The sequence below is a fragment of the Mesorhizobium sp. M0909 genome (genome assembly GCF_040319515.1).
GTDB lineage: Bacteria > Pseudomonadota > Alphaproteobacteria > Rhizobiales > Rhizobiaceae > Mesorhizobium.
Window position 1 is genome coordinate 1 of the sequence record NZ_JAMYOA010000008.1, and the last position, 56,389, is coordinate 56,389.

The window sequence follows — 56,389 nt, forward strand, 5'->3', positions numbered from 1 at the left end:
AACCGGGATCATGAAACGCCCAGCGCCTTCACCATCGCCGCCGCCAGTGTCGGCGGCGTGGTCAGCGGAATCCGCAGCCGCACCTTGCCGGCGATCTCCAGCTCGATCACCGCTGGCGGCGCCGCCGGCACCGAAGCGGCGACAGGCTTATCGGGAACCACGACAACTTCGGCAGAGCCCGTCTCGCGGGCTCTCACCGTGCGGCGCCACTTATAGATCAGGCTGGTCGCGACATCGTACTGACGCGCCACCGCCGCCACCGTGGCTCCGGGCGCGAATGCCGCGGCCAGTATCCGGCACTGATCCTCTTCACTCCAACGACGCCGCCGCTCCGGCCCGGTCAATAATGTCACATGGCTCATGCTGTGCTGCTAACTACGGTCGTAAGGACGATCTTAAGAGCGCAGCCTCGCTACCGTGCCGTGCTCGCGCAAGGCGGCCTTCGCCGGAGGCGTACTTTTGTCTGAGCATGATCTTTTCCGAAAACCGGATTCCACTTTTCGGGATCATGCTTTTTGCCTGAGCATAATCTTTTCCGAAAACCGGATTCCACTTTTCGGGATCATGCTTTTTGTCTGAGCATAATCTTTTTTCCGAAAACCGGATTCCACTTTTCGGGATCATGCTCTAAGCGCTGGACAGGCCGGATTCCCGTGCTATAACCCACGCGCTTTCAAGGGGTGCCGACGGCGCTTTCATGAACCCGGTGTGCAGATTGCCGCCCACTGGGGCAGGCCCAGATAGCTCAGTTGGTAGAGCAGCGGACTGAAAATCCGCGTGTCGGTGGTTCGAATCCGCCTCTGGGCACCATCCACCTCGGTCCATTCTGGACACATAGGTTACGGTTTATACCAGAGACATAGGTAACCCTTTGGCCCGAAAGGGTTTTTGGGGTGGTTCGAGCCTACATGTCTCATCGTCGAAATAGCCCAGATCATGTCCACGAAGCTGACCAGCCAGATATGGTCCTCGCCCTGTTTGGTGCCCGACGGTCTGGCCGGCGAAGACCTGGCTGAGGTTGATCTTTTTGTCCAAAAACCTCATCCGACTTTGAGCGGCCATCCAGAAGGCCCGCTGCTGCACTCAGCTCCACCGACTGGGAAACCTTTGCCGAAGTTGACTGTTGTAGCTCCAAGACAGAGGAGAAGGTTGAATGGCTTCCGTCCGATACATCGTTGCGGACGTCGATGAGGCGGCCGCATTCTATCGAGACTATCTCGATTTCAAGATCGAAATGCACAATCCGGGCAAGTTTGCCGCGCTGCTGCGTGACGACTTGACGCTGTATCTCAGCGCCCCAGGTGCGGGGAGCGGTGGTCAGGCGGGCGGCGATCCGAAGCCGGGCGGGTGGAACCGATTTATGATCGTTACGAAGGGATTCGATGTGCTCATTGAGCGGTTGCGCCGGGCTGATGCAAGATTCCGCGGCGACATCAGCGACGGCGGTGCCGGTCGCGCCATCTTGCTCGAAGATCCATCGGGCAACGTGATCGAGCTATTCGAGTTCAAGAAGGACTGAGCTTGAACAAATAGCTGGTGGTTGAGGGAATACGAATTCCCGCGATCAATGTGGATTGCCGCGCGTTTGCGAGTTGTTACGCCATAGTTCGACTCAGAACCACGCAGAGGAGCGCGAGCCCAAGCACGACCGTTGTCACCAGGTTGACCCTTTCGGCTTTGGCGATTGCTGTCGCCACGTCGCTGCCCTGGTCTCCTGTTGCAGAGCCCCGGATGTTCCCGACCAGGTGGACCCACTTCCTCTCGGCGATCCGATTGGCCGATGCACCGAGAAACAGCGCCAGTATTGCCAAGCCTACGCTCAGCGTTGTCCACACGCCGCGGGCACCGGCCACGTACATCCACACGCCGGTCGCAACCGTCAGAAAGGCCAAGACAGCATAGAAGGGGCCGGTGCCGTAGCGCCGCGCGAGCGTCTGCAGGAATCCGACGCCGGACGGCCCCGCTTGAACGACGGCGGGGCCTATGACCACCACATAAAACACGGCTGCGCCGAACCAAGTCCCGAGCAAGGCAACAAAGATCGGAATCAGTGGGTTGGTCGGTTCCATGATGATATCTCCTTTGTCTCACCCCAGGCCGTTGAAAGGGGAGTTGTCACATCGGATGGGCCTCGTCCGTCATCACTGTGACGGACAGCGATGGGAAAATGTGACAGATGGAACCGGATCAATGGCTGGCAAAGCGCTTCGAAGCTGACCGCACGCGTCTGCGGAAGGTTGCATACCGCCTGCTTGGTTCATCGACAGAGGCCGACGATGCAGTGCAAGAAGCGTGGCTGCGCCTCAGCCGCTCAGATGCCCGGAGCGTCGACAATCTTACCGCTTGGCTCACTACTGTCGTTGCGCGCGTCTGCCTCGACATGCTGCGGGCGCGCAAATCACGCGCGGAGACTCTGCAGGCGCTCTCCGCGTGGGGCGCGGATTCGGGAGACGCCGCGGACCTCGACAAGGAATTAGCGATTGCCGATTCGGTCGGCCTTGCGTTGAGTGTCGTACTCGAAAAGCTTGCTCCTGCCGAACGTGTCGCCTTCGTGCTGCACGACGTCTTTGATGTGCCCTTCGAAGAGATTGCCCCTACCGTCGGCCGCACCCCGGTCATGGCGCGGCAACTGGCAAGCCGAGCTCGTCGTCGCATACGGGGTCAGCCCACTGTTTCCGCTGCTGAATTGAACGGGCGGCGGCGGCTTGTGGATGAGTTTCTTAACGCAGTTCGTTCCGGCAACATTGATGCGATCGTGGCCCTCCTCGACCCGGACGTCGTTATCCGTGTTGATTCGCCTGCGGCTCCTGACGGAAGAGCGGTGGAAGCACATGGGTCCACAACAGTTGCGAGGGGGGCTCTTGCCTTCGCGGCACGTACGCAATTCGCGACGCCAATGCTTCTGAACGGGGCGCCAGGGATTGTTGTGGCGCCGACCGGACGTGCGCGATATGCACTGACGATAGACGCGGCAGGGGAGAAAATCCGAGCCATTGAAGTGATCGGCGATCCCGCTCGCCTGAGTCAGATCGATTTTGCCACGCTCAATTCACCAGATTAGCACAAGTCGCGACTTATGATTTGTCGCTACATCCAGCTGCCTGCCGTTGTCGATGGCGTGCGAGAATTATCTGGACCATGGCGCCAGCGACGCCGGTCAAATGTCGATGAAAACGTCTTCGGCATCTCGGATCCCGCTCTGGCCACAACCTACAGACCGAGGGCGCAGCCGTCCTTGCGCGGTTCAGAACCGCCCAGCAGGGTCCCGTTTGCCCAATCGATGCGAATGGCCTGCGCACCGCCGATCGGGTCTGTGGCAGGAATGATTTCGAAACCGCGTCGGCTAAGTTCAGCTAGGGTTTCGCCAGCGAGCCCGTGTTCGGCCTGGACCTTCATCGTGCCGGTGACGGGGGCGATCCGCGGCAGATCGATCGCCTCCTGCAGATCCATCCCGAAGTCGAGCACTTTCGTCAGCAGGTGCGCATGGCCCATTGCCTGGTAGTAGCCACCCATGACGCCGAAAGGCATTTCTGCCCGGCCGCCTCTCGCAAGCATCCCGGGTATGATGGTATGCAAAGGTCGCTTGTTCGGCGCCACTGCATTAGGGTGCCTGGGGTCAAGCGAAAAGCTTTGCCCGCGATTGTGCAAGACGACACCGGAGCGTGGCGAGACCAGGCCCGAGCCAAAGCTGTCGAAGACCGAGTTGATGAAACTGACCGCATTGCGATCCTTGTCCACAACCGAAATATAGACCGTGTCGCTGTGCAGCGGCATATCGAACGCTGGCAGATCCGCGCGGGCGCGCTTCAGGTCAATCATGCCGGCCAGACGATCGGCCCAGGCATTCGACAACATGTCGGCCACCGGGACCTCGGACGCATCAGGATCGGCGACGAGCAGGTCACGCGCGGCGTAAGCGAGGCGTGTTGCTTCAATTTCCAGGTGAAGCCGGTCCGCAGATTGCGGATCGCCGTGGGCTTCGAAGCGCGAGAGGATGTTTAGAATCAGCAGCGCGATCACACCCTGGCCATTCGGCGGACATTCGAACACATCGTAGCCTCGAAACGCCGCGCTGATCGGGGTCACGTACTCGCCTGTTGCCGCGGCGAAATCTTCGAGTGTGTGCAATCCGCCGAGTCCACGAAGATAGGCGACCATGTCTCCGGCCACAGGGCCAGTGTAGAAGGCCTCTCGTCCCTTCTTGGCGATCAGCCGCAGCGTTGCAGCCAACTCAGGCTGGCGATGCACTTCGCCAACGCCTGGCGCGCGGCCGTTTGGCAGGAAAATCCGTTTCGCGGCTACATCGGAGGCCAGAAGTTCTTCCTCCAACGCCCAGTCACGATGGACCCGCGGTGAAATGGCGTAGCCTTCCTCGGCGAAACGTATAGCGGGGGCCAGGATTTGATCAAACGGCATATGTCCATGATCAGCGTGCAATCTGGTCCATGCATCGATGGCTCCCGGGATGGTGACGGAGCCAGGAGAATTACGGGCCACCTCCGCCATGCCACGTTCGAGGAACCAGTCAATTGTCAGGGCGGCGGGTGTCCTGCCCGATCCGTTGTAGGCGATGACCTCGCCGGATCCGTTTCGCGACAGAAGAGCGAAGCAGTCGCCTCCAATGCCGGTCGAGGCTGGCTCGACGACACATTGCACCGCGCAGGCTGCGATGGCGGCATCCATGGCGTTGCCGCCGGCCGCCATGATCTCCACCGCCGTCAGGGTCGCCGACGGATGAGAGGTGGCGGCCATCGCCTCGCGTGAAACGACAACCGAGCGCGTTGGTTTCTCAAAATTTCGCATGCTATGCCCTTCTGGTCGTGCTCAAGAGGCGGCGTCGCTCATCGTCGAGGGGCGGTGCCGCAGATGCCGCGACATCCAGTATTCGAGTGCCGCCAAGGCACGGATGATCGCGAAGTTCAAAGTGAGATAAATGGCGCCCGCGCAGATGAAGACTTCAAAGGCGCGGTAGGTCTGGGAGATCAATCCCTGGGCAATTCCAGTCACCTCCATCAAGGTCACGATGGAAGCCAAAGACGTGCCCTTGACCATGAGGATGATTTCATTGCCGTAACTCGGCAGCGCCTGGCGAAAGGCCAGCGGCAGGATAACGTGCCGATAGGTCAAATGGGTGGACAGGCCGACAGACCGGGCCGCCTCGACAAGGCCGCGTGGCACCGATTGAATCGCGCCGCGGAGGATTTCGCTGCCATAGGCGGTGGTGTTGAGTGTCAGCGCGATGATTGCGCACCAGTAGGGTTCGCGGAAAACGGCCCATAATCCAATTGCCGACAGTTGGTGCCGGAACTGACCAAGGCCATAATAGGTCAGAAAAATCTGCACCAGCAGGGGCGTCCCCCTGAACACGGCAACGAAGCCACGGATCGGCAGGACGACGAAGGGCGATTCCGATTGCTGGGCTAGCGCCAATGTGACGGCAAGAACGAAGCCGGCAACGATGGAAGTCAGGGCCAGTTCCATCGTAAGCGGCAGGCCGGCGAGTAGTTTCGGCAGGATTTCGAGGAAAAACCTGAAATCTATCATGCCGACCGGACGCGCCACGGCGCCTTTCGTTCCAGACGGTAAAAGGCATTGCCCGTGACGGAAGCGATAGCCAGATAGAGCAAGGCTGCAGCAATGTAGAAGATGAACGGTTCACGGGTCGAACCTGCGGCGATCTGTGCCTGGCGCATCAGTTCAACGAGGCCGATTACCGATATCAGCGACGAGTCCTTCAGAACCAATTGCCACACATTGCCGAGGCCTGGCAGCGCGTATCTCAGGAGCTGCGGAAAAATAACCTGGCGCAGCCGCTGCAGCCGGTTGAGACCAAGCGCGCAAGCGGCATCGTGCTGTCCTTGGTCGATGGCGAGGTAGGCCCCTCGATAGACCTCGGCTTGATAGGCGCCCGAGATGATTGCGATAGCCAAGGTTCCAGTGGCAAAGGCCGGAACGCCGACGAATCCGGACCCTCCCAGGCTATGACCAAGCGAGGTCAGGGCGACACTACCTCCATAGTAAAGCAGATAAATGGTCAGAAGGCCGGGCACGCCCCTGAAAACCGTGCAATAGCCAAGGGCCAAGAATCTTAGCAGTTGGGAGTTGTGGAGACGCCCGGCCGCTGCCAGCCCGCCAAATACAGCGCCAAGCGCAAAGCCCAGCACAGACAGGAGCACTGTGACCGAGGCCGCCATGAGAAGAGCAGCCCCCCAACCTCCGTTCTGGAAACCAAGCAGCCGGAATGCGTCAACCATTGATACCCCCGGCAGGACGAACGGCTCAGCTCCGGAACGGGTCAGGAATGGCCGTTCGCCGGCAAGCGCCTACTTGACTGGAGTGACGTCGCTCTTGAGCCATTTAAGCGACAGGGTTTTGATCGTGCCGTCGGCGGTCGCGGCGTCGATGGCGCCGTTGAGCATGTCTTTCAGCTTGCTGTCCTCTTTGCGGATACCGGCCCCGGAGCCAAGACCGAAGAGACCCCCGACAAATCCTGGTCCTGCAAGCGTATAGTCGCTGAACTCCGGTTTGCTCAGCGTGGCAGCCAGCGCTGTCTGCTGTGCGAAGAGCGCGTCGATGCGACCCGCGGCGAGATCAAGATCGTGTTGCTCGGTGGTCTTGTATTCGCGAATCTCGGCGACGTCCGAGAAGTATTTTTTCACAAATTCCAGGTTTGCCGTCGCAGCCTGAACTCCAATGATCTTTCCCTTCAGCAATGGCTTGAGCCTGTCGATTGCCGCCTGCGCAGAGGCTTCATTGTCCAGCTTGAAGCGCTCGTTGGAAATGCCGAGCTTGCCCAGTTCGCTATCCTTGGCGACCGCGAAACCTGAGGGATCCACCGCATATGGCTGGGTAAAATCGATGACCTTCAGACGTTTTTCAGTGATGAACATGCTCGCCATGATCACGTCGAACTTGCCGACGGTCAGCGCGGGGATCATGCCGTCCCAGTCCTGTGCGACGATCTTGCACTCGATCTTCATTCGCCCGCACAGATCATTGGCGAGATCGACCTCGAAGCCGTCCAGTTTGCCGTCGGCCGTTGTGAAGTTCCAAGGCGCGTAGGCTCCTTCGGTGGCAATGGTAATTGCCTTTGGCGTTTCTTGTGCGACAGCGGCCTGGACCAGGCCGAACAGGACCGACGCAATGGCTGCGATGCGGCTAATTTTCATGTCAATCTCCTCTTTTGCCGGTATGGCAGTTCCCTTTCGTCGTGCCGGATTGTCTTCCGGCTTCAACGATTTAGATGGTATTCCTAGCGGCGGCCGGGACTTGCAAAGCTAGCCAGAAGCGGCGCTGTCTCGACGATATGATCCCGCATGACGATCTCTGCCTTGCCGGCATCACCTGATCGCAACACCTCGATCAGGATCTCGTGCTCGGCGCGCGCGCTGGCGGGTTTGTCGACATAGTCGAACCAGATGCGCAGGTAGGGCTCGATCACGACGTGCAGGCTGGCAATCTGCCGGACCAGCTTGGGTCTGTTGCTCAATTGGCAAATCTGCAGATGGAAGGCCTGATGGCGCACGACCCAGTCGCTGCTGCCGGTCTGGCTGGCGCGCTCCATCCGGTCGAGCTGGCGTTCCAGTTCTTCAAGCACTTCGACATCGATGTGTGGCATGGCAAGCCTCACCGCCAGCCCTTCGAGCACCGAGCGTATTTCAAAGGTTTCGTAGATCTCATCGAGGGTAAGCCCGGCGACGATGCAGCCACGGTTCGGGCGAATGACCACAAGACCTTCCGCGGCCAGTTGGCGGAATGCTTCGCGAACCGGCATGCGGCTCATGCCGATTTCCGTCGCGATCTCTTCCGGGATCAGCCGGTCCCCGGCCCGGTAACGCCCCATCCTCAGGGCCCGCTGAATGTGGCGATAAGCCTCCTCCTCGGCGGTCGTGATACCCAACGGCTCGATTGCGTCTGCTGCCACGTCCTTGGTCCGCTCAAAGCGTATCTGTGTATCCACTTATCCAGTTGTCGAGACCTGTGTCAAGCACCGAAGCTTGCGCGCGTTAGAATTTCTGTTGTGAGAATAAGCACTTGATCGGGGAAATCGGGCAAGCGCACCGTGGTGAGCTAAGCCGCTGATCGGCCGCTTTTCGACGCCCGCGCGTCGGAAACCTTCAACGCCACCGAACTTTACAAAAAGGCCCGCCGCTCCATTTGCGAAGCGGCGAGGCCCCATATTCGGGGACGATCGCCGGAGTGTTCCCCGGCATTGCTTCCAGTGCAATTCAGGTGCCAGAATTGTTGACCCAAAACGGGTCACCGCACCGGAGGCGCGAGCGCGGACATTCCGCGATCACGCTACTGCCGCGCATTGCCATTCCTGCTACGTTATTTTGCGGCGGACCTGATTTTTCCGCCTGGCCGGCGCTCGATCAGGCAACTTACCCCAACGCGCCCCCCAGTGGCGCCGGCCATTTTCACAACCTTGGAGCGCGGGTGGGCCGGCGCCGTTAGGCTCTCAGCACCTATGGCAATCCGCCAGCGAGCCGCTTTGTCCAGCCTGCAACCATCAGTCCGCACGCAATTTCCCACGCAGTCGGCGATCCAGTCGAACAGATCCGGGTCGCGCCCTATCAGTTGCACGGCCTGAAGCCCCTCGATCGCTGCGCCCGTGATAACGAGCAGTACGATCAGCCTCGCCTTGCGTTCCGGCCAGCCGAGACTTCCGAGAGCCGCCAGGACGACGAAGGCGGCGGCGTGATTGAGCTTGTCGTGATCAAACGTGAAAGCCAGGCCAAGACCCAGCAGGAGCTGCTCCGGCAAAAGGGCGAACAGCAGAACGCCGGCAAACGCGGCCGGAAAGGCAATCCTTGCCACGATCTGATAGGAATCCAGGCGCAACAAGGATAAAATGGCCTTTCGTCCGAAATCTGCGGGGGAACACCACCGGCCAGAGCGAGCGCGGCGTCCAATTTCCGCCGTCCGGGCGTCCGGTGCATCGTCAGAATGAATGAATGCCTCGGGTCAGCCGCCGCACAGGCCGGGCTCGTGGCGAGTGCAATAGGCCAGCGGTAGCTTCCGCGATCACGCAATTCCCTGCCGCGCTGACCCGGCTACTATCTGGCTGCGGCGGACCTGACTTCCGCTTGGCCGGCGCTGCGTCGGGGCACCTTACCCATGCCACACGAATCGGCGCCGGCCAGAATTCCACCGATTGCGCAAAGGGGTTAAAAGCCCGCCGCCCTGTCGGACGACGGGCTCCGTTGCCTGGGCGCCAGGGCGCCGCGGTAGCGACCGATGGTACGAATGCTCCCGCAGGTCTCCAATATGCTGCTGCCGAACGGCGTTGCGCATCGGCTAAACAAACGAAGCCCGCGCCTCTGGCGGAGGGCGCGGGCCGACCGGGTTTGCACCCGATCTGCAGCAGAAACCCGGGAGGTTCCCGCTGCTTAGGATAACAATTAGAGACTACTAATGTTCCGGTCTAGGGAAGATGCGGCTGCGCCAGAAACCTCATGGTCGGCGCGATGACGATCGAGGCGTCAGTTCGTGCGCAAGTCCATCTGGAAAATACGCTCGTCGAAATGCCGCGTTTCGACGGCAAAGGTCAAAGCCGCTTCAAGGATCAGGCCGCCACGGTCGTCCCGGACCTTGACTGCAATCCTGCGGTGAGGAAGGCCATCCCTGGCCATCTCGGCCAATGTGCGAAGGGCTTCTTTCCTGACCAGCGGGAAATCGTCATATAACGTTCCCTGATCGTCGGAATAGACGATTCCGTCTTCATCGGAATCAAAGAAGCAGTGGGGCATTGCGCTTGGCCGAAGCTCGGCATCCGGGAACGTTGTCGGCAGATCGCCGCGATCTCGGCCAATCGCGATCAGTGCCTCTCCACCGTTGGCTTCGCCACCATCTCACTTGCGCTCGCGCAATGCCTTCACCGCCTGCGAGAGGATCATCCGGTCGCCGCCGGTCCTTTTGATCAGCTTGCTCACCTGGCTGGGCGAAACACCATTTTCCCGCGCGAAATATTCGACCTCGTAATACTCATCCACCGAAACACGCTTGCGGTCGCTGAAGTCTCGCTTGCTCTTGTCGTCGGCCATTTCTGTTCTCCTCGCCCCTTCTCTTCGCTTCAGGGGGTCAGCTTTGATGCACGCAGCAATTTGAGGGTTCGCTCGCCACAAGGTGACGGGCGAACCTATCGGCGCAGGAAGGGACAGGCTGCGCAGCTGCCGGGTTGGATCGGAATGGAAACAGCCAAGATCCGTGCGAGCAACCGTCGACTTTTCCATGGAATCCTCCCGGAACGTGCAGCCAGCAACGGCTACGCGCCGCCACGGTTCCGGGTCACGCGGCAAACCCACCCTTTGCGCGCAAGGATCAGACTTAGGTCCTGCGGCAACACGTCGGTTGGTCCCTGCCGGGCGGGACCGAAGCCCCGTCGACGGAACGTTTTCAGCTGCCTTACGTTCGAGTGAGCCTTGGCGCGAAGAGCGGACCGAGTTCGCAAAGGAGACGACCATGAGAATGCATTTATCCACCGCAGTGGCGGGATTTCTGCTACTGGCAGGCGTCGGAGCCGTTGCGGCGCAAGACGTCGTCATCGAGCCGGAGCAGGAAACGGTCATCAAGGAGTATGTGAAGAAGCAGCCGCTGGCCTCGGTGAAAATCCCTGGGGTGGAGCTCAATATCGGCTCAACGCTTCCCGATACCGTCGAGCTTCATGAGGTCCCCAACGTCAAATACCGCTATGTCGTCATCGACAACCGCACCGTCGTCGTCGACCCCGGCACGCGCAAGATCGTCAAGATCGTCGAGTGACGTGAAAACTCGGGCAGCCGTCACCCGCCGCTCATAATGAGCGGCGGGTGACGTTTGCGTTAGGCGGCTCCGCGGCGTCGTCGCTCGGCAGGAACCCGCCGTACCGTGGACGGCCGGGGGGCCTCACAGGCAGTTTCAATGCGAACAATCAGCAGACTTTTCGATTCCCATGACCAGGCAGCGCGTGCCGTCGAAACGCTTCAGGCAGCAGGAATTGCGCGCCACCAGATCAGCGTCATCGGACCCTACGATGATGAAATCGGCGTCGTCTTGCGCGGTCCAGGCAGCGGTTCCGCCCTTGGCGCAGCGGCGGGTTTGTTGGCCGGCCTCGGCGCCTTTGATATCCCAGGCATCGATCCCGTCGGCGCGGGATGGCTGGCATCGGCCCTCGTCGGCGCAGCCTTGGGCTGCGTTGCCGGCAGGCTTTTCGACACATCGTCCGCTAGCGGCAAGCAGCCAGGCCGGCGGGATGCCGAACAGGGTGTGATCCTGGTGCTGGCGCATGTCGATGAAAGACAGGCCGACGCCGCACAGGCGGTGCTTGGAGCTTCCGTTCAGGCGATGCAGTCTTTGGCCAGGGCGGCCTGAAGATTCAACTCCTGCAAAGCGCTTGACCAGACCGCACAGCGGGGCGATCAAGGCACGCACCCAAAAATCTCTGGCAAGCCGCCGCGAGAAAGTGTTGAACACCGTGCCAATCACATTCGGCGAGCGGTTGCGCTCGGCGAGGCTTGATGATTTGCTGTCGGTTTGCGGAGAACGAATGATGCATGAGCCTGTCGGTCAAGACGAATATGGGTCGACCAGCCCGTTCGATCCGGACGATCTGTCGAGATTGAACGCAATCGGCCCGAGCGCCGGCAGCAACGATTTCGAAAAATACGCCGTCGCCGTGATCATCGTGTTCGGCGCCCTGATCATCGGCGGCCTGATGGCTGCGGGCTTGAGCTTCGGGCGCCGCAGCACCTTCTTTTTCGCGCTTGGCGGCGCCACCGCGGCATGGATCTCCGGCAATGCGCTTTTGCTCGACCGGCCGCGCATCTATGCGCTGTTCGTCGGCATCGCGGCGCTGATGCTGATTGCGTCGACGATCGCGCTGGTCACCTGAAGCAAGGCGAAATCGTCCTATTGACCATGATTTATCCGAAATCGGTTTCCACTTTTTGCTGCGCTGACCTTGGGTTCGGGATCATCGTCTAATACCCGATGGCCTCGCCGGCTGCGGCGCGGCTGTCGATGGCGCCATTGTAGCGGGCGCCGCCACCTTTCTCGATTTCCGCCAGGCTCTTGCCGCCGACCAGGATGCCGGCCGCCTGGCCCCAGGTCGTGTCGGCAAGATCGAGGCGGTAGCCCATGCCGGTTAGCAGCTTTTCAGTATCCGGCGACAGGCCGAAGGGTTCGATATAAACCGTGTCGGGCAGCCATTGGTGGTGGATGCGCGGCGCGTCGATCGCCTCCTGGATGTTCATGCCGTGATCGATGACGTTGACGATCGACTCCAGCGTAATGGTGATGATGCGTGAACCGCCGGGGCTGCCGATGACCATGAACGGCTTGCCGTCTTTGGCGAGGATGGTCGGGCTCATCGACGACAGTGGCGTCTTTTTCGGCGCGATCGCATTCGCCTCGCCCTGGACCAGGCCATAGAGATTGGGTACGCCGGGTTTCTGGGTGAAGTCGTCCATCTCGTTGTTGAGCAGGAAGCCGGTGCCGTCGGCGACGACGCCGGCGCCGAAAGAGCCGTTCAGCGTGTAGGTCACCGCGACGGCGTTGCCGTCATTGTCGATGATCGAATAATGCGTCGTCTCGCTGCTCTCGCCAAAGCCCTTCGGCATCAGTTCCTGCGACACCCCGGCCCGGAACGGATCGATCTTTTCGCGGATTTCCCTGGCGTAATTCTTGTCGAGCAGTTTTGCGACCGGATTGTCCACGAAGCCGGGATCGCCGAGCGCCGAATTGCGGTCGACATAGGCGTGGCGCATCGCCTCGACCATGACGTGAACCGTCTCGGCCGAACCGGCGCCTAGATAGGACAGCGGGTAGAACTCAAGCATGTTGAGGATCTCGCAGATGATGACGCCACCGGAGCTTGGCGGCGGCGAGGAAATGATCTCGTAGCCGCGATAATTGCAGGTCACCGGTTTGAGCTCGCGCACGGCATAATTTTCGAAATCCGCCTTGGCCAGAATGCCGCCCTTCTCGCCGCTCGCCTTGACGATGGCGTCGGCGATCGCACCTTTATAGAAGGCATCCACGCCGCGTTCCGAAATCGCGGCAAGCGAGGCCGCGAGATCGGTTTGGATGAGGCGCTCGCCGACGGCATAGGGCTTGCCGTCCGGCTTGAGGAAAATGGCGGCCGCCGCTGGGTCCCTGGCCAGCCGCTCGGCGCCGCCTAGGAGGGAGGCCACATCGCCCTGCTCCAGCACGAAACCGTCCGTGGCATAGCGGATGGCTGGCGCCAGCAAATCCTGCCGCGTCAGCGTACCGTATTTCTCCCGCGCCATCTCGAAGCCGGCCACCGAACCGGGCACGCCGACCGCCAGATAGCCGTCGAGACTGGCGCCCTTTACCGGCTTGCCGTCCTTGTCGAGATACATGGTTTTGGTCGCGGCGAGCGGCGCGCGCTCGCGGAAATCGAGGAAGGTCGAACGGCCGTCCTTGAAGCGGATGGTCATGAAGCCGCCGCCGCCGATGTTGCCGGCGGTCGGGTAGACGACAGCCAGAGCGTAGCCGACAGCGACCGCTGCATCGACCGCGTTGCCGCCCTTCTTCAGCACCTCGACGCCGACTTCCGACGCCAGATGCTGGGCGGTCACCACCATGCCGTGCTCGCCCTTCGCCGGCTGCGGCGAGGCGGCAAAGGCGAGGAACGGCACGAAGGTCAGGGTGAGGGAAAGGGTGACGGCGATTACGGTTTGGCGGATGTTGTGCATGGCCGTTCTCCGAGGCGTGGGTAGGCCTAGGAAACGCGCTTGGAGAGGTTGAGTCTACTGACATTAATGGGAAGATACGGCGAGGCTTGCACCTTCTATCGACACCTGGGGTTCCTCGCCCCCATTCATGGACCCATGCATGGCGGAGGGGAACCCAAGCTGAAATGAAGCCACGATCCAACGCTGACAAGCAATTTTGTTCTTGCTTTGTGCCGGCAGCTATGCTACTAATCCAACTATGGTGCTGAATCGCACCGCGACCCGCCTCAGGCGGGTTTTTCTTCGACCCGTTCCTTCAAACAATCCCGCCGCCTACGCTCGCCACCGCGGGCCGTTCCGCTGCAACCTTCGCCCGGTAGCCGGCGGCGCGGTAGGCGGCGACCGGCTCGATGGCGCCGCCTGTCTTCAGCCGTGCCGTGGCAAGTATCGGCTCGACATCGGTGCGATAGGCTATCTTCAGCGTCTGCGTCGCCATCAGCGCGTCGTTGGTATCCTGGAAGCCTTCGAGCGCCCTGCGGTCGACCAGCAGCGCCTGCGCATAGGCGCGCTGCACTTCTATCGCCGACAGCATCAGGCTTTCGATCGGATCGGTGACGTTGTGGCTCTGGTCGAGCATGTGGGCCGGATCGAAGCCTTCGGCGCCTGAAAGCTCGGCATCGACCAGTTCGTTGAAGACCAGAAACAGGCGGTAGGGATCGATCGAGCCGGCGTCGAGGTCGTCGTCGCCATATTTCGAATCGTTGAAGTGGAAGCCTCCGAGTTTTTTGAACTGGATCAGCCGCGACACGATCATCTCGATATTGACGTTGGGGGCGTGATGGCCGAGGTCGACCAGGCAGAACGCCTTGTCGCCAAGCTCTTTGGCGATGATGTAGTTGGTGCCCCAATCCTGCACGACGGTCGAATAGAAGGCCGGCTCGTACATCTTGTGTTCGGTGAACAGCTTCCAGTCGTCCGGCAGCCCGGCATAGATATCCTTCATCGCGTCGAGATAGCGCTCGAATGCCTTGGCGAAGTTGACCTGGCCGGGAAAGTTCGAGCCGTCGCCGATCCACACCGTCAGCGCTTTCGAGCCCAGCGTCCTGCCGATCTCGATGCATTCGAGGTTGTGCTCGACCGCCTGCCGGCGTGTTGCTGCATCGGCATGTGACAGCGAGCCGAATTTATAGGAAAGCTTCTGGTCGCTGGCGTCGGAGAAGGTGTTGGAGTTGATGGCGTCGAAGCCGAGACCGAAGCGGGATGCCGCCTGCTTCAGCCGGTTCGGATCGGCCTTGTCCCAGGGAATATGCAGCGAGACGGTCGGCGTCGCCTGCGTCAATTGCCGGATGACGGCGCAGTCCTCGAGCTTGTCGAAAATGTCGCGCGGCTCGCCGGCGCCGGGAAAACGGGCAAAGCGGGTGCCGCCGGTGCCGACGCCCCAGGACGGGATCGCCACGGCGAATTTCTCGACCTTGTCTCTGACAGCGTCGATGGCGATGCCGCGGCGGTCGAGGCGCTCGCCGAGAGAGTCGTAATCGCGCTTGAGGTCGGCGTTGCGCGCGGCATTATGCTTGTCGACAAGGTCGACGGAGATGATGGTTTCGGACATGGTTCCTCCCAAATGCGTTCGGTTGGCGCTGCCCCTTACCCGCCTGCCGGCACCTTCTCCCCGGGGAGAAAGGTAAAGCTCCGGCCTCGGCGCCAACCCCTCAAAGACGGTCGCTTATCGCGTAAAACTCTGCGCGTTGCCGGCGTCGACGTTGATGATGTTGCCGGTCGATTTTGCCGACATATCGGAGGCGAAGAAATAGATCGCTTCGGCGATGTCCTCTGGGAATACCGAGCGCTTCAGCATCGAACGCGAGCGGTAATGCTCCTCGAGATCGTCGGTCGACATCTTGTAGGCGGCGGCGCGCTGTTCCTTCCACTCGCCGCTCCAGATCTTCGAGCCGCGCAGCACGGCGTCGGGATTGACGACATTGACCCTGATCTGTGCTTCCGCGCCTTCCAGCGCCAGGCAGCGTGCCAGATGGATCTCGGCGGCCTTGGCCGTGCAATAGGCGGCGGCGTTGGGCGATGCGGCAAGCCCGTTCTTGGAAGCGACGAAGACGACGTTACCGCCGATCTTCTGCGCCCGAAACAGCCGGAACGCTTCGCGCGAAACGAGGAAGTAGCCGGTCGACAAGATGTCCATGTTCTTATTCCACAGCGCCAGCGTGGTTTCCTCGATCGGCGCCGAGGAGGCCAGACCGGCATTCGACACGAGGATATCGATGCCGCCGAATTCGACAGCCGTCTCGGCAAAACCGGAGATCACCTGGTCCTCGGACGTGACGTTGATGACGACGGGCCGCACGAAATCCTTGCCATAGGCCTTGGCAAGCTCGTCATTGGCGCTGGCAAGGGCTGCTTCGTCGATGTCGGCCAGCACGACGCAGGCGCCTTCGCGCAGCAGCCGGTTGGCGGTGGCCCGGCCGATGCCGCCGGCGCCACCGGTGACCAGCGCAATCTGGCCGGCAAGGGCCTTTGGTTTCGGCAGGCGCTGCAGCTTTGCCTCTTCGAGCAGCCAGTATTCGATGTCGAAGGCTTCCTGGTCGGGCAGGCCGACATAGGCCGACACCGTCGAGGCGCCGCGCATGACGTTGATGGCGTTGACGTAGAATTCGCCCGAAATGCGCGCCGTCGCCTTGTCGCCGGCGAAGGTGAACATGCCGACGCCGGGCACCAGATAGACGACGGCGTTGGGATCGCGCACCGGCGGCGAATCCGGGTGCTTGCAGCGGTCATAATAAGCCTGATAGCCGACGCGATACTCCGCCACGTCATCGGCAAGACGGGCAATGACGGCATCGACGTCGGGATTTTGAGGGTCGAACTCGATGACCAGCGGCCGGATCTTGGTGCGCAGGAAATGGTCCGGGCAGGACGTGCCGAGTGCCGCCAGCGGCCGCAAATCCCTGGAATTGACGAATTCGAGCACGGCAGGGGAATCATCGAAATGGCCGAGCTTGTGGCTGTTCTCGGAGATCAGGCCGCGGATCCTCGGCATCAGTTTTGCGGCCACGGCGCGACGCGCCGGCGCATCGAGCGATTTGACGACTTCGCCGCCGAAGATCGGCTTGCCCTGGCTCTTGCGCTCGAACCAGTCGATTGCCTGGTTGATCACCGAGATCGTCGTCTCGTAGCATTCCTTCGGCGTGTCGCCCCAGCTGAACAGACCATGGCTGGCCAGCACGACGCCCTTGGCGTCGGGGTTCTCGAGGCAGAATTTCTCCAGCCACAGGCCGAGTTCGAAGCCCGGACGTTTCCATGGCAGCCAGCCGATCGTGTCGCCGAAGATCTCCTTGGTCAGCGCCTGCGAATCCTTGGCGGCGGCAATGGCGATGATGGCGTCGGGATGCATATGATCGACATAAGGCTTCGGCACGAAGGCATGCAGCGGCGTGTCGATCGAGGCCGCGCGCGGGTTGAGATTGAAGGTGCAATGAGGCAGATAGCCGACCATCTCGTCTTCATGTTCGAGGCCGCGATAGAGACCCTTCAGCGCCCGCAGTTTATCCATGTAGAGCGTGGCGAAGCCGTCGAGCTTGATCGAGGCGCTGTCGCCGCCCGAGCCCTTGACCCACAGCACTTCCACGCTTTCGCCGGTGAGCGGATCGTTTTGCCAGATCTTGGAGGAGGTGTTGCCGCCGCCATAATTGGTGACGCGCTTGTCGGAGCCAAGGACGTTCGAGCGATAGACCAGACGTTCCGGTTCGCTCATTGCTTGCGCTTTTGCGTCATCCCAAAGATTGGCGAGGCGCGTGCCGGAGCGCTTGTCGAGCATAGATATCCTCCCTTTGGGACACGCAAACGGCGCGGGTCCCTTTTATGCGAATTTCTACGCAAGCGGCCGTCTTGTCAATCACAAACGATCAACATCAATCATATTGCACTGCACAATGAAATTATCTGATCGGAAATGATTGACACTGCGCGCTTTGGGTGCCTAGATGCTCAAGCAGGGAGGAACCATGCACGAAAAAGAGCGCCACAGGATCATTCTGTCCGCCGTCCAGGAAAAACCTGTGGTGACGGTGCAGGAGATGGTCGACCTGACGGAGTCGTCGGAGGCGACGATCCGGCGCGACATCGCGGCATTGCATGTGCAAAAACGGCTGCGCCGCGTGCGCGGCGGGGCCGAGGCGCTTTCGCCGCCGCAGTTCATCGGCCTTGCCGGCCGGCCCTTTTCCGTCAACGAGACCATCAATGCTTCGCAGAAGCGGGCAATCGCGCGGGAAGCCGTGGATCTGTGCAAGGACGGCGAGCCGATCATCATCAATGGCGGCACCACCACCTTCCAGATGGTGCATTTCCTGACCGGCCGCCGCATGCCGATCTTCACCAATTCCTTCCCGATCGCCGAGCACTTGCTCAGGCACTCCAAGAACACGGTGATGCTGTCGGGCGGCACCATCTACCGCGAGCAGAACATCATCCTGTCGCCGTTCGACAATGACGTGACGCGGAATTTCTACGCGCGCCGCATGTTCATGGGCGCGCAAGGGCTAGGGCCGCTCGGTCTGATGGAAGGCGACCCGTTGCTGATCCAGGCCGAGCAGAAACTGATCGACCAGGCAGACGAGTTGGTGGTGCTGGTCGATTCCTCGAAGTTCCGCAAACGCTCGAGCCTGATCCTGTGCGGCCTGTCGCGCATCGCCACGGTGATCACCGACGACGGCATCGAGGATCGCGAAGCCAAGATGCTGGAGACCGCCGGCGTGACGCTGATCATCGCCCGCACAACGGCAAGCAATAAGGAAGAATCTTCGCTGCAGGCCTGAGAAAACTCACGCCCGCAGCGGCGATGGAATGCAACGCTCAAGGGAGGATATTCGATGAGCTTCTTTAGGAAATTGATGGTTACGGCGGCGTTCTCCGCCGCCATGTTCGTGAATGCCGCCTATGCCGAGAACGTCAAGATCGCGCTGGTGGTGAAGTCGCTCGGCAACGGCTTCTTCGACGCCGCCAACAAAGGCGCCGAAGAGGCGGCCAAGGAACTAGGCGATGTCGACATCATCTACACCGGCCCGACCAAGGCGACCGCCGAAGCGCAGATCGAAGTGGTCAATTCGCTGATCGCACAGAAGGTCAACGCCATCGCCATTTCGGCGAACGACGCCGACGCGCTGGTGCCGGTGCTCAAGAAGGCGATGGAGCGCGGCATCACCGTCATCTCGTGGGATTCGGGCGTCGCGCCGGAAGGACGCCAGCTTCACCTCAACCCCTCCGACACCAACCTGATCGGCGAGACCATCATCAAGCTTGCCGCCGACTACCTGCCTGAAGGCGGCGACGTCGCCATCCTGTCGGCTTCGTCGACGGCGACCAACCAGAATGCCTGGATCGACGCGGCCAAGAAGGTGCTGCCGGAGAAGTTCCCCAAGATCAAGCTCGTCGCCACCGTCTATGGCGACGACGACTCGGCCAAGAGCACGGATGAAGCCAAGGGTCTTTTGAAGTCCTATCCGAACCTCAAGGCGATCATCGCACCGACCACGGTCGGCGTCGTTGCCGCCGCGCAGGTGGTGACCGACGAAGGCCTGATCGGCAAAGTCAACGTCACCGGCCTGGCGCTGCCGTCGGAGTTCAAGAAGTTCATCGACAATGGCGCCAGCCAAGCGGTTGCGCTGTGGAACCCGATCGATCTCGGCTACTCCGCCGTCTACCTCGCCCACGACCTGGCGGTGAAGAAGGAAGAAGCCAAGCCCGGTGCTACGCTGTCGATCGGCCGCGTCGGCAAGGTCACGCTCGACGACACCAATTCGGCTGCCATGGCTCCGCCCTTCCAGTTCGATAAGTCGAACATCGAAAAGTTCTCCAAGATCTATTGATCCTGGAGCCTTCGAAACCGTGCGGCGGGGCTCAGGTCCCGCCGCGCTTTCAAACGAACCTTGTTTCAGGGCTTGATACGATTATGGACACGACAGCCCAACACGAAATGGCGAAGGAAACGTCTTTGTCTTCCGGACCGCGCCTGACGCTGTCCGGCATCTCGAAAAGCTTTCCCGGCGTGCGCGCGCTGCACGACGTCGGCCTGTCGCTCTATCCCGGCCAGGTAACCGCGCTGATCGGCGAAAACGGCGCCGGCAAGTCGACGCTGGTCAAAATAATGACCGGCATCTACCAGCCGGATGCTGGAACCATCAGCATCGACGGCCAGCCGGTCACACTGCCCAGCGCGCACGCCGCGTTCGGGCACGGCATCACCGCCATCCACCAGGAAACAGTGCTGTTCGACGATCTGACGGTGGCCGAAAACATCTTCCTCGGCCATGCGCCGCGCACGGGTTTCAAAACCATCGACTGGCGCACCATGCGCAAGAACGCCCGCGAGGTGCTCGACACGATGGGCGCCGGCCATATCGAAGCCGACGCCAGGCTGAAGGATCTCGGCATCGCCAACAAACACCTCGTGGCGGTTGCCCGCGCCATGTCGATCGACGCCCGGATCGTCATCATGGACGAGCCGACGGCAGCGCTTTCGATGAAGGAGATCGAAGAGCTTTTCCTGCTGATCGAATTCCTCAAGAGCGACGGCAAGGCGATCCTGTTCATCAGCCACAAATTCGATGAGATCTACCGCATCGCCGACCGCTATACCGTGTTCCGTGACGGCGAGATGGTCGGCGAAGGCCTGATCAAGGACGCCGGCCAGAGCCAGATCGTGCGCATGATGGTCGGCCGCTCGGTCGATCACATCTTTCCGCAGCGCAAGGCCGAGATCGGCGCGCCGGTGCTGGCCGTCTCCGGCCTGTCGCACCCGACCGAGTTCGACGACATAGGCTTCGAGCTGCACAGGGGCGAAATCCTTGGCTTCTACGGCCTTGTCGGCGCCGGGCGCAGCGAGGTGATGCAGGCGATATCGGGCATCACCCGCACCAGCCGCGGCACGATCACGCTGGAAGGCAAGGCGATCGCGCCGAAATCGGCGGCGGATTCGATCGATGCCGGCATCGTCTATGTGCCGGAGGAACGCGGCAAGCAAGGTGTGGTGATCGGCCTGCCGATCTTCCAGAATGTCTCGCTGCCTTCGCTCAAACGGACATCCAAATCCGGCATATTGCGGCTGGTCGAAGAGTTCGCGCTGGCCCGCTCCTACACGGAGCGGCTCGATCTGCGCGCCTCCTCGCTCAGCCAGGACGTCGGCACGCTGTCGGGCGGCAACCAGCAGAAGATCGTCATCGCCAAATGGCTGGCGACCGCGCCCAAGGTGATCATCCTGGACGAGCCGACGAAGGGCATCGACATCGGCTCCAAGGCGGCCGTGCACGGCTTCATGGCCGAGCTCGTCGCGCAAGGCCTGTCGGTGATCATGGTGTCGTCCGAACTGCCGGAAATCCTCGGCATGTCCGACCGCGTCGTCGTCATGCGCGAGGGCCGCATTGCCGCGGTCTACGACAATAAGGGGCTCGACCCCGAAACCTTGGTCAGGACGGCAGCGGGGATCGCGTCATGAAGCCTTTTCTCAGATATCGCGAGGTCTGGCTGCTGGCGGCAATCGTCGTGCTGATCGGGCTGATCTCAACGCGGTTTCCAGGTTTTGCCGATCCTGCCAATCTGCGCCAGGTGTTCAACGACACGTCGATCCTGATGATCCTGGCGCTCGGTCAGATGGTCGTCATCCTGACCCGCTCGATCGACCTGTCGATGGCTTCCAACCTCTGCTTCACCGGCATGGTGGTGGCGATGCTGAACGCCGCGCATCCGGCGATCCCGATCCCGCTGCTGATCGTCATCGCACTGCTGGTCGGCCTGGTGCTCGGCGCCATCAACGGCCTGCTGGTATGGCGGTTGAACATTCCCTCGATCGTGGTAACGCTCGGCACCCTCACCATCTACCGCGGCGCCACCTTCGTCATATCAGGCGGCGCCTGGGTCAACGCCGACCAGATGAGCGCTGAGTTCATCGGCCTGCAGCGCACGGCTTTCCTCGGCATTCCGGTTCTGTCCTGGATCGCCATACTGGTCATTGCATTGTTTTTCCTCGTGATGACGCGCACCGCGCTCGGCCGCTCGATCTATGCCATCGGCGTCAACCCGACCGCATCGGTCTATGCCGGCATCGATGTCGGCCGGACGAAATTCATCGTCTTCTGCATCTCGGGGATGATCGGCGGCCTCTGCGGCTATCTGTGGATCTCGCGCTACGTCATCGCCTCGGTCGAGGTCGCGAATGGTTATGAGCTCAATATCATCGCCGCCTGCGTCATCGGCGGCATTTCGATTGCCGGCGGCATCGGTTCGGTCGGCGGCGCGGTGCTCGGCGCGCTGTTCCTCGGCATCATCTCCAACGCGCTGCCGGTGATCAACATTTCACCCTTCTGGCAGATGGCGATTTCAGGCAGCGCCATCATCCTGGCCGTGGTGCTCAACGCACGCGGCGAACGCCGGCAAGGCCGCATCATTCTCAAAAAGGCGGAAGCGGCATGATGGACGCCTCGCTTCATTTCTCTGGGACGATTGGAATGTTGCCGTCCGCAACAGTCCCGTTTTCAAAGTGGACGCTGCCCCTCACCCTTGCCCTCTCCCCGTGCAGATACAAGGGGCAGCGCCAAGTTTCGGATGGTGTTGTCACATGACCGATATCGCCAACGCCCCTGCCGCACGCCACATTCCGGATCGGCTCGACAACCCTTTCACCGCGGCGGTCTTCTCCTGGGAGGCGCTGCTCGTCGCGGTGGCGGTCGCCATCTTTGCCGTCAACAGTTTTGCTTCGCCCTATTTCCTCGACGCTTGGTCGCTCTCGGACCTGACCTTCAACTTCACGGAAAAGGCGCTGATCGCGCTGGCCATGGCGCTGCTGATCATCTCCGGCGAAATCGACCTGTCGGTCGCCGCCATCATTGCGCTGGCGTCAACGATGATGGGCATGGCAGTGCAGGCCGGCGCCGGCACTCCGGCGCTGGTGGCAATCGGCCTCGTCGTCGGGCTCGGCTGCGGCGCCTTCAACGGCGTGCTCGTCACCAGGCTCGGCTTGCCGTCGATCGTCGTCACCATCGGCACGATGAGCCTGTTTCGCGGCATTGCCTTCATCATCCTGGGCGACCAGGCCTACAAGGGCTATCCCGCGAGCTTCGCCTTCTTCGGCCAGGGCTATGTCTGGTGGGTGGTGTCGTTCGAACTGACGCTGTTCCTGATCGCGGCAGTCGTCTACTGGTTCCTTCTGCACCGGACGAGCTTCGGCCGCCGGGTCTTTGCCATCGGCAACAACCCGGTCGCGGCGCAGTTTTCCGGCGTACGTGTCGGCCGCATCAAATTCATCCTGTTTTGCTTGACCGGCCTGATGGCGGGCATCGCCTCGGTGCTGATCACCTCGCGGCTCGGCTCGACCCGGCCGTCGATCGCGCAGGGCTACGAGCTGGAAGTCATCACCATGGTGGTGCTCGGCGGCGTCAGCATCCTGGGCGGCGCCGGCAGCATTCTGGGTGTGGTGCTGGCGGCGTTCATCATGGGACTGGTGACCTTCGGCCTCGGCCTGCTCAACGTGCCGGGGATCGTCATGTCGATCTTCATCGGCCTGCTGCTGATCATCGTCATCGCACTGCCGATCCTGTGGCGGCGCGTACGGCGGGAGCGCTTTGCCTGATGCCCGAAAAATATGCGTTCAAGATGAAGCTCAATCCGGACATGAAGGCCGAATACAAGAGGCGCCACGACGACATCTGGCCGTCACTCGTAGCGTTGCTGAAACAGGCCGGTATCTCCGATTATTCGATCCATCTCGACGAGGAGACCAACACCCTGTTCGGCGTGCTGTGGCGACGCGATGACCACGGCATGGACGAATTGCCGAAGCATCCGGTGATGCAGCGTTGGTGGGCCGAGATGGCGGACATCATGGAGACCAGGCCGAACAACGAGCCGGTGGCGGTGCCGCTGGAAACAATGTTCCATATGGAATGACCAGCAACGTCGCCGTCATCGATATCGGCAAGACCAACGCCAAGGTGGCGCTGGTCGATCTCGCCACATCGAGCGAAGTGGCCCTGCGCACGGTGGCGAACGAGCCGGTTCGGCAAGGCCAGTACCCCCACCATGACGTCGAGCGGTTATGGGCGTTTATCCTCGGCAGCCTGGCCGAGATCGATCGCGAGCAGCGCATCGATGCGATATCGATCACCACCCATGGCGCAACGGGCGTGCTGGTCGACGCATCAGGCGAACTGGCGCTGCCGGTGCTCGACTACGAATTCGACGGGCCGGATGCCCTTGCCAGGGACTATGACACGATCCGTCCCGCGTTCTCCGAGACCGGCACGCCGCGCCTGCCGGCCGGCCTCAATCTCGGTGCGCAGCTGTTCTGGCAGCAGAAGCGCTTTCCGGCGGATTTCGCCAGAACCGCCGCGATGCTGATGTATCCGCAATACTGGGCCTTGCGCCTGACCGGCGTCGCCGCCAGCGAAGTGACTTCGCTCGGCTGCCACACCGATCTATGGAACCCGTGGAAAGCGGATTTTTCCTCGCTGGTCGACCGGCTGCAATGGCGCCGGCTAATGGCGCCGGTGCGGCCGGCCAAGGACCGCCTGGGCCCGATCCTGCCCGCTCTGGCGCGGCAAACCGGCCTCGACCCGCAAACGCCGGTGTTTTGCGGCCTGCACGATTCCAACGCCTCGCTGCTGCCGCATCTCCTATCCGACAAGCCGCCTTTCTCCGTCGTCTCGACCGGCACCTGGGTGGTGTCGATGGCGGTCGGCGGCAGCAAGGTCACGCTCGATCCGGCACGCGACACGCTGGTCAATGTCAACGCACTCGGCGATCCCGTTCCGTCGGCGCGCTTCATGGGCGGCCGTGAGTTCTCCCTGCTGACCGAGGGCCAATCGGAAGACTGGACGGAAGACGATGTCGCCGCGGTGCTGGCGCACAAGACAATGCTGCTGCCTTCCACGCAACAGGGCTCAGGGCCGTTTCCGCATCGTACCGCATCATGGTTTAACGCGGACGGTATGAGCGCCGGCCAGCGCTTTGTCGCCATTTCGTTCTACCTGGCGCTGATGACCGCGACCTGCCTCGACCTGATCGGCGCCGAGGGGTCAACCATCGTCGAAGGACCCTTCGCCCGCAACCGGCTGTTCACCCGCATGCTGGCTGCGGCGACGGCGCGCGCCGTCATTGCCTCCGAGGCTGCGACAGGCACCAGCATCGGCGCCGCGCTGCTGGCGTCGGACCGGGGGACACCGCAAGGCATAGGCGAAAGGACCGAACCCTCGGCCGATCCGGTCTGGACAAGTTACGTGCGCTCCTGGCGTTCGGCGTTCGACGAACGAGCCTGACCGCCGAGCTCATGGCGTCCTGATGTTCGGAGATGCCTAGCCCACGTAGAGCAATCCTTGTGGATCGATCTCCGGCTTGCGGCCGGCAACGAGGTCGGCGAGGAACTTTCCCGAACCGCAGGCCATGGTCCAGCCGAGATGGCCGTGGCCGGTGTCGAGGTAGAGATTGTCGTACCGCGCCCGGCCGATGACCGGCACGGAGTTCGGCATCATCGGGCGAAGTCCAGCCCAGAGCTCGGCCTTGCTCTCGTCGAAAGCCCCGGGGAACAGGTCTTTGCCGGTGTTCAGGATCGAGTTGAAATCGCGTGGCTTGAACGTGCGGTCGAAACCGGTGAACTCCGCCGTCGAGGACATCCGCAGCCGATTTCCCAGCCTGGAATAGCCGATCAGCCGGTCCTCGTCGGCGCCCCCCATGATCGGCCCCTTGCTTTCATCTTCCAGCGGAACAGTCACGGTATAGCCCTTCACGGGATAGACGGGCAGGTCGATGCCGTAGCGGCGGCCGAGCAGGCCGCTCTCCGGCCCCATCGAGATGACCACCGCATCGCCGGCCACCGGGCCGGCCGACGTCATCACCGCGCGCACTCGGCCGCCGTCGATGTCGAGGCCTGCGACAGTGGCGCCGTAGAGGAACTGGACACCGAGTTTCTCGGCGGCATAGGCAGCGAGGCGCTGCGTGAATTGGCTGGAGTCGCCGGTTTGGTCGATCGGCGAATAGACGCCGCCGGCAATCTTGTCCTTGGCGACGGCAAGGCCCGGCTCGAGCTCGACCAGCCGGTCGCGGCCGACGATCTCGATCGGCAGGCCGTGTTCGCCGAGATAACGATAATTGTCGGTGCCGGTATCAAAGCTCTGCTGCGAGCGGAAGAAATAGAGAATGCCTTTCTTGCGCTCGTCATAGTGGATGCCGGTTTCGGCGGAGGCGGCGTTGATGCAGTCGCGCGAATAGAGCGCCAGACGCAGCTTGACGTCGGTGTTGGCGCGCATGCGCTTATGCGTGCACTGGCGCAGGAAGCGCAGGCTCCAGGCGAAAAAATACGGATCAAAGCGCAGCCGCACCTTGATGCCGAGATCGTGGTTGTAGAGGCCGCGCAGGAACGTCTTCAGCGCGGCTGGCGAGGCCCAGGCGGTGGCGTCTCCGGGCGACACCAGGCCGGCATTCGACCGGCTGGTGCCGCGTGCTGCCGCCGGATGGCGCTCGATCACCGTCACCTCATGGCCGTCGCTGGCCAGATAATAGGCCGCCGCCGTACCAACGACGCCGGCCCCAAGCACCAGTATTTTCATTCCGCCCCCAGCGCGCCGAACCAACCTTTGCGGAGAGCCCACTTCACCCCAGAGCCGAATTCTTGCTGGTCAGGATGCGCTCCCAGGCAAGCGCATCGGCAACGATCTGGTCGAGGTTGTCGCGCTGCGGGGCCCAGCCGAGCTCGCCGCGCGCCAGCTCCGAATTGGCGACGACCGCGGCGGCGTCGCCGGCGCGGCGATCGCCCATCCGTACCTCGAAATCATGGCCGAAGACGCGGCGGACGCTGTCGATGACCTCGAGCACCGAATAGCCGTGGCTGTAACCACAATTGGCGACCAGGCTCGATCCGCCGGCACGCAGCCGCTGCAGCGCCAGCCGATGCGCCGCCGCCAGGTCGCTGACGTGGATATAGTCGCGCATGCAGGTGCCGTCCGGCGTCGGATAGTCGGTGCCGAACACCTGCATGAAGGAGCGCTTGCCGAGCGCCGTCTCGCAGGCGACCTTGATCAGATGCGTGGCACCGGGCGTCGACTGGCCGGTGCGGCCCTTCGGATCGGCGCCGGCGACGTTGAAATAGCGCAGCGCCGTATAGCGCAACCCATGGGCAATCGCCGCGTCGCGCAGCATCCATTCGCTCATCAGCTTGGACAGGCCATAGGGCGATTCCGGCGCAAGCCGGGCATCCTCGCGTACCGGCTCCAGGCCGGCGCCGCCATACACGGCGGCGGTCGAGGAAAAAATGAAATTGGGCACGCCTTCGCGCACCGCGGTCTCGATCAAGGTGCGCGTCTTGCAGGTGTTGTTCTCGTAATAGGCAAGCGGGTCGGCGACCGATTCGGGGACCACGATCGAGCCGGCGAAATGGATGATCGCGTCGACCTTATTGTCGCGGATGATCGAGGCAACCAGTTCCCTGTCGGCGACGTCGCCGACGACGAGCTTTGCTTCCGGAGCCACTGCCCATTCAAAGCCGGTGGAAAGCCGGTCAAGGACGACGACGCTGTCACCCGTGTCCAGCAATTCCCAGACCATATGGCTACCGATATAGCCGGCCCCGCCTGTCACCAAAACCGTCATCCGCATCCTCGCTATTCATGATTTGTCGGAACTGTCTCAATCGTCGCCTTACTGGAAAACCTGCCGCCGAGCCATTAGAACCTGCGGTAACCGGTCTCATCGGCGCGTGGCATTGTCCTGAAACAAGATTGATCCACATCAAGGGAATAGGCCACGTTCCGTGGTCGTTAGGAACAGGCTCGGGGCGTGGCATTTTGACCAAAAAGGCCAAGTGGACGACGAATGGGCCAATGACTATGATCGCGCGCAAAATTGGGAAGGCGACATGAACTACCAGCGGTTTTTCGAGGAAGCGATCGACCAGCTCCATGCAGAGCGTCGCTACCGCGTCTTCGCCGACCTTGAGCGTATCGTCGGGAAATTCCCGCGCGCCATCTGGCGCGCCAATGGCCGCGCCGAGGAAATCACCGTCTGGTGCTCCAACGACTATCTCGGCATGGGCCAGCATCCCGACGTCATTGCCGCGTTCCAGAAGGCGGCAGGCAAGATGGGGTCGGGCGCCGGCGGCACCCGCAACATCTCCGGCACCAGCAACCCGCTGGTCGAGCTCGAACTGGAGCTTGCCGACCTGCACGACAAGGAAGCGGCACTGGTTTTCACCTCCGGCTTCGTTTCAAACGAGGCGTCGATCTCGACCATTGCAAAGCTGCTTCCCAATTGTCTGATCATCTCGGACGAGCTCAACCACGCTTCGATGATCGAGGGCGTGCGGCGCTCGGGCGCCGAGAAGAAGATCTTCCGCCATAATGATGTCGCGCATCTCGAAAGCCTGCTGCAGACGGCCGGCCGCGAGCGCGCTAAGCTGATCGTCTTCGAGAGCGTCTATTCGATGGACGGCGACATCGCGCCGATCAAGCAGATCGTCGAGCTCGCCGAGCGTTACAACGCCATGACCTACATCGACGAGGTCCACGCCGTCGGCATGTACGGGCCGCGCGGCGGCGGCATCACCGAGCGCGAAGGGCTGGCCGACCGCATCGACATCATCGAGGGCACGCTGGCCAAGGCGTTCGGCACGCTTGGCGGCTACATCGCCGGCAACACTGCGGTGATCGACGCGGTGCGTTCCTATGCGCCGGGCTTCATCTTCACCACGGCGTTGCCGCCGGCGATCGCTGCAGCGGCAACCACCTCGATCCGCCACCTCAAGCGTTCGCAGGCCGAGCGCGACGCGCAGCTGCGTCAGGCGACACGGACCAAGCAAGTGCTGGCCGCAGCCGGCCTGCCGGTGATGGAATCGCCTACCCACATCGTGCCGCTTCTGGTGGGCGATCCCGAGCTCTGCAAGATGGCCAGCGACCGCCTGCTCGGTGTGCACGGCATCTATATCCAGCCGATCAACTACCCGACAGTGCCGCGCGGCACCGAGCGGCTGCGCATCACGCCTACGCCGTTCCATTCGGACGCGCTGATTGCTTCCCTGCAGGACGCGCTGGTGGAGACATGGGACGCGTTGGGGATTCCCTACGGTTCGGCCGGCCGGCCTTCAGTAGCCAAGAGCGACCGCGTCATTCCGTTGCTGGTGCCGAAGTCGGGCGGGTGAAGCCCGTTTGAAACTCTACTCGGGCTTCGAGGCAGCTCACACACTCGTCATCCATGTCGCCAGCCGGTGCGCGGCTTCTTCGAGCTGGTCGAGGCGGCGGTGGAAGCATAGCCTGAGGAAGGCTTCGCCGCCGGGGCCGAAGGCGGTGCCGGGGGCCAGGCCGACATTGGCGCGGTCAACCATGTCGAAGGCGGCAGCGCGGGAATCGGTGATGCCGTCGACCGCGAAGAACAGATAGAATGCGCCCTGGGGCACGGTGAAGCGCGCCCGCCCGGTTTCGGCAAGAATCCCGCAGACCAGGTCGCGCGCCGCCCTCGCCCGCTCCACCTGCTCGACGATGAAGGCATCGCCCTCATCCAGCGCAACGACGGCCCCGCGCTGCATGAACTGGGCAACGCCGGAAGTCGAATACTGGACCAGGTTTTCGAACACCTGCTGCAAGGCGGGATGGATCTTGATCCAGCCGATGCGCCAGCCGGTCATCGCCCAGTTCTTGGAAAAAGAATTGACGAACAGAATGCGGTCCTCATCGGCCATGATGTCGATGAACGACGGCGCGCGGCCGTGGCCGTAATGAAACAGCGAGTAGATCTCGTCGGCGATGATCCACAGACCCCTTTGGCGGGCAAGATCGAGGATCGCCTGCAACGTTTCCTTGCCGGCGGTCCAGCCGGTCGGGTTGGACGGCGTGTTGACAAACAGCGCCTTGGTCCTTGGCGTGATCGCCGCTGCGATCTTGTCGACATCGCAGGACCAGCCATTGCCCGACTGATCGAGCGTGACTGCGACTGGCACGGCGCCGGCTACCCCGGCGGCGGCGGCGAAGTTCGGCCATGCCGGCGACAGGTAGACGAGTTCGTCGCCCTTGCCGGCCACCGCGTCGATGGCCAGCTGGATGGCATGCATGCCGGAGCCGGTGACGATGAATTCTTCGTTGGCGAAAGTCTTGCCGAAATGCCTGGTGTAGTAGCGGGCGAGCGCCTGCCTGAGTTCGGGAATGCCTCTCTGCCAGGTGTAAAAGGTTTCGCCGTCGGCGAGCGCCTTGGCGGCGGCATCGGTGATGAAGGCGGGCGTCGGCAGGTCACCCTCGCCGGCCCAGAGCGGGATCATGCCGTCGCGGCCGCGGCCACGGTTCATGACGGCGACAATGCCGCTTTCAGGCGCCGCCCGAGCCTCGGCGCGCAAGGTATCGATCAAGGTCATGGATAGGTCCGTTTTCGTTTGCTCGACTGCTAGCGTGTTTCAGGGCGGACGAAAACAGAAAACCCCGGCCGCAAGCGACCAGGGTTTTGGTCCAGAAAGTTGCCGCAGGCGCTACTTTCTGGCGAGGAGATCGCGAATTTCGGTGAGCAGCGCGACATCGGCCGGCGGCGGGGCAGCCGGGGCGGCCGGTTTCTCGCGCTCCAGCCGCTGGCGCAGATTGTTCACCGCCTTGACCATCAGGAAGATGATGAAGGCGAGGATAAGGAAGTTCAGCGCCACGGTGATGAAGCTGCCATAGGCGAAAACCGCCCCCTGTTTCTTCGCATCCGCCAGCGATGTGGCGTTAACGGCCGAGGACAAGGGCAGAAAGTAGTTGTTGAAGTCCAATCCGCCCAAAATCGCCCCGATGACCGGCATGATGATGTCGTTGACCAGGGAGTCGACGATTCTGCCGAACGCAGCGCCGATGATGACGCCGACAGCCAGATCCATCACATTGCCCCTGGAAATGAATTCCTGAAACTCTTTCAGCATTCGACTCCTCCTTGTCCTGACCGACCGTTCTGCCGTCCGCTCCTCCGGCATCGACCGGTGGGCAGAATAGCAAAAACCTGCGGTTGCAACAGGATCAAAAGCTGGTTTCAGCCGGTCACGATTGCCCGAGGCAGCCGATATAATACGCCAAAAGCCGCGATGGACTTGATCGCCAAGCTGTGATTGCGTCTGATCAAGCCGATCCAAACCGGCACAGGGAGGAAGTTCGAGGCGTGCAGGGCTGGTTCATCGTCATCATCGCGATTGCCTATGTGACGTTGCTGTTTGCCATCGCCAGCCTGGGCGACCGGCGCTCGACTTCATCCGGCCCCGGCCGCGCCCGGCCCTTCATCTATGCGCTCAGCCTTGCCATCTACTGCACCTCCTGGACCTTCTTCGGCTCGGTCGGGCTGTCCTCCGAGCGCGGCCTCGAGTTCCTCGGCATCTATATCGGACCGGTGCTGGTGTTTGTGTTCGGCTTTCCGCTGCTGCAGCGCATTGTCAGGCTGGCCAAGACCGAGAAGATCACCTCGATCGCCGACTTTCTCGGCGCCCGCTACGGCAAGAGTTTTGCTGTCGCGGCGATCGCCACACTGATCGCGACCATCGGCGCGGTGCCCTATATGGCGCTGCAATTGAAGGCAATCTCCGGCTCGGTCAGCCTGATGGTCGAGCACTATACCGGCGCGCCGCCCTCCTTCGATCCGTTCGTCAGCGACATCTCGCTGGTCGTGGCCATGCTGCTGGCGCTGTTCGCGGTGCTGTTCGGCACGCGCCATGCCGACGCCACCGAACACCAGGACGGGCTGGTGCTGGCTGTGGCAGTCGAAACGGTGGTCAAGCTCGCCGCCTTCCTGGCGATCGGCCTGATGGTCACGTTCCTGATCTTCGGCGGGCCAGGCGACATCTTCGACCGGCTCGCCGAAAACACGCAGGTGCGCCAGGCGATGGGCTACAACACCTCGCTCGCTACCTGGCTGGTGCTGACATGCCTGAGCGGCTTTGCCATCCTCATGTTGCCGCGCCAGTTCTACGTCACCATCGTCGAAAACCGCAGCGAGGCCGAGCTGCGCACCGCGACATGGGTGTTTCCGCTCTATCTGGTGGCGATCAACCTGTTCGTGCTGCCGATCGCGCTGGCCGGCCTGGAACTGGTCGGCACGAGAACCAGCAGCGATCTTTATGTGCTGTCGCTGCCGCTGTTCAGCGGCCACGACGTGCTGGCCATGGCCGCCTTCATCGGCGGCCTGTCGGCGGCGACCGCAATGGTGATCGTCGAAAGCGTTGCGCTGTCGATCATGATCTCCAACGATCTGGTCATTCCTCTGTTCGTGAGGCGATTGCTGCGGACAACGACCTCCGAGAACGAGGACTGGTCGACGCTCATCTTGAATGTGCGGCGGGCGGCGATCTTCATCATGCTGTTTATCGCCTTCCTCTACTACCGCGAGAGCACCAACAACGCGCGACTGTCCTCGATCGGCCTGATGTCGTTCGCCGCGATCGCGCAGTTCGCGCCGGCAATGATCGGCGGCCTGGTCTGGCGCGGCGCCAACGGCCGGGGTGCCGCACTTGGCATGGTCGCCGGCATCGTCGTCTGGAGCTATACGCTGCTGCTTCCCTCGCTCGTCGCGCCCGATACCGGCATCCTCGCCCACGGCCTGTTCGGCTTAGATGTGTTGCGGCCGCAAGCTCTGTTCGGCACCGTCGCCGAGCCGCTGAACCATGGCGTGCTGTGGAGCCTGTCGATCAACACGCTGTTTTTTGTGTTCGGCTCGCTGTCGCGGGCGTCGGTGCCGCTGGAACGCATCCAGGCGTCGATCTTCGTGCCGCGCGAGGCGGGGCCGCTGCCGAGCCTGCGCCGCTTCCGCACCACCATCACCGTCAACGACCTCAAGGACACGATTGCGCGCTATCTCGGTGTCGAACGCACCGAGCGGTCATTCCAGTCATTCGAAAAGAGCAGCGGCACTTCACTGCACGGCAACGAGCAGGCCAGCATGGATGTCATCCGTTTCTCCGAGCAGCTTCTGGCCAGTGCCGTCGGCTCCTCTTCGGCGCGGCTGATCCTGTCGCTGCTGCTGCGCCGCAACGACCGCGAATCCAAGGACGCCTTCCGCCTGCTCGACGACGCCACCGAGGCGCTGCAACACAATCGCGACCTGCTGCAGATCGCGCTCGACCAGATGGAACAGGGCATCACTGTCTTCGACCGGGATTTCCGGTTGATCTGCTGGAACCGCCAGTACCGGGCGCTGTTCGACCTGCCCGACGAGATGGGCCAGGTCGGCGTCTCACTCGATCGTATCCTGCGCCACCTTGCCGAGCGCGGCGATATACCGGCAGATCAACGCGTTACCATGCTGAACCGCCTGACCAGCTTCGTCAGCCCGTGGCAGATGGAGCTGAAGACCAGCGGGCGCATTCTCGAATTGCGCTCCAACCCGATGCCGGACGGCGGCATCGTCGCCACCTACGCCGACATTTCCGGACGCGTCGAGCAGGATCTGGCGCTTAAGCGCGCGAACGAATCCCTGGAACAGCGGGTGAAGAGCCGCACCGCCGAGCTCACCCGCGTCAACGAGGAGCTGGCGCAGGCGCAGATGCTGGCCGAGGAGGCCAATCTCGGCAAGACCCGCTTCCTCGCTGCCGCCGGCCATGACATCTTGCAGCCGCTGAACGCCGCCCGCCTCTATTGCTCGTCGCTGATCGAGAAGACCGGCAAGGGGCCCGCCGGCAAGGCGGCGATGAACATCGAATCGTCGCTGGAATCGGTCGAGACCATCCTCGGCGCGGTGCTCGACATTTCGCGCCTCGATGCCGGCGCGATGAAGCCGGACGATACGACCTTCGGCCTCGACGGGCTGCTGCGCCAGATCGGCAACGATTTCCGGCCGCTTGCCGCCGAAAAGAAGCTCGAGCTCTCGATCATGCCGTCGTCGCTCAGCGTGATGACAGACCGCAATCTGCTGCGCCGCTTGATCCAGAACCTGGTCTCCAACGCCATCAAGTATACCCGCCGTGGCCGTATCCTGGTCGGCGTGCGGCGGCGCGGCGAACTGGCCGAGATCCAGGTGATCGACACCGGCATCGGCATTGCCGGCGACAAGCTGAACACCGTGTTTCGCGAATTCACCCGGCTGGACGAGGGCGCTCGCGAGGCGGAAGGCCTCGGCCTGGGGCTCTCCATCGTCGACCGCATCGCCCGCGTCCTGCGGCTCGAAATCCGGATCTTCTCCAACCCCGGCAAGGGCACACGCTTTTCCGTGCTGCTGCCGGTGGCGGCCGTGCAGGCACCGCGGCGAGAGGCCGAGGCGAAGCCGCCTGCCCGTGCCGCGGCCTCGCTTGCCGGGCTCAACGTGCTCTGCATCGACAACGACGCCCGCATCCTCGACGGCATGCGGCTCCTGCTTGAGGGCTGGGGCTGCAGCGTCGACACGCTTTCCGGCGCGGAGGAGCTCGACAGGTCCGGCATGCATCGGCCGGACATCGTGCTTGCCGACTATCATCTCGACAACAGGACCGGCCTCGAATTGATCGCCCAGTTGCGTGCGATCCATGGCGAGGACCTGCCGGCCGTGCTGGTCACCGCCGACCGCTCCAGCGAGGTTCGCGCCGCCGCCGGCAGGCTCGACGTGCCGGTGATCAGCAAACCGCTGAAACCGGCGATGCTGCGCTCGATGATGGCCAGGGTCAGGCCGCTGGCACCGGCGGCCGAATAGGGATCAGCCGGCCGTCTGCAGCGGGTCGCTGCCTATTTTGGACAAAAGGATGACCGCCTGGGTGCGGCTGTCGACGCCGAGCTTCTGCAGGATAGCCGAGACATGCGCTTTGATCGTCGCTTCGGAGACCCCGAGCTCATAGGCGATCTGCTTGTTGAGCAGTCCCTCGGCCAGCATGCCGAGCACGCGCGTCTGCTGTGGGGTCAGCGCCTGCAGCCGCTTGATCAGGTCGGAAATCTCGGGATCGCGCTCGACGCCGAGATCGACCCCGGCGGGTGCCGCGATATCACCTGCGAGCACCGACTGCACCGCATTGCGGATCTCCTCCATGCTGGCCGATTTGGAGATGAAGCCCGAGGCGCCGAGGTCGAGCGCGCGCCGGATCGTCACCGGATCGTCATGCGCCGAGACCACCATCATCGGCACCGCCGGATGGATGCCGCGCAGCGAGATCAGGCCGGAAAGACCGCTTGCCCCCGGCATCGAGAGATCGAGCAGCACCAGATCGACATCCTCATTGGCCAGGACCAGCGCCTTGGCGCTTTCGAAATCGCCGGCCTCGTGAATGGCGGCAACGTCTCCGATGCCCGCGAGTGCCTCCCTCAATGCACCGCGAAAAAGCGGATGATCGTCGGCAATGACGAATGTGTAGCCCAACGGTGATATCCCTCCCCGAATCCCGTTGGCGATTTTCCGCCTTGCAGGATATGAACGATCATAACGCCAAGCCTGCTGTTCGGCGTGGCCGGCTTGCTATTCCCGCCCCAGGTCTTTTTGCGAATTGCCTAGGTCTTTTGCGAATTGGGCTTGGCGCCGTCTTCGTCCTTGTCCATGTCCTTGACGATGTCCATGAAGCTACGCAGGAAGCGCTCCATGTAACCCATCGTCTTGTTGAAATCCTCCTCGCTGGGCAAAGTCGATTCGAGACGCGCGGCAAGCGAATTTTCGAGCTTGGCGACACGTTCGTCGAGCGCCTTCACCGAATTTTGCAGGCGGTCGACCTCATCCTGGAAGGCGGCACGTTCGTCGGCCGCCGTCTTGCAGACAAGCTGACCGGAGCGTTCCTCGCAGAGCGACATGGCGCCGGTTTGCGTATCCATACGGACATAGCCATTGGCCGATTTTTCCAACCGGTAGCGATCGGCTTCCTCGGAAAAGGCCGACGCCGCTATAAGCGAGACCAGTGCTGCGGGGATCAAGACGTGTTTCAGACGCATGTTTTCCTCCATGAGCCAGTCAGCGCAATCTATCACAGTTTGCGCCTGAAATGGGGACGAACCTGAAATGGGGAAGAACACGGGCCTGCCCTTCCCCGCGTGGTCGGTTCGGACTATAGCGCAACCATGTCCGAGATCATCTACAAGATAGTTCCCGAGGCGCTTTGGCGCGAGGCCGAAAGGGAAGGCCGATTCACCGGCGCGCCGATCGACGTCGCCCACGGTTTCATCCATTTTTCCGCCGCCGGGCAGGTTCGGGAAACGGCGGCCAAACATTTCGCCGGCCAGGGCGGGTTGCTGCTGGTCGCCGTCGACGGCGCGCGCCTTGGCGATGCGCTGAAATATGAGGTCTCGCGCGGCGGCGCCTTGTTCCCGCATCTCTACGACGCGCTCGGCCTCGATGCGGTCGTTTCGGTGCAGGCATTGCCGCTCGGCGCCGACGGACAGCATGAATTCCCCGCGCTGGAGGCCGAATGAGCGCGCTCGGCCGGATCGGCCAGAAACTGCTGTTCACGCTCGATCCGGAAACCGCGCATGGACTGTCGATCGCCGCGCTGAGATGCGGGCTGCCGGTCGCCGGTCGTCCGCCGCAGGACAACAGGCTAAAGGTCAGCCGTTGCGGACTCGATTTCCCGAACCCGCTCGGCATGGCGGCGGGTTACGACAAGAATGCCGAAGTGCCGGACGCGCTGCTCGGCCTCGGCTTCGGCTTCGCCGAGGTCGGCACGATCACGCCGCTGCCGCAGGGCGGCAATCCGAAGCCGCGCATTTTCCGGCTGCCTTCGGACGGGGCGGTGATCAATCGGCTGGGCTTCAACAATGAGGGCCACGACGCCGCGGAAAAGCGCCTTGCCGCCCGCATGGGCCGTGCCGGCATCGTCGGCGTCAACATCGGCGCCAACAAGGACAGCACCGACCGCGTCAGTGACTATGAACGCGGCGTGGTCCGGTTTGCGCGATATGCCAGTTATCTGGCAATCAACATCTCCTCGCCGAACACGCCGGGCCTGCGCAACATGCAGGCACGCGAACAACTTGGCGAACTTCTGTCGCGTGTCATGGCCGCGCGTGCGGCAGCATCCGCGAAACCACCCGTCTTCCTCAAGATCGCGCCGGACCTGGTCGAGGCCGAGTTGGAGGACATCGCCGCCGAGCTCACCGAGAAGCAGATTGACGGCCTCATCGTCTCCAACACCACGATCGCGCGATCCGGCCTGCGCAGCGCCGGCCTTGCCGGCGAGGCCGGCGGGCTTTCGGGGAAACCCTTGTTCGAGCGCTCGACCATCGTGCTGGCAAGGATGCGAAAACTGCTTGGCCCGGATACCACTATCATCGGCGTCGGCGGCGTTGATTCCGCCGAGACGGCCCTGGAAAAGATCCGCGCCGGCGCCGATCTCGTGCAGCTCTATACCGGCATGATCTATGCTGGGCCCGCGCTGCCGGGGCGCATTCTTTCCGGCATGGCTCGTTTCATGAACAGTCAAGGGCTGAAGTCGCTGCGCGAGCTTCGCGACAGCCGCCTCGATCAATGGGCGGTGAAACCGCTTTAGCGATTAGTTAAAGGCGGTGCGCACCCGCAGCCGCAATATGGCGAGCAGGCTGAAGCCGCGTACCAGCAGGAAGACATGCAACGCCGCCCACAAGCCGTGATTGCCGAAGGCCGGCACCAGAATCAGCAGGGCGGCGCTGAACGACAGGAACGACACCAGCATCATGTTGCGCATGTCGCGCGACCATGTTGCGCCGATGAAGACACCGTCCATCTCGAAAGCCAGCACGCCGCTGAGCGCGGTGAACGCCGCCCATGGCAAGTAGATGTCGGCAATGGCGCGGACGTCCGTCGAGGTCGTGATCAGGGCGACGAGATCGGTGCCCTCCAGCAGGAAGAAGAGCGTCGCCGCGCCCGCCAGACCGAGCCCCCAAAGCAGCGTCAGCCGCACCGCCTGGTTAAAGGCGGTGGCGGCGCGCGCTCCAATGGCGCGGCCGGCGAGCTGCTCGGCGGCAGTGGCGAAACCGTCGAGGAAATAGCCGGCAATCAGGAAGAGGTTCATCAGCACGGCGTTGGCGGCCAGCGTCAGCGTGCCGAACTGCGCGCCTTGGCGCGTGAACAGCGCAAAGGCGGCGAGCAGCGAAAAGGAGCGGATCATGATATCGCGATTGAGCGACATCATGCGCAGGAATGCCGGCAAGTCGAGGACGCGGTGGCGCGGCAGCGTGGGCGCTGCCCAAAAGCGCCGGCCGACAATGGCGAGACCAAGCAGCATGGCGACGAATTCGCCGGTGACCGTTGCCCAGGCAACGCCGGCAACGCCCCAGCCGAGCTCCAGCCCAAGCAGGAAGCAGAGAGCGATATTGATGCCGTTCAGTATCAATTGCAGCATCAGGCCGAGCCCGCCCTCGCCGCGCCCAAGCACGTAGCCAAGGACGGCGTAATTGATCAGCGAGAACGGTGCTGCGAGCATCCTGATGCGGATATAGACGTCCATCGCCGCGCTGACGCGCGGTTCGGCGCCGATGAACCATTGCCCGGCGGCGGAAACCAGCGGGGCAAGCGCGGCAAGCACGACACCGGCGACGACCGCGATCAGCACGGCGCGCCAGAACACCGCCTGCTCCTCCAGCGCATCGCCGCGCCCGCAGGCCTGGGCGACGAGGCCGGTGGTGCCGGAGCGCAGGAAATTGAAGGTGGTGAAAACGACGTCGAAGATCAGGGCGCCGGCCGCCAGGCCGCCGAGAAGGGCGGCGTCGCCGAACTGCCCAACCACCGCCGTGTCGACGATTCCGAGCAACGGCGTCGTCAGATAGGCAAGCGTCATCGGCACGGCGATGGCGAGCACCGAGCGGTTGGTGACGACGAAGGCCCTGGCTTCGGTGGCGTGGGCTTCGGTGGGTAAAGCCTGCTCCAAACGCGTGTTGCTTCCTGTTGCGGCTTGATCGGCTGGCCGATGTGCCCCAATTTGCGGACCTCGCGCAACCATCCACCCCGCTATGGTCAACCGAAACCCGCCTCTGGCGCACCGCGCGTTCCATGCCCTTACAGATCGTTCATCATCCCGACTACGACGCCGGCTTCGCCGTCAACCACCGCTTCCCGATGAGCAAATATCCGCTGCTGATGGATGCCTTGCGGGCGCGCGGCCTGGCGCAGCCCGAAGCGCTCAACATGCCGGAGGCGGCGCGGCCATCATGGCTGAAGCTTGCCCACGCGGCAGACTATGTCGACCAGGTGCTTGCCTGCGAAGTGCCGGTGAGGATCGAGCGCGAGATCGGTTTCCCCATTGGACAGCGGGTTTCGCTGAGGGCGCAGCTCGCAACGGCCGGCACGGTGCTGGCAGCGCGGCTGGCCTTGCTGAACGGCATCGCCTGCAACACCGCCGGCGGGAGCCATCATGCGCGGCGCGCGCAAGGCGCCGGCTTCTGCACCTTCAATGACGTAGCCGTTGCCGCGCTGGTGCTGCTCGCCGAAGCTGCTGCCCAAAACATCCTGGTCGTCGACCTCGACGTGCATCAGGGCGACGGCACGGCCGACATCCTGGGCGACGAGCCGCGCGTGTTCACCTTCTCCATGCATGGCGACCGCAACTACCCCGCGCGCAAGATCGCCTCCGATCTGGACATCGCCCTGCCCGACGGCGCCGGCGATGCAGCCTATCTGGAGCGGCTGAACGCCATCCTGCCGGAGCTGTCGGCGCGAAGGCGCTGGGATCTCGTCTTCTACAATGCCGGCGTCGATATCCATGTCGAGGACCGGCTCGGCAGGTTGTCGCTCACGGATAACGGGCTGCGCGCCCGTGACGATATGGTGATCCGCCATTTCCGCACGCTTGATATCCCGGTGTGCGGGGTCATCGGCGGCGGCTATTCGGCGGATGTCGCAGCACTCGCCGCACGCCACGCCATCCTGTTCGAGGTGGCTGCGGAATACGCCTGAAATTCACTTCCTGAAATTGGCGATCCTGAGCAGGATGAAGGCCGGCACGACGATCACAGCACCGAGCAGGATGTAGCCGAGGAAACGGTCGATGGCGTGGAAGCCCAAATTCCACAGGTCGATGAAGAAGTTGCGGATGCCGTAAAGCACGTCCATCGGCGACCAGCCGAAGGCATTCATGACCAGGCCGACGAGGAACGACACCACAAGCAGCTTCAGGATCACCCGGAGCGGCGTATCGCCGAGAAAGCGGTTCAGTGCGGACAAGGCCTGTCTCCACAGTCGGGTGCCGCGATTCGGGCACATGCCCAGAAATACGCAGTTGACAGCCCTGCATCAAGCCGAGCCCTCAAACCGGATTGCGCATCGGCGCCGGGCCATGATATCGGAGGAACCAGCGCGGGTATGATGTAATGGTAGCTTGTCAGCTTCCCAAGCTGAACGCGCGGGTTCGATTCCCGCTACCCGCTCCAGCTTTTGCCCCAGTGCATTGCACTTGTTTTGGCCAGTTGAAAACCAGCGGACTTACAGCCAGTTTTTTGCAACCCGGCTGGCCGCCTTTCATCTGTTTGGCCGATGTACCGGTTCCTGGAATATTTCACATTGAGGGTCGGCGGGGCCTCGAATGACCCCAACCGGAATGTCTACCCTTTGCCCGCTGGCTTCTGCTGGCGGGCTTTTTTGAGCATCCTCGGTATTGCCAACGTGCACCGGCGCCGCTCGGGGCCACGGAATGCGCCCCGCTATTCGCTCCAAGCCTCAGCCCACCTCTCGCAAAATGAAATCGTGCAGCATCTTGGCTGCCGGCGACAGCGCGCGGTTCTTCACCGTGATCAGGCTGTAGGGTCTGACCTCGATGTCGAACTCGGTCTGGACAACATCGATGGCGCCGGCCAGGCCTTCCGGGTTCTGGATGAACTTCGCGACCTGGATCGAAACCGGTGCGATGGCGTCGGATTGCGCGACCATGACCAGAGTCAATAGCAGCGAGCTGGTATTGAGGATGCGGTCCGGCAGCGCGATGTTTCGGTTCAGAAAGTTACTCTCCATCGCCTGGCGCAGCGGCGAGCCGCCCGACTGGAAAACCCAGTCATAGGCGGCGGTGTCTTCCAGCCGCACCACCTTGCCCTTGGTCAGCGGGTGGCCGCGGCGCACGATCAGGCAGGCCTTCTCGACGCCGATGACGCGGGCTTCGAACAGCCGCGGATTGAGGTCGTCGGGGATGCGGGCGATGATGAAATCGTGGCGCGAGGCGATCAGCTCGCGCGCCAACACGTTCGAGGTCTCGACCTGCATGGTGATTTCGATGCGCGGATAGAGGCGCCGGATCTCGCGGATCGCCGGTACCGCCAGCTCGATCGCCGGTGCTGTTACCGCCCCCAGGAACACCGAGCCGCCCTTGCCCGCCTTGAGCTCGAAAATCTCACGGTCGACCTCGCGCATCTCGAGCAGGATCGATCGCGCGCGCCGTGCCAACGCCTTGCCATAGGGCGTCAGCGTGATGCCGCGCGGCAGCCTTTCGCAGAGCTTGACATCGAGCACGGCCTCCATCTCGGCGATCATGCGCGAGGCCGCCGGCTGCGAGATGTTCATGACCTGGGCCGCGGCGCTCACCCGGCCGTGCTCGTCGAGGGCTGCGATCATGCGCATGTGACGCAGGCTCAAGCCGCTGCGCAGCAAGGTTCCGCCATCGCCCGGGATTTCATCGTAACCGGCTGATATTCCGCCAGGATTTCGCAGCGCCGCCATGATTTTTCCCTACTCGCACGCCCGGCGCCCCGGCAAAATCCGGCAGCGTCCTCACTAGCCTAAGCCATATCAGTCTCGATATAGCAACCATCAAAGATCGCATTTGACAGTTATGGCAAAGCGACACACCCTCCGCGCGTCCTGAGACTTGACGATCAGTGACGAGAGAAAACTCGTATCGATTGAAACCAGAGTTTCGGGGCCGATTGGGAGGATACCGGAGATCGATTGACGGCAGCGGCGCCTTTGGCGCTCCTGCACGATTGCGCGGCCCACGAAACCCAAGGGTACGCGTCCATCAACCAGGGAGAGTTAATGTGAAGATTATCAAGACACTGGCCGCCGTCGCGGCCCTAGGCATCGCGGCCATGACGCTGCCGGCGCAGGCGGGCGAAGGCCTGATCGGCGTGCTGATGCCCACCAAGACCTCGCAGCGCTGGATCAACGACGGCGACGCCGTCAAGTCCCAGCTCGAGGCTTTGGGCTACACTGTCGACCTGCAATATGCGCAGGACGACATTCCGAACCAGCTCAGCCAGCTGGAAAACGAAATCACCAAGGGCCCGAAGGCGCTGATCATCGCTTCGATCGACGGCACCACGATGGGCGATGCGCTGCAGAAGGCCAATGACGCCGGCGTTGTCGTCGTCGCTTACGACCGCCTGATCAAGAAGACGCCAAATGTCGACTACTACACCACCTTCGACAATTTCGGCGTCGGCGTCATCCAAGCCAAATCGCTGCTCAAGGGCCTCGGTTATCCCGAGAAGAAGGGACCGTTCAACATCGAGCTGTTCGGCGGTTCGCCGGACGACAACAACGCGTTCTTCTTCTATAACGGCGCCATGTCGGTTCTTCAGCCGCTGATCGACGACAAGACCCTCGTCGTGAAGTCCGGCCAGATGGGCATGGACAAGGTCGGCACGCTGCGCTGGCTGGCGGCAACCGCCCAGGCCCGCATGGACAATCTGCTCTCCGCCAACTACTCGGACGGCAGCCGCGTCGATGGCGTGCTCTCGCCCTATGACGGCCTGTCGCGCGGCATCATCGCTTCGCTGCGCGCCGTAGGCTACGGCACCGCCGATCAGCCATGGCCGATCGTCACCGGACAGGACGCCGAGACCGCCTCGGTCAAGGCGATCATCGCCGGCGAACAGTATTCGACCGTGTTCAAGGACACCCGCGAACTCGCCAAGGCGACGGTCGAACTCGTCGATAAGGTGCTCTCTGGCGGCAAGCCGGAAGGCCTCGACACCACGACCTACAACAACGACGTCAAGGTCGTTCCCTCGATCCTGTTGACGCCGCATGACGTCGACAAGTCGAACTACCAGGCGCTGGTGGTCGACTCCGGCTACATCAAGGCTGAAGAACTGAAGTAATCGCGGTTACAAAGCCTGGGGTCCTGCGCAGGCAGGGCCCCTTTTCGTTGGCGAGCCAGCCCGGTATTGTTTGCGGACCTCGCAGGAGTGGTATTCTCAATGGCATCGACGATTTTGGAGATGCGCGACATCACCAAGACGTTTCCCGGCGTCAAGGCGCTGTCGAACGTCAAGCTCATGGTCGAGGAAGGCGAGATCCATGCCGTGGTCGGCGAGAACGGCGCCGGCAAGTCGACGCTGATGAAGGTGCTGTCGGGCGTGTATCCGTCCGGCACTTATGACGGCCAGATCATCTATCGCGGCGACGAGTGCCATTTCAAAGGTATCCACGACAGCGAGCGCAAGGGCATCGTCATCATCCACCAGGAGCTTGCGCTGGTGCCGATGCTGTCGATCGCCGAAAACATCTTTCTCGGCAACGAGCACGCCAGATACGGCGTCATCGACTGGAACGCGAACGAGGCGCGCACCAGCGCCCTGCTCAAGAAGGTCGGCCTCAAGGAAGACCCCAACACGCTGATCACTAATATCGGCGTCGGCAAGCAGCAGCTGGTCGAGATCGCCAAGGCGCTCAGCAAGGAAGTGAAGCTGCTCATTCTCGACGAGCCGACGGCGAGCCTGTCCGAAAAGGACAGCCAGGCGCTGCTCGATCTGCTGCTCGAATTCAAGCGGCAGGGCATCACTTCTATCCTGATCTCGCACAAGCTCAACGAGGTGAACCGGGTCGCCGACAAAGTCACCATCATCCGTGACGGCCGGACCATCGAGACGCTGGCCAAGAAGGACATCTCGGAGGACCGCATCATCACCTCGATGGTCGGCCGTTCGCTCGACGACCGCTATCCGCCGCGCGAGCCGAACATCGGCGAGACCGTTCTCGAAGTGAAAAACTGGTCGGTCTACCACCCCATCCATGCCGAGCGGCAGGTCATCAAGGGCATCAACCTCAACGCCCGCAAGGGCGAAGTGGTCGGCATTGCCGGGCTCATGGGCGCCGGCCGGACCGAGTTTGCCATGAGCCTGTTCGGCCGGTCCTACGGCCGCCGCATAACGGGCGAGGTGTTCCTAAACGGCAAGCCGATCGACGTCTCTTCGGTGAGCAAGGCGGTGGAACACGGCATCGCCTACGTTACCGAGGACCGCAAGACCTACGGTCTCAACCTGATCGACCACATCAAGCACAACATCACGCTGGCCAACCTGCCCGGCGTGTCGCGCCACGGCGTGATCGACGATTTGCGCGAGCTTTCGGTCGCCAACGATTATCGCGGCAGGACCAACATCCGCGCCTCGAGCGTCTACCAGATGACCGGCAACCTTTCTGGCGGCAATCAGCAGAAGGTGGTGCTGTCGAAATGGCTGTTCGCCAATCCGGAAGTGCTGATCCTCGACGAGCCGACACGTGGTATCGACGTCGGCGCCAAATATGAAATCTATACGATCATCGCGCGTCTCGCCTCCGAGGGTAAGGCAATCATCGTCATCTCGTCGGAAATGCCCGAACTGCTCGGCATCACCGACCGCATCTACGTCATGAACGAAGGACGCATCGTCGGCGAAATGGCGGCAAGCGACGCCAGCCAGGAAAAGATAATGCGCGCCATCGTCCGCGGAGAAGGAAAAGCATCATGAGCACCGAAAGCGCTCCCGGGCCGCAGACCGGCGTTGCCCAGGATCTACAACAGGGACCTCGCATTGCCGTCTCGGCGCTGGTCACCAATCTGCGCGAATACGGGTTGGTCCTGGCGTTGATCGCAATCATGGTGTTCTTCCAGTTCACCACGTCCGGAACGCTGTTCAAGCCGGTGAACCTCAGCAATCTCGTGCAGCAGAACAGCTTCATCATCGTGATGGCGCTGGGCATGCTTCTGGTGATCGTTTCGGGTCACATCGATCTCAGCGTCGGCTCCGTCGCCGGCTTCATCGGCGCACTGGCGGCGATGATGATGGTCATCTGGCCGCTTGGCCCATTGAGCAATCCGCTGGTGGTGTCGATCATCTGCCTGATCGTCGGTGGTGCGATCGGCGCGGCACAAGGCTACTGGATTGCCTATCACCGAATACCGAGCTTTATCGTCACGCTGGCGGGCATGCTGATCTTCCGCGGCATCTGCCAGGCGCTGCTCGGTGGCGGGTCTTCCGTGGGGCCGCTTCCAGTCGGCTTCAAGGCGCTCAGTTCCGGCTTCATTCCGGACCTGATCGGCCCATTGACACTGATACCGCCAACCGTGAACGCCGCCGGCAAAACCATTGTCGGCAGCGGCCTCACGCTGCACCTGACGACGATCGTGATCGGCCTCGTCGCCGTGCTCGCCTATGCCTATTTCGGGCTCAGGGCACGGCGCACCCGCGAGAAGCATGGCTACGAAGCCGAGCCCTTCTCGCTGTTCGTCGTCAAGACCCTGGTGATCAGCGCGCTGGCGCTGTTTCTCGTTTACCAATTCGCCACCTATAGGGGCCTCCCCATCGTTCTCACGGTGATGGGTGTGCTGATCGCGTTGTTCGTCTTCGTTACCAAACGCATGACGATCGGCCGCCGCATCTATGCGATGGGCGGCAATGCCAAGGCAGCCCAGCTATCGGGCATCAAGACCGAACGGCTGACGTTGATGGTGTTCATCAATATGGGCGTGCTGTCGGCACTCGGCGGCCTGATTATCGCAGCGCGCCTGGGGCAGGCTGTGCCGGCGGCCGGCCTCGGCAGCGAGCTCGACGTCATCGCCGCGGTGTTCATCGGTGGCGCTTCGGCGATGGGCGGCGTCGGCCAGGTCATCGGCGCGGTGGTCGGCGGCTTCATCATGGGCGTCATGAACAACGGCATGTCGATCATGGGCGTCAATGTCGACTGGCAGCAGGTGGTCAAAGGCCTGGTGCTGCTCGGCGCCGTCGTCTTCGACGTCTACAACAAGAACAAGGCTTGAGAGGCAACCAGGAGGCATACGGGTCACATCGCGGCGCTGCCGGGCGGCGCAAAGAAGTCCCTCGAGGGACCTGATCCGCGAGCGCAATCCGGACGAAGAATTTCAATCGAGGCGCGGACAACGGTCCGAGCCGCGCCGGGCAGGGTTTGCCAAGAAAGGCACGCCAAGCCCGCAATTCAGAGAGGGTTACCATGCTGATCTCACAGATCCTCGACGACGCCGAGACGATCCGCGTCGTTGCCCGCAACGGCGGCAAGACCCGCGTCATCAACGGCGCGCGCAGCGTCTATTCGCTGGCGATGGAAGCCGCGCGCACCGGCAGCGGGCTTGTCGCCCTGATCGAGCGCAAGGGCTTCGGCGAAACCATCGATCTGGACGCAGCCTACAAGAAGGGACGACTGCTGTCGCCGATCAACCATCCCGATCCGGCGCATCTCCATCTCACCGGCACCGGGCTGACGCATCTCGGCTCCGCCGCGACCCGCGATTCCATGCACAAGAAGCTCAGCACGGACGGCGAGGAACAGCTGACCGATTCCATGAAGATGTTCCGCATGGGGCTTGAGGGTGGCAAGCCGGCGAAGGGCCAGATCGGCGTGCAGCCGGAATGGTTCTACAAGGGCAACGGCACTATGGCGGTGGCGCCCGGTGCGGCGCTTGTGTCGCCGGCCTTCGCCCAGGATGCCGGCGAGGAGCCGGAGATCGCCGGGATCTATGTGATCGGCGACGACGGCGCCCCGTTCCGCGTCGGCTTCACCCTGTCGAACGAGTTTTCCGACCACGTCACCGAGCGTGTAAACTATCTCTTCCTCGCCCATTCCAAGCTGCGCAACGCTTCGTTCGGCCCGGAGATCCTGATCGGCGACCTGCCGTCCGATATCCGCGGCGCTTCACGCATCCTGCGCGACGGCAAGCTGCTTTGGGAAAAGCCGTTCCTGTCGGGCGAGGCGAACATGTCGCACACCATTGGCAATCTCGAGCATCACCACTTCAAATACTCGGCCTTCCGCCAGCCGGGTGATGTGCATGTACACATGTTCGGCACGGCGACGCTGTCCTTCGCCGACGGCATCAGGACCGAGGCCGGTGACGTATTTGAAATCGAGGCGCAGGATTTCGGCCTGCCGCTGCGCAACCCGCTTGAAATCGAGCAGCCGGTGAAGGTGGCGGTGAAGGCGTTGTAAACTGGTGACAGAATTCAGGAACGAAAATGAACGGCCTGCGGATTGGCACTGTGTCCCTAAGTTTAGTCCTGTTCCTCGCCTTTTTCTCCCCGTCGGCTTACAGCGCCGGACAATGCAGCGCAAAATCCTATCGCGAAGCCCGGATGTCGATGACTAACCGGCTTCTGGCCACCGGCTATTCGAAATCGCAAGTGAGCTTTCTGATGCGCAACGCGGATCGCATGACGTCCGCACTCCGCGCTGACAGACTGAACGACAATGGCAGAGCCTGCGGTATCGACTCCGCCAGAGCCCATGTGCTGGGATGTCTCGGCAAGCAGTTGTTCCCCTTGCGGTCCAGCTCAAGCGCCTCACTTGACGACGAGAAGCAAACCAGAGGATTTTGGGGGAAGAAGCGATTGGCAGTGCGAGAACTGCTCTTTGTCGGTCAGTTTCATGGCTGCCTTGGCGCCGCGAAAGAATATCTGTTTCGCGGCTGACGGCTTGCGAACAAGATCATCGCGCGGCGCGGAAATGCTTGGACAGTTTCAGACCCTGCGCCTGATAGTTCGAGCCGAGATCTGTGCCGTAGAGCGCCTGCGGCCGTTTCAGCATGTGCTCGTAGACCAACCGTCCGACGATCTGGCCGTGGTCGAGGATGAACGGCACTTCGTGGCTACGCACCTCGAGCACCGCCCGGCTGCCGGTGCCGCCCGACGCCGAATGGCCGAAACCCGGGTCGAAGAAACCGGCATAATGGACGCGGAACTCGCCGACCAGCGGGTCGAAAGGCGTCATTTCGGCGGCGTAGAGTGGCGGCACATGCACCGCCTCGCGCGACACCAGAATATAGAATTCGTCCGGATCGAGCACCAGCTCGCCGGCACCGCTCTTGTAGAGCGGCTCCCAGAAATCGACGACATCGTGCGCGGCGCGCTTGTCGACGTCGACCAGGCCCGTGTGGTGCTTGCCGCGATAGCCGACCAGCCCGTCCTTGTCGCCGTCGAGATCGATCGACAGCGCGATTCCCCCGCCTGAGATGTTGGGTGGTTCGGTGGCGACCAACATTTCGGCGCGGTGCAACTCGTGCAGCTCGCTTTCCGACAAGAGCGCATTGCCGGTGCGGAACCTGATCTGCGACAGCCGCGAGCCGGTCCGCACGACGATCGGGAAAGTGCGCGGGCTGACCTCCAGATAGAGCGGGCCTTCATAGCCGGCAGCGATCTTGTCGAACTCGTGGCCACGGTCGGTCATTACCCGGGTGAAGATATCGAGCCGTCCGGTCGAGCTCTTCGGGTTGGCGGAGGCGGAAATATGGGCGGGCAGCGCCAGGCTTTCGAGCAGCGGCACGATGTAGACGCAGCCGGTTTCCAGCACGGCACCTTCGGCGAGGTTGATCTCGTGCAGCTTCAGCCGGTCGAGCTTGTCGACAACCCTGTGGTCCGGGCCGGGCAAGAAGGAAGCACGCACTCGCCATGCCTTGTCGCCGAGCCTGAGGTCAAGGCTGGCCGGCTGGATCTGATCGGCATCGAGCATGCGCGGCGACTTCAGCGCGCCCGTCTGGAACAGCGCGGAAATATCCTGATCGGGAAGAATGCCTGTCTGCCGCAAGGGTCTGGCTCCGTTCGAACGCCGGGCGAGGTCTTGTTCTGTCGCAGGTCCGACCGTGGACGCCTTTGGCACCTGCTTGGTACAACCCTCTTAATCATGCCGGCAATTGACGCAAGCGTGGCGCGGGTCTAAAGCTCGTTATCCCGTGGTGATTTGGCCGGTCGGCTTGCAGCCACGTTAAACAAGTCGCTAAAGGACCGTCGGGCCGCAAGGCCATATGGACCGGTTGCGACTTTCGCGGCCGGTTTTTTGTTGTTTGGACCAATTTTGGTGTTTGGATGGAATGATGACCAAGAAGCGCGACTGGAAGCCTCAGACCGCACTCGTGCATGCCGGGACGCTGCGTTCCGGCTTTGGCGAGACCTCCGAGGCGATGTATCTCACCCAAGGCTATGTCTACGAGACGGCGCAAGCGGCGGAGGCCCGCTTCAAGGGCGAGGAGCCGGGCTTCATCTATTCGCGCTATGCCAATCCGACGGTCGACATGTTTGAGAAACGCATGTGCGCGCTGGAAGGAGCCGAGGACGCGCGCGCCACGGCATCCGGCATGGCGGCGGTGACGGCAGCACTGCTGTGTAGCGCCAAGGCGGGCGACCATATCGTGGCGGCGCGCGCGCTGTTCGGCTCCTGCCGCTGGGTGATCGAGACGCTGGCGCCGAAATACGGCATTGAGGCAACGCTGGTCGACGGCACCGACATCGCCAATTGGGAAAAGGCGGTCAAGCCAAACACCAAACTGTTTTTCCTGGAAAGCCCTACCAATCCAACGCTGGAGGTAGTCGACATTGCCGCCGTCGCGGCACTTGCCAATTCGATCGGCGCCAGGCTGATCGTCGATAATGTCTTCGCTACGCCCTTGCAGCAGAAACCTCTGCAGCTCGGCGCCCACATCGTCGTCTATTCGGCCACGAAGCATATTGACGGCCAGGGGCGCTGTCTTGGCGGCATCGTTCTGTCGGACAAGAAATGGATCGACGAGAATCTGCATGACTATTTCCGCCACACCGGCCCAAGCCTCTCGCCCTTCAATGCCTGGACGCTGCTGAAAGGCCTGGAGACGCTGCCGCTACGCGTACGCCAGCAGACGGAAAGTGCCGGCCGCATCGCGGATTTCCTGGCCGAGCGCCCGCAAATCGCCCGCGTCATCTATCCCGGCCGCGCCGACCACCCGCAAGCGGCCGTGGTCAAGAAGCAGATGTCAGGCGGCTCGACGCTGATTTGCTTCGATGTGAAGGGCGGCAAGCAGGCGGCCTTTGCCTTCCAGAACACACTCGCCGTCGTGCTGATTTCCAACAATCTCGGCGACGCCAAGAGCCTGATCACCCATCCGGCGACGACCACACACAAGAACTTGACTGATGAAGCCCGCGCCGAGCTCGGCATCGGACCGGGAACGCTCAGGCTGTCAGTCGGCCTTGAGGACGCCGACGACCTGCTCGAAGACATCGAGCAGGCACTGAGAGTTGCCGGATAAGGGCTGGCCGAACAGAGGCAGCGGGGACGTGCCGATCAGGCGCCGGACGGGGTCTCTTCCAGCTCCGCGACAGTCTTCGTCTGGATAGTCATCACGTTGCCGCGCCAGTCGATGGCGCCGCTCAGCCATCCGCGCGCCCAAATGACGGGAAGCATCAGGTCTCGTGCCATCATCGCCGGGATCGTGCGCGGCGACAGGTGCCATCCCTTGGTCGAGGCCAAGGCGCATTCCGGCAGGTAGGCCGCGACCAGCACGGCGATGGCGGTTGCCGGCAGGCTGACGCCGGCGTCAGCCGCGGCGATCAGTGCAAGCACTAGCGGCGGTGCCGCGCCGATCAGGATTTCGGGGGCAAAGAACAGTGCAAAGGTGACGCGGCGCAGCCGCGCCCAGCGCGCCTGCCGCGACCAGATCTCGCCAAGCGTGCGCCGGCCGAGCGGCTGTTCGAAGGGAGAGGCGACAAGATTGACTCGCAGTCCGAGCCCGTTGACCAGCTTGGTCGCGGCGGCGTCCTCGGCGATCTCGGCGGCAAGCGCGCGGATGCCGCCATTGGCATCGAGCATCGGCTTGTTCCACAACATGCTCTTGCCCTGGGCGAAGCCGAGGCCGAGCGCCTCTCCAGCGTACTGCCAGCGTGCCTGCAGCGTGTTGAGAAAGGCGCATTCGACCTCCCCCCAGAAGCCGTCCGGCCGCGAGCCGATCGGCGTCGAACAGACGAGGCCGGTGTCGTGCCGCCACGCCGCCATCAGGTGCTGGACGTAATCGCTTGGCATAAGCACGTTGGAATCGGCAAGGATGACCCAGCGATAATGCGCCGCCTCCCAACCCTTCACGCAATTGTTGAGTTTTGGATTGCCGCTGATGCGGTCGTCACCGATTAGAAGGCGGGCGCGAATAGCTGGAAAGCGCGCCATTGCGGCGGCGATCGGCTTGACCACCGGGTCGTCGGCATGGGCGACGCAGAAGATGAGTTCATAGCGCGGCCAGTCGAGGGAGAAGGCGCGCTCCAGCGTCTCTTCGGCAAACGGCTCGACGCCGCGCGCCGGGATGACGATCGATACCGGCGGCGCGTTGGCCGCGGGCGGTGCAATACTGGCTGGTCGCTTCAGCTTCTGCGAAGCTAACAAGATGCTGGCGAGATTTGAAAGAAGGAGGGCTATGGAAAGGAGGGCGGCTGCGAATGTCGGTTCCATCGAGATCTGGTCACTCCAGAAATGCCGGCCGCATGACAGCCGTTTTCAACAATTCGACAGAACGCTGAGTCGTCCGGCACAAGCCTGCACACCATCATTGTCATGTGTCACTCAAATGACATTGTTTTTCGGCACCTGCGCTTGAGATCGGGCAAGAAGATGCTGCGCATCGTTGACCAAACTGCGCTGAGCATCGAAAGTTCCATCTACATTGCTTTGGAGCAGTTTATGTACAGCGCCGTCACCCGCAACATCGAAGTGCAGGTCAGGCCGTTCTATCTGGAGGATCACTCCGACCCGCCGCAAAACCGCTATGTCTGGGGCTACCAGGTGACCATCGACAATCAGTCGGATGAGTTCGTGCAGCTTCTGTCACGCTACTGGCACATTACCGACGGTACCGGCAAAGTCGAGGAAGTGCGCGGCCCGGGGGTCGTCGGCGAGCAACCCGGACTCAACCCCGGCGACAGCTATCAGTATACGTCTGGATGCCCGCTCTCGACCCCGTCCGGCATCATGGTCGGGCACTACACAATGCGCAACAAGCGGGGCGAGACGTTCGACGTCGCCATCCCCGCCTTCTCGCTCGATTTGCCGGGCACGCGGCGCACCGTCAATTGAGGGCCGTCATCCAGCCGCTGCAAACTCCGCCGGGTCGAAGTCATATTGCTTCGAGCAGAATTCGCAGGCGACGTGAATGCTGCCATCCTCGGTGCTGTCCCTGATCTCCTCGGCGGAAAAGCCTTCGAGAATGCCGCGGATCTTCTCCCTCGAGCATGAGCACTGGTCGGCGACCGGCACGCCGCCGAACACGCGGACGCCATGCTCGTGGAAAAGCCGGTAAAGCAGCCGTTCGGCGCCGATCGTCGGATCGATCAGCTCGGTCGGTTCAATAGTACCAAGCAGCGCCAGCAGCTCCTGCCAGGAATTGTCGGTCGGGTCATGGATTTCCTCACGCGGATCGCCGTCGCCACCGGGAAGGTCGGGTACGCGCATACGCTCCGCCGACTGCGGCAGGAATTGTGCCAGCAGGCCACCGGCCCGCCATTGCTCGCGGGCACCGCCGACGCCGGGTGTCAGAAGCTTGGCAACCGAAAGGCGGAGGTCGGTCGGAATCTGCTCCGACTGGCGGAAATAGGTGCGTGCGGCATCTTCAAGTGTGACACCGTCGAGCTGGACGATGCCCTGGTAGCGTTGCGTGTGAGCGCCCTGGTCGATGGTCAGCGCCAGGATGCCGCTGCCGATCAGCGTCTGCGGTGACGTCTCGCCGGCAGAAGTCAAAGCCTGCAGCCGGTCGGCATCGAAGCGGGCATAAGCGCGCAGCGCGTGCGGCGTGGAGAAATCGGCGACCAGCATGTCGACGGGCCCGTCGGTGCGGGTCTGCAGAATGAACTTGCCCTCGAATTTCAGCGAAGTTCCGAGCAGTACCGTCAGCACACAGGCTTCGGCCAGGAGCCGGGCGACCGGCTCGGGATAGTCGTGGCGGCTGAGAATGGCGTCGAGCATCGGCCCGAGCTGGACGGTGCGGCCGCGCACGTCGAGCGGGCCGACCTCGAACGGCACGACATGATCGTCGCCGGCGTAGCCGAATTCGCCGAGCTTGGGTTTATGTTCAGCCAATTGATGAGTTTCCAACATGACAAAGCTCCGGGGCGCGGCGATGCCGCCCTCCGGGGCGCATGCGACGAGACGCGCTCGATTTGCGTGATGCGCCTGAGATAGGCACCACCCACTCCCGGATCAAGGCGGCCCAGATCAAGGCGGCGCAGATCAGGCCGGCCCGGATCATCGCGGCCCGTATCAAGCGCCCAGGCACCAGGCCAGGACCGCCTTCTGGGCATGGAGCCGGTTCTCGGCCTCATCGAACACCACAGAATGCGGTCCGTCGATGACCTCGTCGGTAACCTCCTCACCGCGATGCGCCGGCAGACAGTGCATGAACAGCGCGTCCGGCTTGGCTTTCGCCATCAGTGCCGCATTGACCTGATAGGGCAGGAAGACATTGTGGCCGCGGGCACGGTGCTCCTGGCCCATCGACACCCAGCAGTCGGTGACGATGCAGTCGGCCTCGTGAACGGCCTCCTCGGGCGAGCGGGTGAATTTCAGCTTGCCGCCATTGGCTTTCGACCAGTCGACATGCTTCTGAGCCGGTTCGCTGCCCTCGGGCACGGCGACGTTCAGCTTGAAATGGAACCGCGCAGATGCCTCCAGGAGCGAATGCAGCACGTTGTTGCCGTCGCCGGTCCAGGCGATCGTCTTGCCGGCCACCGGACCGCGGTGCTCTTCGAAGGTCATGATGTCGGCCATCAGCTGGCAGGGATGGGTCTCGTCGGTCAGCCCGTTGATGACGGGGACCGTAGCGTTTTCCGTCAGTTCCAACAGCCGGTCATGCGAGGTGGTGCGGATCATGATGGCATCGACATAGCGCGACAGCACCTTGGCCGTGTCGGCAATGGTCTCCGAGCGGCCAAGCTGCATCTCGGTGCCGGTCAGCATGATCGTCTCGCCACCCAACTGCCGCATGCCGACGTCGAACGATACGCGCGTGCGCGTCGACGGCTTGTCGAAGATCATCGCCAGCACCTTGCCTTCGAGCGGCTTGCTGCGTTCTCCGGCCTTGAGCCTTGCCTTTCGCACAGCTGCGTCGTCGAGCATGAAGCGCAGATCGCCTTCGGAAACGGCAGAAAGATCGGTAAAATGGCGAAGGGACATCAGGAATTCCAGGATTACTTCGCAGCGGCAGCGACGATGGCATCCGCCAGGCTCTTGGCGCCGGCACGAATGCGCTCGAGCGCCTCGTGGATCTCGGCGTCGGTGACGGTGAGAGGCGGCAGCAGGCGGATAACGTTGTCGCCGGCCGGAACCGTCAAGAGATGCTGGTCACGCAGTGCCACCGTGACCTTGGTGTTGGGCATCGCGCATTTAAGCCCAAGCATCAGGCCGGTGCCCCTGATGCTTTCGATAACATCCGGAAATTCGTCGGCGACACCGGCAAGCCCCTGCTTCAACAGCAGCGCCTTGCGCCGGACGTCCTCGAGAAAGCCGTCTTCCAGCACCACGTCGAGCACGGCGTTGCCGACCGCCATCGCCAGCGGATTGCCGCCGAAGGTGGTGCCGTGCACGCCGGCGGTCATGCCGACCGCCGCCTCGTCGGTGGCGAGGCAGGCACCCATCGGGAAGCCGCCGCCGATGCCCTTGGCCACCGCCATCAGGTCGGGGGTGACGCCCGCCCATTCATGCGCGAACAGCTTTCCGGTGCGGCCGACGCCGCATTGGACCTCGTCGAAAATCAGAAGCAGTCCGTGCTGATCGCAGAGCTGCCTGAGCCGCTTCAGCGATTGCGTCGGCACTTGCCTGATGCCGCCCTCGCCTTGCACCGGCTCGATCAGGATCGCCGCGGTTTCAGGCGTGATCGCCTTTTCGGCTGCATCCACATCGTCGAAGCCGACCTGATCGAAGCCGTCGACCTTGGGGCCGAAACCTTCCAGGTATTTGTACTGGCCCCCGGCGGCGATGGTCGCCAGGGTACGGCCGTGGAAGGCGCCTTCGAAGGTGATTGTGCGGTATCGCTCGGGATGGCCTTTGACGAAGTGGTAGCGCCGCGCCGTCTTGATGGCGCATTCGAGCGCCTCTGCGCCGGAATTGGTGAAGAACACCTTGTCGGCGAAGCTGGCGTCGGCCAGCCGCTCGCCGAGCCGGCTCTGTCCCGGAATCTCGTACAGATTGGAGACGTGCCAGAGCTTGGCGGCCTGCTCGGTGAGGGCCGCGACCAAATGCGGATGGCTGTAGCCCAATGAATTGACGGCGATCCCGCCGGCGAAATCGAGATATCGCTCGCCCTTATCGGTGACCAGCCAGGTGCCTTCACCGTGGTCGAAAGCCAGGGGTGCGCGAACAAAGGTCTCGAAAAGCGCCGAACCGCTCATTATATGCGTCTCCGGAACCGGAAAAATCAAAAAGCCGCCAAAGCGGCGGCCCTTGTGGCTTATCGTGTTTTTCGGCCGTGAAGTCAACGAAAAGGTCGCGCAAGGACGTGCGGCAAGCCCTCCAGCATAACGCCGGCTCATAAGCGACCGGGCAAGTTGGGGAAAACCGAAAAAACCGATTCGTGTTGGCCTTGGGACTCTTGTCACCGAGTCAGCGCATAAGGTAATTGTAGTAGAGAAATAACTAGATTTCGTGCGGCGGACCTAATCACCCGATATATGTGGTGTCTGCCCGGCAGAAGCCGGGTCGGGAATGGATTCCGATTGCCGCACGTTTCAGCAGGAGCGCGGTCTCATGAACTGGACTGACGAGCGAGTCGAACTTCTCAGAAAATTGTGGTCGGAGGGCCTCAGCGCCAGCCAGATCGCCGCACAGCTTGGCGGGGTCAGCCGCAATGCCGTCATCGGCAAAGTGCACCGGCTGAAACTGTCCGGTCGCGGACGCACGACCGCCTCACCGGCACGCCAGAAGAAGACGGTACAGGGATCGACGATCCAGAAATCGGTGTCCCGGGCAGCAAGCGCCACGCGCCATGCCACCACGTCGATGTCGATCGGTGCGACCGCGCTCAAGGCGCAGTTCGATGCCGAACCGGTGGCGCGCCACTATATCCGCCCGGTCGAGAACGTCGTCGTGCCGATCTCGCGGCATCTGCAACTCGTCGAGCTGAACGAGCGCACCTGCAAATGGCCGAATGGCGATCCGCTTTCGGAAGATTTCCATTTCTGCGGCAACGACGCCGCCGAAACCGGCCCCTACTGCAAGTACCACGCCCGCGTGGCGTTTCAGCCAGCATCGGAGCGGCGGCGGCATAGATAGGCAGTGGGCAGTAGGGGAAGATAGCGCTTCACAAGGGTCGTTTCGCCAACAACTCACTTCCGTATTGCCTATTCCCTACTGGCTACTGCCTATTCCCTTACCCTTACAGCCACCCATTCTTGCGAAACCGCCAGTAAAGAAACGTGCAGATCAGGCCAATTGCCGCCAGGACGGCCGGGTAGCCATATTCCATCCTCAGTTCCGGCATGTCGCTGAAATTCATGCCGTAAATGCCGGCGAGTGCCGTGGGCACGGCCAAGATGGCGGCCCATGAGGCAAGCTTCTTGGAAATCGCCGTCTCCTGGCTTTGACCGACCAGAAGGCTCGCCTCGAAGGCGAAAGCGAGAACCTCACGCAGGCTGTCGATCTTTTCCTGGACAGTGCGGATGTGGTCGGTGACGTCGCGAAACAGCGGATGCATGGCTGTGTGGATTTGCGGCAGATCGGCGCTGGTCAGCCGCCGGCAGACCTCCACCAGCGGCAGAGCAGCGTTGCGCAGGCGCAGGAGATCGCGGCGCAGCATGTAAAGCCGCTCGATATCGGAGCCGGTCATCGGTTTCAGCAGAACCTTGTCCTCGATCGCCTCGACCTCGTTTTCGATCTGCTCGAGCACGGGCATGTAGTTGTCG

General features: G+C 62.4%; 53 protein-coding genes, 2 tRNA genes and 1 riboswitch (1 of these 56 cut by a window edge). Of the genes, 27 read left to right on the forward strand and 28 right to left on the reverse strand.

Going from position 1 to position 56,389, the window contains the following annotated elements; translation table 11 throughout:
- Positions 1-8: 8 nt before the first annotated feature.
- On the reverse strand, positions 9-362 hold the full coding sequence (gene tnpA / locus NKH83_RS14390) for an IS66-like element accessory protein TnpA (RefSeq protein WP_352805303.1): 354 nt from the start codon (positions 360-362) through the stop codon (positions 9-11).
- A gap of 372 nt (positions 363-734) precedes the next feature.
- Between tnpA and NKH83_RS14395 the strand changes: the two genes are divergently transcribed.
- A tRNA-Phe gene (locus NKH83_RS14395) sits at positions 735-810 on the forward strand.
- 343 nt (positions 811-1,153) lie between these two features.
- Positions 1,154-1,519 (forward strand): VOC family protein, encoded by a 366-nt coding sequence (locus NKH83_RS14400; RefSeq protein WP_352805305.1) that lies wholly within the window; start codon positions 1,154-1,156, stop codon positions 1,517-1,519.
- A 76-nt stretch (positions 1,520-1,595) separates the two neighbouring features.
- Here NKH83_RS14400 and NKH83_RS14405 read toward each other — a convergent pair whose 3' ends face one another.
- Positions 1,596-2,069: a hypothetical protein gene (locus NKH83_RS14405; RefSeq protein ID WP_352805308.1), complete on the reverse strand. Its 474-nt coding sequence runs from the start codon at positions 2,067-2,069 to the stop codon at positions 1,596-1,598.
- A 107-nt stretch (positions 2,070-2,176) separates the two neighbouring features.
- Here NKH83_RS14405 and NKH83_RS14410 point away from each other — a divergent pair, with 107 nt between their 5' ends.
- Positions 2,177-3,061, forward strand: coding sequence for a sigma-70 family RNA polymerase sigma factor (locus tag NKH83_RS14410; protein WP_352805310.1), 885 nt, complete (start codon positions 2,177-2,179; stop codon positions 3,059-3,061).
- 149 nt (positions 3,062-3,210) lie between these two features.
- On the opposite strand, the gene ggt (NKH83_RS14415) is transcribed toward NKH83_RS14410, so the two are convergent.
- From ggt (NKH83_RS14415) to NKH83_RS14450, 8 genes are all read right to left on the reverse strand, one after another.
- A complete protein-coding gene (gene ggt, locus NKH83_RS14415) occupies positions 3,211-4,803 on the reverse strand; it encodes a gamma-glutamyltransferase (protein ID WP_352805313.1) in 1,593 nt (530 codons plus the stop codon).
- 21 nt (positions 4,804-4,824) lie between these two features.
- Positions 4,825-5,544 carry an ABC transporter permease gene (locus tag NKH83_RS14420; RefSeq protein WP_352805584.1) on the reverse strand — a complete coding sequence of 240 codons (720 nt, stop codon included), beginning with the start codon at positions 5,542-5,544 and terminating at the stop codon, positions 4,825-4,827.
- Positions 5,541-6,254, reverse strand: coding sequence for an ABC transporter permease (locus NKH83_RS14425; protein ID WP_502895576.1), 714 nt, complete (start codon positions 6,252-6,254; stop codon positions 5,541-5,543). The genes NKH83_RS14420 and NKH83_RS14425 overlap by 4 nt, the downstream gene beginning before the upstream one ends.
- Positions 6,255-6,323: 69 nt before the next feature.
- The gene (locus tag NKH83_RS14430) at positions 6,324-7,169 is read right to left on the reverse strand and encodes a transporter substrate-binding domain-containing protein (RefSeq protein WP_352805586.1); all 846 of its coding nucleotides are present in this window, start codon (positions 7,167-7,169) and stop codon (positions 6,324-6,326) included.
- Positions 7,170-7,252: 83 nt separating this feature from the next.
- Positions 7,253-7,924, reverse strand: a complete 672-nt coding sequence (locus NKH83_RS14435) for a GntR family transcriptional regulator (protein ID WP_352475893.1) — start codon at positions 7,922-7,924, stop codon at positions 7,253-7,255.
- A 407-nt stretch (positions 7,925-8,331) separates the two neighbouring features.
- Positions 8,332-8,820 carry a VanZ family protein gene (locus NKH83_RS14440; protein WP_352805320.1) on the reverse strand — a complete coding sequence of 163 codons (489 nt, stop codon included), beginning with the start codon at positions 8,818-8,820 and terminating at the stop codon, positions 8,332-8,334.
- 665 nt (positions 8,821-9,485) lie between these two features.
- The gene (locus NKH83_RS31640) at positions 9,486-9,752 is read right to left on the reverse strand and encodes a DUF6894 family protein (protein ID WP_502895577.1); all 267 of its coding nucleotides are present in this window, start codon (positions 9,750-9,752) and stop codon (positions 9,486-9,488) included.
- Positions 9,753-9,854: 102 nt separating this feature from the next.
- On the reverse strand, positions 9,855-10,046 hold the full coding sequence (locus NKH83_RS14450) for a DUF3606 domain-containing protein (protein WP_254820019.1): 192 nt from the start codon (positions 10,044-10,046) through the stop codon (positions 9,855-9,857).
- A 418-nt stretch (positions 10,047-10,464) separates the two neighbouring features.
- Between NKH83_RS14450 and NKH83_RS14455 the strand changes: the two genes are divergently transcribed.
- From NKH83_RS14455 to NKH83_RS14465, 3 genes are all read left to right on the forward strand, one after another.
- The gene (locus NKH83_RS14455) at positions 10,465-10,764 is read left to right on the forward strand and encodes a DUF1236 domain-containing protein (protein WP_352475896.1); all 300 of its coding nucleotides are present in this window, start codon (positions 10,465-10,467) and stop codon (positions 10,762-10,764) included.
- 138 nt (positions 10,765-10,902) lie between these two features.
- On the forward strand, positions 10,903-11,352 hold the full coding sequence (locus tag NKH83_RS14460) for a hypothetical protein (protein WP_352475897.1): 450 nt from the start codon (positions 10,903-10,905) through the stop codon (positions 11,350-11,352).
- Positions 11,353-11,527: 175 nt separating this feature from the next.
- Entirely contained in the window at positions 11,528-11,872 is a 345-nt protein-coding gene (locus tag NKH83_RS14465; protein ID WP_254820014.1) for a hypothetical protein, read from the forward strand.
- A gap of 88 nt (positions 11,873-11,960) precedes the next feature.
- Here NKH83_RS14465 and ggt (NKH83_RS14470) read toward each other — a convergent pair whose 3' ends face one another.
- The 3 genes from ggt (NKH83_RS14470) to NKH83_RS14480 all read right to left on the reverse strand — a co-directional run bounded on the left by ggt (NKH83_RS14470) (position 11,961) and on the right by NKH83_RS14480 (position 17,502).
- A complete protein-coding gene (gene ggt, locus NKH83_RS14470) occupies positions 11,961-13,697 on the reverse strand; it encodes a gamma-glutamyltransferase (RefSeq protein WP_352805327.1) in 1,737 nt (578 codons plus the stop codon).
- Positions 13,698-13,992: 295 nt separating this feature from the next.
- A complete protein-coding gene (gene rhaI, locus NKH83_RS14475; RefSeq protein ID WP_352805329.1) occupies positions 13,993-15,285 on the reverse strand; it encodes an L-rhamnose catabolism isomerase in 1,293 nt (430 codons plus the stop codon).
- A gap of 114 nt (positions 15,286-15,399) precedes the next feature.
- Positions 15,400-17,502, reverse strand: a complete 2,103-nt coding sequence (locus NKH83_RS14480; RefSeq protein WP_352805332.1) for a bifunctional rhamnulose-1-phosphate aldolase/short-chain dehydrogenase — start codon at positions 17,500-17,502, stop codon at positions 15,400-15,402.
- 187 nt (positions 17,503-17,689) lie between these two features.
- On the opposite strand from NKH83_RS14480, the gene NKH83_RS14485 reads away from it, so the two are divergent.
- The 7 genes from NKH83_RS14485 to NKH83_RS14515 all read left to right on the forward strand — a co-directional run bounded on the left by NKH83_RS14485 (position 17,690) and on the right by NKH83_RS14515 (position 24,988).
- Positions 17,690-18,499: a DeoR/GlpR family DNA-binding transcription regulator gene (locus tag NKH83_RS14485; RefSeq protein WP_352805334.1), complete on the forward strand. Its 810-nt coding sequence runs from the start codon at positions 17,690-17,692 to the stop codon at positions 18,497-18,499.
- Between the two features lie 54 nt (positions 18,500-18,553).
- A complete protein-coding gene (gene rhaS, locus NKH83_RS14490) occupies positions 18,554-19,549 on the forward strand; it encodes a rhamnose ABC transporter substrate-binding protein (RefSeq protein ID WP_254820009.1) in 996 nt (331 codons plus the stop codon).
- An 83-nt stretch (positions 19,550-19,632) separates the two neighbouring features.
- The gene (locus tag NKH83_RS14495; protein ID WP_352805337.1) at positions 19,633-21,174 is read left to right on the forward strand and encodes a sugar ABC transporter ATP-binding protein; all 1,542 of its coding nucleotides are present in this window, start codon (positions 19,633-19,635) and stop codon (positions 21,172-21,174) included.
- Entirely contained in the window at positions 21,171-22,148 is a 978-nt protein-coding gene (locus NKH83_RS14500) for an ABC transporter permease (RefSeq protein WP_352475904.1), read from the forward strand. The genes NKH83_RS14495 and NKH83_RS14500 overlap by 4 nt, the downstream gene beginning before the upstream one ends.
- Positions 22,149-22,293: 145 nt before the next feature.
- Complete coding sequence (locus tag NKH83_RS14505; RefSeq protein ID WP_352475905.1) at positions 22,294-23,304, forward strand: ABC transporter permease; 1,011 nt, start codon at positions 22,294-22,296, stop codon at positions 23,302-23,304.
- The gene (rhaM, locus tag NKH83_RS14510; RefSeq protein WP_352805341.1) at positions 23,304-23,621 is read left to right on the forward strand and encodes an L-rhamnose mutarotase; all 318 of its coding nucleotides are present in this window, start codon (positions 23,304-23,306) and stop codon (positions 23,619-23,621) included. The genes NKH83_RS14505 and rhaM overlap by 1 nt, the downstream gene beginning before the upstream one ends.
- A complete protein-coding gene (locus NKH83_RS14515; RefSeq protein ID WP_352805344.1) occupies positions 23,618-24,988 on the forward strand; it encodes an FGGY-family carbohydrate kinase in 1,371 nt (456 codons plus the stop codon). Before rhaM ends, NKH83_RS14515 begins: the two co-directional genes overlap by 4 nt.
- A gap of 36 nt (positions 24,989-25,024) precedes the next feature.
- Here the strand turns inward: NKH83_RS14515 and NKH83_RS14520 are convergent, their stop codons facing one another.
- Both NKH83_RS14520 and galE read right to left on the reverse strand, forming a co-directional pair.
- Complete coding sequence (locus NKH83_RS14520; protein ID WP_352805347.1) at positions 25,025-26,275, reverse strand: D-amino acid dehydrogenase; 1,251 nt, start codon at positions 26,273-26,275, stop codon at positions 25,025-25,027.
- A gap of 43 nt (positions 26,276-26,318) precedes the next feature.
- On the reverse strand, positions 26,319-27,314 hold the full coding sequence (galE, locus tag NKH83_RS14525; protein WP_352805350.1) for a UDP-glucose 4-epimerase GalE: 996 nt from the start codon (positions 27,312-27,314) through the stop codon (positions 26,319-26,321).
- Positions 27,315-27,579: 265 nt separating this feature from the next.
- On the opposite strand from galE, the gene hemA reads away from it, so the two are divergent.
- The gene (hemA, locus tag NKH83_RS14530; protein WP_254816350.1) at positions 27,580-28,857 is read left to right on the forward strand and encodes a 5-aminolevulinate synthase; all 1,278 of its coding nucleotides are present in this window, start codon (positions 27,580-27,582) and stop codon (positions 28,855-28,857) included.
- Between the two features lie 36 nt (positions 28,858-28,893).
- On the opposite strand, the gene NKH83_RS14535 is transcribed toward hemA, so the two are convergent.
- Together NKH83_RS14535 and mscL are read right to left on the reverse strand one after the other, a co-directional pair.
- Positions 28,894-30,060 (reverse strand): pyridoxal phosphate-dependent aminotransferase, encoded by a 1,167-nt coding sequence (locus NKH83_RS14535; RefSeq protein ID WP_352805353.1) that lies wholly within the window; start codon positions 30,058-30,060, stop codon positions 28,894-28,896.
- A 111-nt stretch (positions 30,061-30,171) separates the two neighbouring features.
- Positions 30,172-30,594: a large conductance mechanosensitive channel protein MscL gene (mscL, locus tag NKH83_RS14540; protein WP_254816348.1), complete on the reverse strand. Its 423-nt coding sequence runs from the start codon at positions 30,592-30,594 to the stop codon at positions 30,172-30,174.
- A gap of 233 nt (positions 30,595-30,827) precedes the next feature.
- Between mscL and NKH83_RS14545 the strand changes: the two genes are divergently transcribed.
- Positions 30,828-34,316, forward strand: coding sequence for a PAS domain-containing hybrid sensor histidine kinase/response regulator (locus NKH83_RS14545; RefSeq protein ID WP_352805356.1), 3,489 nt, complete (start codon positions 30,828-30,830; stop codon positions 34,314-34,316).
- 3 nt (positions 34,317-34,319) lie between these two features.
- Here the strand turns inward: NKH83_RS14545 and NKH83_RS14550 are convergent, their stop codons facing one another.
- Positions 34,320-34,982 carry a response regulator gene (locus NKH83_RS14550; protein WP_473556440.1) on the reverse strand — a complete coding sequence of 221 codons (663 nt, stop codon included), beginning with the start codon at positions 34,980-34,982 and terminating at the stop codon, positions 34,320-34,322.
- Positions 34,983-35,101: 119 nt separating this feature from the next.
- A complete protein-coding gene (locus NKH83_RS14555) occupies positions 35,102-35,533 on the reverse strand; it encodes a hypothetical protein (RefSeq protein ID WP_352644304.1) in 432 nt (143 codons plus the stop codon).
- Positions 35,534-35,659: 126 nt separating this feature from the next.
- Between NKH83_RS14555 and NKH83_RS14560 the strand changes: the two genes are divergently transcribed.
- Positions 35,660-36,010 carry a DUF952 domain-containing protein gene (locus NKH83_RS14560; RefSeq protein WP_352805360.1) on the forward strand — a complete coding sequence of 117 codons (351 nt, stop codon included), beginning with the start codon at positions 35,660-35,662 and terminating at the stop codon, positions 36,008-36,010.
- On the forward strand, positions 36,007-37,083 hold the full coding sequence (locus tag NKH83_RS14565; protein WP_352805363.1) for a quinone-dependent dihydroorotate dehydrogenase: 1,077 nt from the start codon (positions 36,007-36,009) through the stop codon (positions 37,081-37,083). Before NKH83_RS14560 ends, NKH83_RS14565 begins: the two co-directional genes overlap by 4 nt.
- 3 nt (positions 37,084-37,086) lie before the next feature.
- Here NKH83_RS14565 and NKH83_RS14570 read toward each other — a convergent pair whose 3' ends face one another.
- Positions 37,087-38,349 (reverse strand): MATE family efflux transporter, encoded by a 1,263-nt coding sequence (locus tag NKH83_RS14570; protein WP_352805590.1) that lies wholly within the window; start codon positions 38,347-38,349, stop codon positions 37,087-37,089.
- Between the two features lie 212 nt (positions 38,350-38,561).
- Here NKH83_RS14570 and NKH83_RS14575 point away from each other — a divergent pair, with 212 nt between their 5' ends.
- Positions 38,562-39,464: a histone deacetylase family protein gene (locus NKH83_RS14575; RefSeq protein ID WP_352805366.1), complete on the forward strand. Its 903-nt coding sequence runs from the start codon at positions 38,562-38,564 to the stop codon at positions 39,462-39,464.
- A 3-nt stretch (positions 39,465-39,467) separates the two neighbouring features.
- Here NKH83_RS14575 and NKH83_RS14580 read toward each other — a convergent pair whose 3' ends face one another.
- Positions 39,468-39,731 (reverse strand): DUF6460 domain-containing protein, encoded by a 264-nt coding sequence (locus tag NKH83_RS14580; RefSeq protein WP_352805369.1) that lies wholly within the window; start codon positions 39,729-39,731, stop codon positions 39,468-39,470.
- 132 nt (positions 39,732-39,863) lie between these two features.
- Between NKH83_RS14580 and NKH83_RS14585 the strand changes: the two genes are divergently transcribed.
- Positions 39,864-39,937, forward strand: a tRNA-Gly gene (locus NKH83_RS14585).
- 286 nt (positions 39,938-40,223) lie between these two features.
- Here NKH83_RS14585 and NKH83_RS14590 read toward each other — a convergent pair.
- On the reverse strand, positions 40,224-41,213 hold the full coding sequence (locus NKH83_RS14590; RefSeq protein WP_352475919.1) for a LysR family transcriptional regulator: 990 nt from the start codon (positions 41,211-41,213) through the stop codon (positions 40,224-40,226).
- Between the two features lie 317 nt (positions 41,214-41,530).
- On the opposite strand from NKH83_RS14590, the gene chvE reads away from it, so the two are divergent.
- The 5 genes from chvE to NKH83_RS14615 all read left to right on the forward strand — a co-directional run bounded on the left by chvE (position 41,531) and on the right by NKH83_RS14615 (position 47,179).
- Positions 41,531-42,595: a multiple monosaccharide ABC transporter substrate-binding protein gene (chvE, locus tag NKH83_RS14595; RefSeq protein ID WP_254816339.1), complete on the forward strand. Its 1,065-nt coding sequence runs from the start codon at positions 41,531-41,533 to the stop codon at positions 42,593-42,595.
- 99 nt (positions 42,596-42,694) lie between these two features.
- Entirely contained in the window at positions 42,695-44,227 is a 1,533-nt protein-coding gene (gene mmsA, locus NKH83_RS14600) for a multiple monosaccharide ABC transporter ATP-binding protein (protein ID WP_254816338.1), read from the forward strand.
- Positions 44,224-45,516: a multiple monosaccharide ABC transporter permease gene (mmsB, locus tag NKH83_RS14605; protein ID WP_352805373.1), complete on the forward strand. Its 1,293-nt coding sequence runs from the start codon at positions 44,224-44,226 to the stop codon at positions 45,514-45,516. Before mmsA ends, mmsB begins: the two co-directional genes overlap by 4 nt.
- Positions 45,517-45,707: 191 nt before the next feature.
- On the forward strand, positions 45,708-46,700 hold the full coding sequence (gene araD1 / locus NKH83_RS14610) for an AraD1 family protein (protein ID WP_352475920.1): 993 nt from the start codon (positions 45,708-45,710) through the stop codon (positions 46,698-46,700).
- A 26-nt stretch (positions 46,701-46,726) separates the two neighbouring features.
- Positions 46,727-47,179 carry a hypothetical protein gene (locus NKH83_RS14615; RefSeq protein ID WP_352475921.1) on the forward strand — a complete coding sequence of 151 codons (453 nt, stop codon included), beginning with the start codon at positions 46,727-46,729 and terminating at the stop codon, positions 47,177-47,179.
- 16 nt (positions 47,180-47,195) lie between these two features.
- Here NKH83_RS14615 and NKH83_RS14620 read toward each other — a convergent pair whose 3' ends face one another.
- Entirely contained in the window at positions 47,196-48,290 is a 1,095-nt protein-coding gene (locus NKH83_RS14620) for a 2'-deoxycytidine 5'-triphosphate deaminase (RefSeq protein WP_352475922.1), read from the reverse strand.
- A gap of 135 nt (positions 48,291-48,425) precedes the next feature.
- Positions 48,426-48,503: riboswitch (SAM riboswitch) on the forward strand.
- Positions 48,504-48,573: 70 nt separating this feature from the next.
- Here NKH83_RS14620 and NKH83_RS14625 point away from each other — a divergent pair.
- Positions 48,574-49,764: an O-succinylhomoserine sulfhydrylase gene (locus NKH83_RS14625; RefSeq protein ID WP_352805377.1), complete on the forward strand. Its 1,191-nt coding sequence runs from the start codon at positions 48,574-48,576 to the stop codon at positions 49,762-49,764.
- A 35-nt stretch (positions 49,765-49,799) separates the two neighbouring features.
- On the opposite strand, the gene NKH83_RS14630 is transcribed toward NKH83_RS14625, so the two are convergent.
- Positions 49,800-50,954 (reverse strand): glycosyltransferase, encoded by a 1,155-nt coding sequence (locus tag NKH83_RS14630; RefSeq protein ID WP_352475923.1) that lies wholly within the window; start codon positions 50,952-50,954, stop codon positions 49,800-49,802.
- 228 nt (positions 50,955-51,182) lie between these two features.
- Between NKH83_RS14630 and apaG the strand changes: the two genes are divergently transcribed.
- Complete coding sequence (gene apaG / locus NKH83_RS14635) at positions 51,183-51,575, forward strand: Co2+/Mg2+ efflux facilitator ApaG/CorD (protein ID WP_254816331.1); 393 nt, start codon at positions 51,183-51,185, stop codon at positions 51,573-51,575.
- Between the two features lie 6 nt (positions 51,576-51,581).
- Here the strand turns inward: apaG and NKH83_RS14640 are convergent, their stop codons facing one another.
- The 3 genes from NKH83_RS14640 to NKH83_RS14650 form a co-directional block, all read right to left on the reverse strand.
- Positions 51,582-52,592 carry an Hsp33 family molecular chaperone gene (locus tag NKH83_RS14640; RefSeq protein ID WP_352475924.1) on the reverse strand — a complete coding sequence of 337 codons (1,011 nt, stop codon included), beginning with the start codon at positions 52,590-52,592 and terminating at the stop codon, positions 51,582-51,584.
- Positions 52,593-52,754: 162 nt separating this feature from the next.
- Positions 52,755-53,666: an ornithine carbamoyltransferase gene (gene argF / locus NKH83_RS14645; protein ID WP_254816329.1), complete on the reverse strand. Its 912-nt coding sequence runs from the start codon at positions 53,664-53,666 to the stop codon at positions 52,755-52,757.
- A 14-nt stretch (positions 53,667-53,680) separates the two neighbouring features.
- Positions 53,681-54,880, reverse strand: coding sequence for an aspartate aminotransferase family protein (locus tag NKH83_RS14650; RefSeq protein WP_023677349.1), 1,200 nt, complete (start codon positions 54,878-54,880; stop codon positions 53,681-53,683).
- 355 nt (positions 54,881-55,235) lie between these two features.
- On the opposite strand from NKH83_RS14650, the gene NKH83_RS14655 reads away from it, so the two are divergent.
- On the forward strand, positions 55,236-55,760 hold the full coding sequence (locus tag NKH83_RS14655) for a GcrA family cell cycle regulator (RefSeq protein ID WP_352475925.1): 525 nt from the start codon (positions 55,236-55,238) through the stop codon (positions 55,758-55,760).
- A 103-nt stretch (positions 55,761-55,863) separates the two neighbouring features.
- On the opposite strand, the gene NKH83_RS14660 is transcribed toward NKH83_RS14655, so the two are convergent.
- Positions 55,864-56,389, reverse strand: the 3' portion of a protein-coding gene (locus NKH83_RS14660) for a magnesium and cobalt transport protein CorA (protein WP_352475926.1). Its footprint extends 482 nt past the window's final position; only the last 526 of its 1,008 coding nucleotides appear in the window; its start codon lies off the right edge, out of view — the gene reads right to left on this strand; its stop codon occupies positions 55,864-55,866.

Bases quoted from the DNA above. Each gene is read 5' to 3' on its own strand.
- tnpA (WP_352805303.1), bottom strand. From the start codon at position 362: ATGAGCCATGTGACATTATTGACCGGGCCGGAGCGGCGGCGTCGTTGG.
- NKH83_RS14400 (WP_352805305.1), top strand. From the start codon at position 1,154: ATGGCTTCCGTCCGATACATCGTTGCGGACGTCGATGAGGCGGCCGCA.
- NKH83_RS14405 (WP_352805308.1), bottom strand. From the start codon at position 2,069: ATGGAACCGACCAACCCACTGATTCCGATCTTTGTTGCCTTGCTCGGG.
- NKH83_RS14410 (WP_352805310.1), top strand. From the start codon at position 2,177: ATGGAACCGGATCAATGGCTGGCAAAGCGCTTCGAAGCTGACCGCACG.
- ggt (WP_352805313.1), bottom strand. From the start codon at position 4,803: ATGCGAAATTTTGAGAAACCAACGCGCTCGGTTGTCGTTTCACGCGAG.
- NKH83_RS14420 (WP_352805584.1), bottom strand. From the start codon at position 5,544: ATGATAGATTTCAGGTTTTTCCTCGAAATCCTGCCGAAACTACTCGCC.
- NKH83_RS14425 (WP_502895576.1), bottom strand. From the start codon at position 6,254: ATGGTTGACGCATTCCGGCTGCTTGGTTTCCAGAACGGAGGTTGGGGG.
- NKH83_RS14430 (WP_352805586.1), bottom strand. From the start codon at position 7,169: ATGAAAATTAGCCGCATCGCAGCCATTGCGTCGGTCCTGTTCGGCCTG.
- NKH83_RS31640 (WP_502895577.1), bottom strand. From the start codon at position 9,752: ATGCCCCACTGCTTCTTTGATTCCGATGAAGACGGAATCGTCTATTCC.
- NKH83_RS14450 (WP_254820019.1), bottom strand. From the start codon at position 10,046: ATGGCCGACGACAAGAGCAAGCGAGACTTCAGCGACCGCAAGCGTGTT.
- NKH83_RS14455 (WP_352475896.1), top strand. From the start codon at position 10,465: ATGAGAATGCATTTATCCACCGCAGTGGCGGGATTTCTGCTACTGGCA.
- NKH83_RS14460 (WP_352475897.1), top strand. From the start codon at position 10,903: ATGCGAACAATCAGCAGACTTTTCGATTCCCATGACCAGGCAGCGCGT.
- NKH83_RS14465 (WP_254820014.1), top strand. From the start codon at position 11,528: ATGATGCATGAGCCTGTCGGTCAAGACGAATATGGGTCGACCAGCCCG.
- ggt (WP_352805327.1), bottom strand. From the start codon at position 13,697: ATGCACAACATCCGCCAAACCGTAATCGCCGTCACCCTTTCCCTCACC.
- rhaI (WP_352805329.1), bottom strand. From the start codon at position 15,285: ATGTCCGAAACCATCATCTCCGTCGACCTTGTCGACAAGCATAATGCC.
- NKH83_RS14480 (WP_352805332.1), bottom strand. From the start codon at position 17,502: ATGCTCGACAAGCGCTCCGGCACGCGCCTCGCCAATCTTTGGGATGAC.
- NKH83_RS14485 (WP_352805334.1), top strand. From the start codon at position 17,690: ATGCACGAAAAAGAGCGCCACAGGATCATTCTGTCCGCCGTCCAGGAA.
- rhaS (WP_254820009.1), top strand. From the start codon at position 18,554: ATGAGCTTCTTTAGGAAATTGATGGTTACGGCGGCGTTCTCCGCCGCC.
- NKH83_RS14495 (WP_352805337.1), top strand. From the start codon at position 19,633: ATGGACACGACAGCCCAACACGAAATGGCGAAGGAAACGTCTTTGTCT.
- NKH83_RS14500 (WP_352475904.1), top strand. From the start codon at position 21,171: ATGAAGCCTTTTCTCAGATATCGCGAGGTCTGGCTGCTGGCGGCAATC.
- NKH83_RS14505 (WP_352475905.1), top strand. From the start codon at position 22,294: ATGACCGATATCGCCAACGCCCCTGCCGCACGCCACATTCCGGATCGG.
- rhaM (WP_352805341.1), top strand. From the start codon at position 23,304: ATGCCCGAAAAATATGCGTTCAAGATGAAGCTCAATCCGGACATGAAG.
- NKH83_RS14515 (WP_352805344.1), top strand. From the start codon at position 23,618: ATGACCAGCAACGTCGCCGTCATCGATATCGGCAAGACCAACGCCAAG.
- NKH83_RS14520 (WP_352805347.1), bottom strand. From the start codon at position 26,275: ATGAAAATACTGGTGCTTGGGGCCGGCGTCGTTGGTACGGCGGCGGCC.
- galE (WP_352805350.1), bottom strand. From the start codon at position 27,314: ATGACGGTTTTGGTGACAGGCGGGGCCGGCTATATCGGTAGCCATATG.
- hemA (WP_254816350.1), top strand. From the start codon at position 27,580: ATGAACTACCAGCGGTTTTTCGAGGAAGCGATCGACCAGCTCCATGCA.
- NKH83_RS14535 (WP_352805353.1), bottom strand. From the start codon at position 30,060: ATGACCTTGATCGATACCTTGCGCGCCGAGGCTCGGGCGGCGCCTGAA.
- mscL (WP_254816348.1), bottom strand. From the start codon at position 30,594: ATGCTGAAAGAGTTTCAGGAATTCATTTCCAGGGGCAATGTGATGGAT.
- NKH83_RS14555 (WP_352644304.1), bottom strand. From the start codon at position 35,533: ATGCGTCTGAAACACGTCTTGATCCCCGCAGCACTGGTCTCGCTTATA.
- NKH83_RS14560 (WP_352805360.1), top strand. From the start codon at position 35,660: ATGTCCGAGATCATCTACAAGATAGTTCCCGAGGCGCTTTGGCGCGAG.
- NKH83_RS14565 (WP_352805363.1), top strand. From the start codon at position 36,007: ATGAGCGCGCTCGGCCGGATCGGCCAGAAACTGCTGTTCACGCTCGAT.
- NKH83_RS14570 (WP_352805590.1), bottom strand. From the start codon at position 38,349: ATGACGCTTGCCTATCTGACGACGCCGTTGCTCGGAATCGTCGACACG.
- NKH83_RS14575 (WP_352805366.1), top strand. From the start codon at position 38,562: ATGCCCTTACAGATCGTTCATCATCCCGACTACGACGCCGGCTTCGCC.
- NKH83_RS14590 (WP_352475919.1), bottom strand. From the start codon at position 41,213: ATGGCGGCGCTGCGAAATCCTGGCGGAATATCAGCCGGTTACGATGAA.
- mmsA (WP_254816338.1), top strand. From the start codon at position 42,695: ATGGCATCGACGATTTTGGAGATGCGCGACATCACCAAGACGTTTCCC.
- mmsB (WP_352805373.1), top strand. From the start codon at position 44,224: ATGAGCACCGAAAGCGCTCCCGGGCCGCAGACCGGCGTTGCCCAGGAT.
- araD1 (WP_352475920.1), top strand. From the start codon at position 45,708: ATGCTGATCTCACAGATCCTCGACGACGCCGAGACGATCCGCGTCGTT.
- NKH83_RS14615 (WP_352475921.1), top strand. From the start codon at position 46,727: ATGAACGGCCTGCGGATTGGCACTGTGTCCCTAAGTTTAGTCCTGTTC.
- NKH83_RS14625 (WP_352805377.1), top strand. From the start codon at position 48,574: ATGATGACCAAGAAGCGCGACTGGAAGCCTCAGACCGCACTCGTGCAT.
- NKH83_RS14630 (WP_352475923.1), bottom strand. From the start codon at position 50,954: ATGGAACCGACATTCGCAGCCGCCCTCCTTTCCATAGCCCTCCTTCTT.
- apaG (WP_254816331.1), top strand. From the start codon at position 51,183: ATGTACAGCGCCGTCACCCGCAACATCGAAGTGCAGGTCAGGCCGTTC.
- NKH83_RS14640 (WP_352475924.1), bottom strand. From the start codon at position 52,592: ATGTTGGAAACTCATCAATTGGCTGAACATAAACCCAAGCTCGGCGAA.
- argF (WP_254816329.1), bottom strand. From the start codon at position 53,666: ATGTCCCTTCGCCATTTTACCGATCTTTCTGCCGTTTCCGAAGGCGAT.
- NKH83_RS14650 (WP_023677349.1), bottom strand. From the start codon at position 54,880: ATGAGCGGTTCGGCGCTTTTCGAGACCTTTGTTCGCGCACCCCTGGCT.
- NKH83_RS14655 (WP_352475925.1), top strand. From the start codon at position 55,236: ATGAACTGGACTGACGAGCGAGTCGAACTTCTCAGAAAATTGTGGTCG.